The organism is Methylibium rhizosphaerae (assembly GCF_006386545.1).
Taxonomy (GTDB): Bacteria; Pseudomonadota; Gammaproteobacteria; order Burkholderiales; family Burkholderiaceae_C; genus Pseudorivibacter; species Pseudorivibacter rhizosphaerae.
In genome coordinates, this window is record NZ_SWAR01000002.1 from 224,864 (window position 1) to 278,221 (window position 53,358).

Consider the following 53,358-nt stretch of genomic DNA (forward strand, 5'->3'; position numbering starts at 1 on the left):
GTCGCAGCTCGAGCGCCTGGCGGCCTTCCATGCCCGCCATGCGAAGGAGTCGCCCGCGATGCTCAAGCGGCTGCAGCAGGCGGTGATCGAGAACCGCAACGTGTTCGAGGTGCTGATGGACGCGGTGCGGGTGTGTTCGCTCGGTCAGATCACCAGCGCGCTGTTCGAGGTGGGCGGCCAGTACCGCCGCAGCATGTGAGCCGCCGCCGGTTCAGCTGAGCCCGCGCCACGCCCGAAGCCAGCCCAGCCCCGCGCTGGTGCCGGCGCGCGGCCGGTATTCGCAACCCACGTGGCCGTCGAAGCCGAGCTCGTCGATCAGCGCGAAGAGATAGGGGTAGTTCAGCTCGCCCACGTCGGGCTCGTGCCGCTCGGGCACGCCGGCGATCTGCAGGTGCCCGACCCGGCCGCCGGGCAGGTAGCGGCGCAGCTTCGTCGCGACGTCGCCCTCGACGATCTGGCAGTGGTAGAGGTCCATCTGCACCTTGAGGTTGGCGGCGCCGATTTCCTGCACGATCTGGTGTGCTTCTTCCTGCCGGTTGAGGAAGTAGCCGGGCATGTCGCGGGTGTTGATCGGCTCGATCAGCACGTCGACGCCTGCGCTCGCCGCCTGCTCCGCGGCCCAGGCGAGGTTGGCCACGTAGGTGGCCCGCAGCGCCGCACGGTCGGCGCCCGCAGGAGCCAGCCCGGCCATCACATGGATGCGCGGGCAGCGCAGGGCCTGCGCATGGCGCAGGCCCTGCTCGACGAAACCCCGCCTGAACTCGTCCTCGCGGCCGCCCAGGCAGGCGAGTCCCCGATCGCCGGCTTCGTAGTCGCCCGGCGGCGCGTTGAACAGCACCTGCGAAAGGCCATGCTCGGCCAGCCGCTGCGCCAGCACCGCCGGCTCGTACCGGTACGGGAACAGGTACTCCACCGCGGTGAAGCCGTCCTTCGCCGCGGCCGCAAAGCGGTCGAGGAAGGGGTGCTCCGCATACATCATCGAAAGGTTGGCGGCAAAGCGGGGCATGGTCTCGGGCGTGTCGTCAGCTGCGCGGATTCTCCCCGCCCAGCAGGTATTCGCGCGCCAGGCTGCGCGCGCGGTGCAGGCGGCTCTTCACCGCCGTGGGGGTGAGCCGCGTGCGCCCGGCGATCTCGCCGATGGTGAGTTCCTCGAAGTCGCGCAGCAGGATGACCTCGCGGTAGTGCCCCGGCAGCGACTCCAGCGCCTGTGCCAGCTCCAGGCGCAGGCTGTCGTCGGAGTGCACGGCCAGCCACTGCTCCAGCTTCTCCTCGTCATAGGGGTCGAAGCGGAAGGCCGCGCGCCCGAGGCGCCGGCACTCGCGCTGCACCACGCGGATGAGCCAGCCGGTGAAGGCGGGCAGCGCCCGCAGCGACCGCAGCCGCCGCGCCAGGATCAGCATCGCCTCCTGCACCGCGTCGTCCACGTCGCTGACGAGGCAATGCCGCTGCGCATAGCGGCGGATGTCGGGCCGGCACACCCGCAGCAGCTGGTCGAGGGCCTGCGGGTCGCCGCCATGGGCGGCGGCCAGCAAGGGTTCGTGTCGCATTGCCAAGGCCATGGCGCGCGGCCTCAGCGCGGCGGCACGTCGAGCCGGCGCCCGACCATGGCACACATCGGGCAGTAGCCCACGAGGCCCGACGCCACGAGCCCCAGCGCCCCGGCCGCCACCAGCCAGCCCCACGGGCCCGGCAGCCAGTACAGGGCGGCGGCCGCCACCGCCAGACCGGCCAGCACGCGCAACACCCGTTCCCAGACCGGCACGTTCTTCACATGAAACATCGGAGTTCACCTTGACGGTTGCATGAGGACGACCCTCACCAGCCAAAGAGGCGCCAGTATGCAAAACGGATTCGCGGCACCCAGAAAAAATTCGCCCGCCCCGCTGAGCGAAGGGGCACGGTCCCCGGCGAGCGGACTGCGGGCGGCGGTGGGAAGATGCACCCCCAGGCCCGCCGGATCTGGCTGGCCGCCATCGGCGGGAGCATTGCCATGAAGGCTGCGCAAACCATCCGGCAACTGGGCTTTCGCAAGTGGTACGAGCGGGAGCTGATCCACAGCCATGCCCACCTGGTGCTGCTGGTGCTGAGCGCGGTGGGGCTGCTGGGCAGCGCCGAGGTCTACAGCGGCTCGGCCCCGCTGGCCGACCAGTTGCTCACCGTGGCATGCGCCACCGCCAGCGCAGCCATCGGCCTGTGGGCCCTGCGGCGCTATGTGTACCTCTTGATGCATGCGGAACACATCGCCAACCAGGCGGTCTGCCCCCAGTGCGACGCCTATGCCAAATGGCTGCCGGTCGATGAAGACGCCCGCTACAAGCGGCTGTCGGTGCGCTGCAAGCGCTGCGAATGCTGCTGGGACATCGACCTCTGAGACGCCTCGTCCCCCGGGTCATTCGGAGCGCCGGCCCCACACGGCGAACAGCGAGCGCAGCTTGCCGATGAGCGGCAGGCGCTCGTCCGACAGCGCATCCAGCAGGTCCGACAGGCGCTTGGACTTCATGATGGTGTAGACGGTGAGCACCCAGGTGCCGGCGAACACGACCACGAAATAGAGCAGCCGCAAGGCCAGCGGCTCGTCGGCCGCGGCAATGAGGTTCATGCCGAGGAAACCGGTGGTCACGGTGCCGATGAGGCCGAAGATCGTGACGACCGTGAGCCGCACCACCGTGTTGGCCTGGCGGCGCAGGCTGTCGGCGTCGAGGTAGCTGTTCATGTCGGCGACCCGCTCCTTCACCTCGGCATACAGCGCATCGAGCTCGAGGTGCCTGGCGCACAGGTGGAACAGAGCCTTCACCTGCGCCTGCTGGGACACCTCGTGAAACCAGTAGCGGTGGGTGAAACGCAGGAAGCTCTCGAAGGTCGAGCGGATCGCGCGCTTGAAGCGGCGCACACTGGCCGCATCGCTCACGTCGAGCTGCTTCAGCGCTTCGACCAGCACGTCCGAGAACATCAGCAGCGCCGCCTTCTGGAAGTGCGCAATCATGAACAGCAGGAAGTGCTGGTGGCGAAACTGCGCCAGCACGCCGCGGTCGCGGCAGCCGTAGAAGTCGGACTGTGCATCGCCCACCACCACCAGCGAATGGCCGCTGCACAGGTAGCGGGTGTTGGGCGCCGCCCCGGCCTCGGTCCAGAAGCGGTCGTAGCAGTAGCGCTGCTCGAAGTCGGCCAGGTGTGCGGTGCCGAACGGCAGCGCGGCATCGGCCTCGCCCGCGCCCACCACCAGCCCCAGGCGGATGAAGTCGTCACGCGTGAGTTCGCGTGGTTCGTCGAGCGCCAGGTAGGCCATCAGCGGCATGCGGTAGTACTCGATCTGCCGGTAGCGCAAGACCCCTTCGCTGCCGGAGTGGTCGCCCACCAGCGGATCGAGCAGCCAGGCCCAGTGCGAGGCGATGCGGGGCGCCCGGTGTTCGGCCACGTGGGCCAGGAAGCCCTCCCGCTGCTGCGAGTCCGAGGCGGCCACCACGGTGCCGTCGGCGGCCAGCCACTCGACCGAGCGCATCGCATGCAGCGGCTGACCGGCTGCGTCCCAGCCGGCCGGGTAGGCGCGGCCGAAGCGGTACATGAGCTCCTGAGCGCGCGAAAGGCTCAGCTCGCCGGCATGCACCTCGACGTTGAGCAGCACCACGTCGACGTCGTAGAAGAAATAGAGATCGACGTGAGCCACCTCGAGCACCACCGGTGCTTCGCCCTCGCGCGTGGTCACGCGCACCCGGGCCACGTCGCGGCGGCGCAGCACCCGCATCGGCGAGCCGGTCACGGCATCGGGAGCGCCGCCGCCGCGCCGGGCCCGCCCTTCGCCGTAGAGGAAGCGCTGCACGTAGGGCAGGAAGCTCACGAACTCGTTGTAGTGGCGCTCGTGGAAGCCCTCCGGGTCGCCGGTGTACTCGTCGACCACCTCGCGCCAGGGAGAACCGTGCAGCGTCTGCAGCAGCTCCCACGGCTTCTTCGGGCGGTCGGCCGCCATGGGCAAGAGGCGCAGCGGCCACAGCAGGACCTGCCGGAAGTGGCGCACCTGCGCAGCAGCCGCCGCTTGAACGGCGGCGGCCTGCGCGCCTTCGGCGAGGTCGTGTTTCATCGTGCTGCGAGAGGCGGCAGGAGACGGCGCAGGGATGGTAGGCAGGAGCGCAGCGCCGGGCAATCGGGGCGGACGTCAGCGCCCTCGCCGGCCGACCCGGGGTTGGAATCACCGATGTCAACGAAATGACACATTTAGTCACACAGAGATCCCCCTCATTCGGGGGGCTCGGCGCTACATTGAACCCGTCTCCACGGTGAGCTTGCTCCGCGCCAACCATGCACCACCACGACGCCCTGGCCCCCTGCGCCCCCCTTCAGCAACCCGAAGTGCGCAAGACCTTCGGCCCGGCGCGCCTGTTGCGCCGAGCCGCCGGCCTCCTGGTGCTGATGGTCGTACTGCCGGTCTTCCTGCTGGGCATGGCGGTCGCCCTGCCGGTGGCCCTGCTGGTCGGCGGCGTCGACGCAGTGCAGACGCTGTGGCAGACGGCCCGTCGCCAGATGCATCTGCATCACGGGCACCACCACCACGCCCCTCTCTGACCGCTCCTGCGGCCGCCATGCCCCGGGTCAGCCCTCGCTGCCCGACTTGGCCACCAGCTCGAAGTGCTCCACCTGCGGCGGCTGGGCGAAAAACGGCCCGACGATCGCACGCCAGGCGGCAAACGCCGGCGACTGGCGGAAGCCCACCGTGTGGTCCTCCAGCGTGTCCCACCAGATCATCAGCAGGTAGCGCTCGGGCGACTCGACGCCCCGGTTCACCTTGTAGCCGCGAAACCCCCGGGCCTGGCTGATCACGCTATCGACCCCGCGCTGGATCGCCTCGTCGAAAGCCGCCTGCTGCCCCGCAGGGATGCGGATGTCGGCCACTTCAAGAATCATGGTGTCCCTCCTTCGTTGACGCTCGGCTGGCGGCGATCGTAAACGCCGCTGGCGCCTTGCACGAAGGCCATAGGATGGCCGCCTCCACTTCGCAGTTCCTCCCTTCCATGCGCAGCCTCTTCCACCTCGCCTACCACGTGCGCGACCTCGGCGACGCCCGCCGCTTCTACGGCGGCGTGCTCGGCTGCCGCGAGGGCCGCAGCACCGACACCTGGGTCGACTTCGACTTCTTCGGCCACCAGATCTCGTTGCACCTGGGCGAGCCGTTTGCCACCACCGACACCGGCCGGGTGGGCGGGCACCTCGTGCCCATGCCGCACCTGGGGCTGGTGCTCGAGCTGCCCGACTGGCAGGCGCTGGCCGGGCGGCTGAAGGCGGCCGGCGTGGCCTTCGTGATGGAGCCCCAGGTGCGTTTCGAAGGTCAGCCCGGCGAGCAGTGGACGATGTTCTTCCGCGACCCTTGCGGCAACCCGATCGAGGTCAAGGGCTTCCGCTCGCTGGACACCGTGTACGAGACCTGAGCGGCACCATGCCGCGGGGCGGTTCCAGGGCAGCTTGGCTGGAGACACCACATGAGCGCGTTTGTCGAACTGCAGAAGCAACACCACTGGCTGCAGAAGCTGGTGGGCGAATGGACCTACGAAGGCGAGGCACTGTCAGGGCCCGGCAAGCCGGCCGAAAAGTTCCACGGCACGGAAACCGTGCGCGCGCTGGGCGGTGCCTGGGTGGTGTGCGAAGGCCAGGGCGAAATGCCCGGCAGCGGCACGGCGAGCTCGCTGCTCACCCTGGGCTATGACACGAAACAGCAGCGCTTCGTGGGCACCTGGGTGGGCTCGATGATGGACAGGCTCTGGGTCTATGACGAGGGATTCCTCGATGCCGCCGGGAAGACGCTGACGCTGGGCGCCGAGGGCCCGGACTTCGAGGTCGAAGGCAAGACCGCGAAATACCGCGACGTGATCGAATTCAAGAGCGACGACCACCGCACCCTCAGCGCCTGGGTGCTCGGCAAGGACGGGCAGTGGGCCTCGTTCATGACGACGCACTACCGGCGCCGCTGAACTGGCCGCGATCGCGCCGGCAGACCGTGCGAATTTCCGCGCCGCGCGCGAGCCGCTGACCTGAGCAGCGGCTCGCTTCGCTTACCATGCGCGCCGCCGCTTTTCGCAAGCCCGGCACCGCTCGCCATGCGCATCACTTCCTCACCGCAGTTTCCGCTCACCCGCAACGAGATCTTCAAGGGCGCGCTCGACATGAGCCCGCCCAAGCCGCTCTATTTCGAGCAGGGCGCCACACCCGCCGCTACGCGCGGCACGATGACGGTGTCGCTCGACGACACCCACCGCATCAGCGTGGAGCTGGGCGTGCTGCTGTGGTTCCAGCACGAGCGCCTGCGCGGCGGCACGCTGGTGGACACCTACGCCTGAGGCTGGGAAGCCGGGTGCGCGGCGCGCACCGCCTGGGCCTGTTGCGCCAGCGCCTGCCCGATCTGTCCGGCGTCGGTGGGGCGCACCAGCCGGGTCATTTCCTGGCCGTCCACCAGGAACACCAGCGTGGGCCACAGCTTCACGCCGAAGGAGCGGCCGAGCGGGCGACCCTTGCCATCCTCGATCTTGAGGTGGCGCAGCTGCGGGTGGCCGGTCAAGGCTTGCGCGATGTGCGGCTGGGCAGCTGCGCAGATGCCGCACCAGGGTGCGCCGAATTCCAGCAGGGTGGCGCCGGGCAGCGCATCGACTTCGGCGCGGGGCGGCTCGTTGGGTGAGTAGACGTGGTTCATCGTTCGTGCATCGGTGTCGAGGCAGGCAAGGCCTCCATCTTGCACGGCAATCGCCGTTCCTCAGTCGCCCGCCCCGCCATACGGCCGCGTGATGATCTCCAGCAGGTGGCCGTCTGCATCAGCCCAATAGACGCCGCGGCCTCCGTCGTGGTGGTTGATCTGCCCGCTCTGCCGCCGGCCCGGGTCGGCCCAGTGCTCGATCCCGCGTTCGCGGATGCGGCGGTAGATCTGCTCGAACTCGGCCTCGCTCACCAGGAACGCATAGTGCTGGGACTGCACGGTGTCCTCCTCCTGCGCGAGGAAGTCCAGCGTCACGCCGTTGTCGAGCTCGACGCAGAAGAAGGGCCCGAAGCGAAACGGCTCGGCCCGTCCCAGCAGCGCGGTCAGGGCACGGGCCGAGGCCTGCGGATCGCGCGCGTGGACGATGGTGTGGTTGAGCTGGATGGCCATGCCGTTCTCCTGTTGATCCCGTTGATCCTGTTGACAGGCTACGACCTCAAGCAGACTTCAGGTCAAGCGTCTCGTCTAGGATTCGCAGCCATGACGCTCGAAGACAGACCTCAGACCTGGGGCGAGGAACTGGCCAATGCGCTGAGCCATGGCCTGGGCTTCCTGCTCGCCGTGAGCTCGCTGCCCATCCTCGTGTACCACGCGGCCGTCAATGGCGGCGCCGCCAACGTGGTGGGCGCCAGCCTGTTCGCCGGCACCGCGATCCTGCTGTATCTCGTGTCCACCCTGTACCACGCGTTGCCGCCCGGCCGGGCCAAGGTGTGGCTCAACCGGCTCGACCATGCGTCGATCTACCTGTTCATCGCCGGCAGCTACATGCCCTTCCTGCTGGGCGTGCTGCGCGGCGCCTGGGGCTGGTCGCTGTTCGGCGTGGTGTGGGGCGCGGCGGCGCTGGGCGTGGCCGCCAAGCTGATGGACCGCCTCAAGCACCCGTTCTGGTCCACCGGCCTGTACGTCGCGATGGGCTGGGTGGCGGTGGTGGCCGCGGTGCCGCTCGTGGAGCGCATGTCGGCCGCAGGACTCGCCTGGCTGGTGGCCGGCGGCCTGTCGTACACCGCCGGTGCGGTGGTGTTCCTGTTCGACTCGAAGCTGCGCTACGCGCACTTCGTGTGGCACCTGTTCGTGCTGGGCGGCAGCACCTGCCACTTCTTCGCCGCGCTCTGGCATTCAAACGGCGCCTGACGCGGCGGCATCACGCGCCGCGGAACTGCCGCCGGTAGGCCAGCGGCGAGGTGCCGAACGCGGCCGCGAAGTGCTGCCGCAACGACACCGCCGAGCCGAAGCCTGCATCGAGCGCCACCGTGTCGATCGGGCGGTCGGTGGTTTCGAGCAGGCGTTGCGCCCTGGACAGCCGCTGGTTCAGCAGCCATTGCACGACGGTCGTGCCGGTGACCTGCCGGAAATGCCGTGTGAAAGTGCGCCGGCTCATGGCCGCGCGCTCGGCGAGCGCGTCGAGGCTGTGCGGTTGGTCGAGGTGCCTGGTCAGCCAGGCCAGCACCTTGCCCAGGCGGTGGCCGGCGCCCGACTCCGGCATGGGCTGCTCGATGAATTGCGCCTGGCCGCCCTGGCGGTGCGGCGCCACCACCATGCGGCGGGCCGCACGGTTGGCCACTTCGGCGCCATGCCGTTGCCGCAGCAGGTGCAGGCAGCAGTCGATGGCCGCGGCGGTGCCGGCCGAGGTGACGACGTCGCCGTCGTCCACGTAGAGCACCTGCGGCTCGAGCCTCACCTGCGGGTAGCGCTCGGCGAAGGCCGGCCCGAGGTGCCAGTGCGTGGCAGCGGGGCGGCCGTCGAGCAGACCAGCCTCGGCCAGCACGAAGGCACCCAGGCACAGGCCCACGATGCGCGCGCCGCGCTGGTGAGCGCTGCGCAGCGCGCTGAGCAAGGCTTCGGGCGGGCGGCGCAGGTCGTCGCGCCATGACGGCACGATCACCATGCCGGCCTGCGCCAGCGCGCGCAGGCCGTGGGCCGCCTCGATGCGGAAGCCGGCATTGGTGCGCAGCGGCCCGCCTTCTTCACTGCACACCCGCAGGCGGTAGCGGTGAACACCTTGTTCGTCACGCTCCTCCCCGAACACCAGGCAGGGCACCGACAGGTGGAAGGGGCTGATGCCGTCGAACGCGAGCACTGCGATCGTGTCTTCGCGGCCGGGCTTCGAGGGGGGTGCCGGGCGGGATCGAGGCATGGCCCGATTCTATCGAATGTTGTCATTCGGGCCACTGTCGGACCGGGCCGCGGCGGCCAAGAATGCCTCCCATGCCGGCATCGCCGGTGTTACCCCAAAGGAGCCCCGCATGACCTCGCAAGCCTCGCCCCGCCGCGCCCTCGTGGTGATCGACGTGCAGAACGAATACTTCACCGGCGGCCTGCAGATCGAATACCCGCCGGTCGAGCAGACCCTGCCCAACATCGCCCGTGCCATGGATGCGGCGCATGCCGCCGGCATCCCGGTGGTGGTGGTGCAGCACTCGGAGCCGCCCGAGTCGCCGCTGTTCGGCAAGGGCACGACTCACTGGCCGTTGCATGAAGCCGTGGCCGGCCGCCCCCGAGACCACTACATCGAGAAGCACTGGCCCAGCGTCTTCACCGGCACGGACTTCGCCGACTGGCTGAGCCGGCACGGCATCGACACCCTCACCGTGGTGGGCTACATGACCCAGAATTGCGATGCCTCCACTGTCTTCGAAGCCACGCATCGCGGCCTCAAGGTCGAGTTCCTCGCCGACGCGAGCGGCGCCATCCCCTATGCCAACGGCGCCGGCAGCGCGAGCGCCGAGGAGATCCACCGCGTGTTCAGCGTGGTGTTCCACAGCCGTTTCGCGGCGGTGGCCAGCACCGGCGACTGGATCGATGCGGTGAAGGACCGCACGCCGCTGCCGATGGACAACATCCCCGCGTCATTCGCGCGCGGCCGCGCCACGGCGTCAGCCGGGGCTGACAGCCGGACGAGCCCTGCGCCGCTGCCGGTGCAGGGCAGCGCTTCCTAGCATCGACTCCACACCCGCGTGTTTTTCTGCGCGGGGAAAAGGAGACTCATCATGCTCAAGTGGGCGTTGATCTTTGCAGTGATCGCCGTGGTGGCCGGCCTGTTCGGCTTCACCGGCATTGCCGCCGGCGCAGCGGGTATCGCGAAGGTTCTCTTCTTCATCTTCGTGGTGCTGTTCGTGCTGGCGCTCATCCTCGGCGTGACGGTGTTCAAGGCCGTCAAATAGAGGCGGCTGCGGCGTTGCGGCTCAGCCGAGCCGAGCAGCAGCGCCGCAGCCCGAGCGGTGCAGGCTCCACCGGCTCACTTCTCGACGAAGGCCCGCTCGATCACATAGTGGCCCTGGTGGCTCATGTTGCCTTCCTTGAGGCCGAGCTTGTCGAACCAGGCGCGCACGTCCTTCAGCATCTCCGGGCTGCCGCACAGCATGAAGCGGTCCTGCTCCAGGTCGGCCTTGCGGCCGATGTCCTGGAACAGCTTGCCGGTCTCGAGCAGCGTGGTGAGGCGGCCCTGGTTGCGGAAGGCCTCGCGGGTGACGGTGGGGTAGTAGATGAGCTGCGTGGCGACCTGCTCGCCGAAGAACTCGTTCTTCTTGAGGTCGTGCTCGATGAGGTCGTGGTAGGCCAGTTCGTCGACCTGGCGGCAGCCGTGCACCAGCACCACCTTCTCGAAGTGCTCGTACACCTCGGGGTCGCGGATCACGCTCATGAAGGGGGCTAGGCCGGTGCCGGTGGACAGCAGGTACAGCGTCCTGCCCGGCAGCAGGTTCTGCAGCAGCAAGGTGCCGGAGGCCTTGCGGCCGATGAGCACCGTGTCGCCGGGCTTCACATGCTGCAGGCGCGAGGTGAGCGGGCCGTCCTGCACCTTGATGCTCAGGAACTCGAGGTTCTCTTCGTAGTGCGGGCTCACCATCGAGTAGGCGCGCAGCAGCGGGCGGCCGTCGACCTGGAGACCGATCATCGTGAACTGGCCGCTCTGGTAGCGGAAACCGGGGTCGCGGGTGGTGGTGAAGGAAAACAGCCGGTCGGTCCAGTGGTGGACGTCCAGAACCTTCGATTCGTACACATTGCTCATCGACTCAACCTCAGCGACTTTTCCTGGTTTGCAAGCTGCGCCAACCGGCGCAAAAAGCGCCAAGGATAAATCCCCCGGCCATGCCGGTCGGAAAGGACCAGGTGCAAACCTTTGTCCGCCACCGGTTCCAGGGCCGTCAACCGTGCGGTTTTTGGCGCAGGCGGCGTTCCCTGGCGGCGCGCCTGCTCAGGCGCCGGGCGCTGCAGCGCCCCCCGCTCAGTTCACCGCCAGGGGCTGCCGGCGCTTCGGCGGCGGGAAGGCGGTGTCGAGGGCGGCCAGCGTCTCGCGGTCGAGCTGCACGTCGGCGGCCGCCAGGTTCGCGCGCAGGTGTTCGGTCTTCACCGCCTTGGGGATGGCGATCACGCCGCCGTCACGCAGCGTCCAGGCCAGTGCCAGCTGGGCCGCGGTGATGCCGCGCCGCAGGCCGAGCTCGGCGAGCATGATGTTGCGGGCAAGCTCGGCCTGGTCGATCGGGCTGTAGGCCATCAGGGGCACGCCGCGTTCACGCTGCCACGGCAGCAGGTCGAACTCGACGCCGCGCTGGCTCATCGAGTACCACACCTGGTTGGCCGCGCAGGCGCCCGACACCGGCCACAGCTCCTGCAGGTCGTCGACGTCACAGTTGCTCACACCCCAGTGGCGGATGCTCTGCCGGGCGCGCAGCGCCTCGAACCCTTCGACGGTCTCGCGCAGCGGGTGCGAGCCCCGCCAGTGCAGCAGGTACAGGTCGATGTGATCGAGCCCCAGCCGCGCCAGGCTGCGTTCGCAGGCGGCCACCGTGCCGGCACGGCTGGCGTTGTGCGGGTAGACCTTGCTCACGATGAACAGCTCTTCCCGCCTCACGTCTCCCGCCTGCACCGCGCCGCGCAGCGCCTCGCCGACCACGCTCTCGGCGCCGCCTTCGCCATACATCTCGGCGGTGTCGATGAGCCGGTAGCCCATCTCGATGGCCTCTCGCACGGCCGCCACCTCGCCGGCGCGGGTGCGTGCCGACTCGCCCATGCGCCAGGTGCCCAGCCCCAGCGCCGGCACCTTCTCGCCACCCGGCAGACTCACGTGTTTCATCGTCTCGTGTTCCTTCGGGCGCGGCACGGGGCGCCCGTCTCCGTTATCGTGCGCGCTTTCACAAGGGACTGCCAACATTCATGACATTCAACCGACTGTCGCGACGGGCACTGGTGTTCGCCAGCAGCCTGTGCATGGCCTTCGCCGCCGCCTCACAAGGGCTGGCGGCTGCCAAGGACGAACCCTATCTGGGCCCCATCTCGCTGCAGGTCGACGCCACCGACCTTGACCGCAAGATATTTCGCGTGCGTGAAACGCTGCCGGTGCAGGCCGGCCGGCTCACGCTGCTGTATCCGCGCTGGATCCCAGGCCACCACGGCCCTACGGCCGACGCCGGCAAGCTGGCCGGCCTGAAGGTCAGCGCCGGCGGCACGCCGCTGGCGTGGACACGCGACGCGGTGGAGCCGCACGTCTTCCACGTCGACGTGCCGCAAGGCGCAAGTGCGCTGCAGCTGGAATTCGAGCACCTGTCGCCCGTCACCAGCGACACCGGGCGCGTGACGATGACCCGCGAGATGCTCGGCGTGCAGTGGCACACGGTGCTGCTGTACCCGGCCGGCCATGCGGCGAGCCGCATCGAGGTGGCGCCCAGCCTGAAGCTGCCCGCCGGCTGGCAGCACGGCACCGCGCTGCGGCCCGACCCGGCCCGGCCGGCCGCCGAAGGCTGGACCCACTACCGCAACGTCTCGGTCGAGACACTGGTCGATTCGCCTGTCTTCGCCGGCCGGCACTTCAGGCGGGTCGAGCTCGAAGGACCGGGCTCGCGCCGCCCGGTGGTGCTCAACATGATGGGCGACGACCCGTCGCACATCACGGCCACCGTCGAGCAGCTCAACGCGCACCGGCAGCTCGTGCTGCAGGGCGACCGGCTGTTCGGCGCGCGCCACTTCGCGCACTACGACTTCCTGCTCGCCATGAGCGACAGCTTCGGCGGCATCGGCCTGGAGCACCACCAGTCGAGCGAGAACGCCGTGAAGCCCGGCTACTTCAAGGACTGGGGCAAGGCAATCCTGTCGCGCGACCTGCTGCCGCATGAATACGTGCACTCGTGGAACGGCAAGTTCCGCCGCCCTGCCGAGCTGACCACCGCGCACTACAACGAACCGATGCGCGACAGCCTGCTGTGGGTCTACGAAGGCCAGACGCAGTACTGGGGCAACGTGCTCACCGTCCGCACCGGCCTGGCCACGCTCGAACAGGCGCGCGACGGCTGGGCCACGATCGCCGCCTGGGCCGAACGCCGCGCCGGCCGCCAGTGGCGCAACCTGCAGGACACCACGCAGGAAGCCATCATCGGCTGGCGGGCGCAGAAGGACTGGGCCGACTGGCAGCGCGGCGCCGACTACTACGACGAGGCTGCGCTCATCTGGCTCGATGCCGACACGCTGATCCGCGAACGCTCGGGCGGCAGGAAGTCGCTCGACGACTTCGCCCGTGCCTTCTTCGGCGTGGAGGACGGCCGGGTCGCGCCCCTCACGTACACCTTCGACGACGTGGTGAAGACGCTCAACGGCGTGCTGGCCCACGACTGGGCCCGCTTCCTGCGCGAACGGCTCGACAGCCACGACAAGGCGCCGCTCGACGGCCTGGCGCGCGGCGGCTGGAAGCTCGTCTACACCGAAACGCCGAGCGAGTCCTTCAAGGCGGAGGAGGCCGACGCCAAGCGCACCCACCTGAACCATTCCATCGGCCTGTCGGTGGACAACGGCAGCGGCAAGTTGACCACGGTGAACTGGGACAGCCCGGCCTGGCGCGCCGGCGTCGCCCCCGGCGCCACGCTGGTGGCGGTGAACCTGCGGGCCTTCAAGCCCGAGCTGCTGAAGGACGCCGTCACCGCCGCCAAGGACGGCCGGGGGCTGGAGCTGCTCCTGAAGGAAGGCGACGACTACCGCATCGTGCGCATCGATTACCGCGGCGGCCTGCGCTACCCGAAGCTCGAGCGCCTGCCCGGCACCGAGGACCGCCTGAGCAAGCTGCTGGCGCCGCGTTGAGGGCAGTGGCCGCATGCCAGGTGCGTGACATGCGGCCCGAACAATCGATTACGAGGGCCGCCCGCGCCTGCCGCATCATCCGCGGTCGATACACTTGCGACCTTTCGCCCCTCGTACCGTTTCATGGCTGTCGTCTCCCGCTCCCACGCTCCCGCCACTGCGGCCTTTGCCCTGCGGAGCGCCGCGCTGACGCTGGTGTGTGTGGTACTCAAGACCACCGACCTCGCCAGGCTGGCCGAAGAGCTGGACACGCGCATCGGCGCCACGCCGGAGCTCTTCGACAACGACCCGGTGGCGATCGACCTGTCACCGGTGCGCGAGGCGGCCGAGGCGATCGACTTCGCCGCGCTGATCGGGCTGCTGCGGCAGCACCGCATGCTGCCCATCGCCGCCAAGGGCGGCAGCCCGCAGCAGATGGCCGACGCGCTGGCTGCCGGCCTGGCCGAGGCCCCCGAAGGCGGCCTGCCGGCGCGCGCCGAAGCGGCCGAGCCCGCAACAACCCAGGCTGAAGCGCCGAAGCAGCCCGAGGCCCCCTCGCCTGCGCCGCAACAGGCGCAGCAGCAACCACCGCCGCCACAGCAGCACCAGCAGGCGGTGCGCACCCTGCTCATCGACAAGCCGCTTCGTTCAGGCCAGCAGGTGTATGCCAAGGGCGCCGACGTGGTGGTGCTCGCGGCGGTGAACCCGGGCGCCGAGGTCATCGCCGACGGCAGCATCCACGTGTATGCGCCGCTGCGCGGCCGTGCGATCGCCGGCGCCAAGGGCTACGAGCAGGCCCGCATCTTCACCACCTGCATGGAGGCGCAGCTCGTCTCCATTGCGGGCACCTACCGCACCACCGAAGTGCCCTGGCCGGCCGACGTGCTCGGCAAGCCCGCTTCGGTGCGCCTCGAAGGCGACAAGCTCATCGTCGAGCCGCTGAAGGCTTAGCAGTTTCCAGTTTCGAAAGGACCCATACCCGATGGCCACCAAGATCATCGTCGTGACCTCCGGCAAGGGAGGCGTCGGCAAGACGACCACCAGCGCGAGCTTCGCGTCAGGCCTGGCCCTGGCCGGCCACAAGACCGCCGTGATCGACTTCGACGTCGGCCTGCGCAACCTCGACCTCATCATGGGTTGCGAGCGGCGCGTGGTGTACGACCTCATCAACGTGATCCACAACGAGGCCAACCTCAACCAGGCGCTCATCAAGGACAAGCAGTGCGAGAACCTGTTCGTGCTGGCGGCCTCGCAGACGCGCGACAAGGAAGCGCTGACGCAGGACGGCGTGGAGCGGGTGCTCAAGGACCTGGCCGACATGGGCTTCGAGTACATCGTGTGCGACTCGCCCGCCGGCATCGAGACCGGCGCCCTGATGGCGATGCACTACGCCGACGAAGCCCTGGTGGTCACCAACCCCGAGGTTTCGTCGGTGCGCGATTCCGACCGCATCCTCGGCATCCTGGCCTCCAAGACCAGGCGGGCCATCGAAGGCAAGGAGCCGATCAGGGAGCACCTGCTGATCACCCGCTACAACCCCAACCGCGTGCAGGGCGGGCAGATGCTGTCGCTCACCGACATCCAGGAGATCCTGCGCATCCCGCTCATCGGCGTGATCCCCGAGTCCGAGACGGTGCTCGACGCGTCGAACCAGGGCATCCCGGCCATCCACATGAAGGGCACCGAAGTGTCGGAGGCCTACAAGGACGTGGTCGGCCGCTTCCTCGGCGAAGACAAGCCGATGCGCTTCACCGACGCGGTGAAGCCCGGCTTCTTCAAGCGCGTGTTCGGCGGCGGGAGGTAAGCACCCATGTCCTTCCTGTCCCGTTTGCTGGGCGAGAAGAAGCCCACCGCGACCGTCGCGAAGGAGCGGCTGCAGATCATCCTGGCGCACGAGCGCTCCGGCCGCGGCGGCGCACGCCCCAACTATCTGCCCGACCTGCAGCGCGAGCTCGTCGCGGTGATCTCGAAATACGTGTCGATCAAGCCCGACGACATCAAGGTGAACCTGGAGCGCCAGGACCATCTCGACGTGCTCGAAGTGAAGATCGAACTGCCGGAAACGCCGGCGAAGTGACCTGGTTGCGACGATGTTCAAGAACATCCTGATCTATCGCATCACGCAGTGGCAGCCGCCGCCGCTGAGCGAAATCGAAGGCCGCCTCGACGGCTCCCGCTTCATCGAATGCGGCGCCTCGCAGATGGAGTCCTCCGGCTGGGTGGAGCCGCGCGGCGAGAAGCACGGCGCCCTGGTCGAAACCATCGGCGGGCAGACGGTGCTCAAGCTGTGCGTGGAGCGCAAGGCGGTGCCCGCCTCGGCGGTGAAGGCCGAGCTGGAGACGCGGCTCGACAAGGTGGAGCAGGACACCGGCCGCCGCCCCAAGGGCAAGCGCGCGAAGGAGCTCAAGGAAGAGATCGTCCATGAGCTGCTGCCGCGCGCCTTCCCGAAGCGCGGCACCACCTACGTGTGGCTCGCCCCCAAGCCGCAGCTGGTGATCGTGGGCGCCGCGAGCCTCAAGAAGGCCGACGGCATCGTGAGCCAGCTGGTCGAGCTGCTGGGCGGCGGCATCATGCTGGCGCCGCTGCAGACCCAGGTGTCGCCCGCCGCCGCGATGTCGGAGTGGCTGTCGTCGCAGGAGGCGCCTGCCGGCTTCTCGATCGACCGCGAATGCGAGCTCAAGCAACCCGACAGCGAAAAGGCCACGGTGAAATACCTGCGCCACACGCTCGAGATGGACGAGGTGGGCGAGCACATCAAGCAGGGCAAGCTGCCCACGCAGCTCGCAATGACCTGGTCGGGCCGGGTGTCCTTCGTGCTGACCGAAACGCTGGCGGTCAAGAAGATCAAGCTGCTGGACGTGGTGCTCGAAGGCGCGGGGTCCGACGGCAAGCCCGAAGACAACGGCTTCGATGCCGACGTGGCGCTCACCACCGGTGAGCTGGGGCAGATGATCCCGGACCTGATTGCCGCGCTGGGCGGGGAGCAGGAGCCCGGGCAGCCGCCCGTGGCGCCCCAGGGCGAGCCGGCGGCCCAGGCCGCAGGCTCGACGACCCCGCCGTGGGAGTCGGAGCCGGTGGCCGCCTGAGGCGGCCTTCTTGCCGCGCCGTCAGCGGCGGCGAACGGCGAAGTAGCCGCCGTCGAGGTCGAGCAGGGTGGCGGCGAGCCAGCCATGGCCGCCGACGTACACCCGTTCGACCCCGGTGGAGCGGCAGCGCACCGACACCAGCGGCGCGCTGGTGGCCAGCACGCCCGCCAGCGCGTCGGAGCGGTCTTCCTCGATATCGAAGTCGCCGGCGTTGTAGCCGCGCGAGCGGGCGAACCGGTCGAACAGCTGGCGTTGCGGCGAGCGCGGCGTGGCGCGGCGGCAGGGCATGGCGGGGTCGAACATGGCTTGTCTCTTGTCTGGAATGCCGGGATTGTTCGCGCCCGGCCGCGGCGGCGCCATCCCGTCGATGAGGGCCACCGAAGGGGGGAGGTTTCCCCCGTCGGAGGGCCGCAGGGTCAACGCGGCGTGGCGTGGTTCACGGCCAGCGCCACCTGTTCGCGCAGGTCGTGCCCCAGCACCACCCGCACGTCGCTGCGCGAGGGCCCGGCGGGCTGCTCGGCCAGCGCCGCCGGCAGCGGCATGCGGCTGGCGATCTCCTGCGCTTCGGCGGCGAAGCCGCTGCGGTAGTACACCACCGTGGCCGGCTCGGCATAGGGCAAGAGGTTGGTCAGGCGGGCACGCGAGCCCAGGCCGCGCTGCTGCAGCCAGCCGCTCACCCAGGCCGCCATGCCGGTGATCCCGTTGCCGTTGGCGATCTCCACCCGCAGGCCCTGCAGCCGCGCCGGCTGGGGCAACGGCGGCGGCGCCTCGGGCTCGGCCGCCACCGCGGCTTCGCGCACCACCTGCAGCGGCGCAATGGTCGGTTCGGTCTGCACCTGGGTCGCGGCAGGGGCCGCCGGGGTGGCCGGTGCCGCGTCAACGACGGCCGCAGGCGCAGCGGCGGCAATGGCCGGCTCGACGGCAGGCGCCACCCGCTGCAGGTTGGCCCGCGCCATCGCATGGGCCGGGTCGAGCAGCACCGCGGTGCGCAGCGGGTCGCGGGCCTCGTCGTCGCGGCCGGCCAGGATCAGCGCATAGCCCAGGTTGTTGTGCAGCCGGGCGCGTTGCGGCGCCAGGGCGACGGCCTGCCGCAGCACCGCCACCGCCTCTTCGTGATGCCCCTGTCCCGCCAGCGCGACGCCCAGCGCATCGAGCACGTCGACGTCGCCGGGCGCCTGCGCGGCGGCGCGGCGCCAGGCCTGCAGCGCGTCGGACCAGCGGCGCTCGCCTTCGTATTGCCGGGCCAGCGCCGCATAGCCCGGCGCCATGCCGGGGGCGGCGTGCGAGACGCGGTAGTTCGGCTCGACTCGCCAGGCCTCGGGCGCGGGGCCTGCACAGCCGGCCAGGGCCAGGGCAATGGCGGTGAGGGCCAGGGTTCGGGAATCAAACATGGCAGCGCCTCCAACAACGACGGGCAAGGGGTTCATCGACCGGCCATGGTGGGCAGCAGCACGCGGTAGATCTGGATCATCGCGGGCCCCATCAGCACGACCATCAGCGAAGGGAAGATGCAGAAGATCAGCGGGAACAGCAGCTTCAGCGCGATCTTGGCGGCCGCCTCCTCCGCCTTCTGGCGGCGGCGGGTGCGCAGCATCTCGGCATGCACCCGCAGCGAGGCGGCGATGCTGGTGCCGAAGCGTTCGGCCTGGCTGATCATCGCGACGAACCCGTCCACCTCCTCCACGCCGGTGCGGATGGCGAGGTTGCGCAAGGCGCGCTCGCGGTCGGCACCGGCGCGCAGCTCCAGGTTCACCAGCCGCAGCTCCTCGGCCAGCGCCGGGCTCTTGAGCTGCAGGTCGTCGGCCACCCGCAGCATGGCCGCCTCGGTGCCCAGTCCTGCCTCGACGCACACCGTCATGAGGTCCAGCGCATCGGGGAAGCTCTCGAAGATCTCGCGCTGGCGCACGAACACCAGCCGCGACAGCACTGCGTTGGGCCCGTAGTAGCCCACCGCCGCCAGGCCCAGCATGGCCATCAGCAGGCCGTTGCCCTTGAGCGGCGAGCCGGCCACCGTGAGCAGCGCGAAGCCGGCCATCGGCAGGCCGAGCGTGAGCACCGTCTTGATGCCGAAGAAGGCCGGCGCCGCCGCCGAGCTGCGGATGCCCGCATGCAGGAAGCGCAGGCGGATGCTCGACTTCTCGAAGCCCTCCTCGGGCATGGACAGCCGGCTCACCGGGCGGGTGAACTCGGCCAGCACGGTGAGCCAGCGGTCCAGGCTCGCCGGCTTGTGCGCCGGGCCCTCGCCGGCCAGCAGGTCGAGCCGGCGGCGCGCGGCGCTCGGCCGCAAGAGCGCCGAGGCGCCGAGCACGCCGGCCACCACCACCACGAAGACCAGCGCCAGGATCGCGATCTGCACGGGACTCATGTTCATCTCCTCTTCAGGCGGGGGGTGGGCGTCACACGCGGATGCGGATGATCTGGCGCATCCACAGGATGCCCACCACCATCATGAGCAGCGCGATGCCCACGATGCGCAGGCCGGCCGGGTCGGTCCACAGCACCGCCATGAACTTCGGGTTCACCAGGTTCACCACCAGCGCCACCACGAAGGGCAGCGCGGTGAGGATCACGGCCGACAGGCGCCCCTCGGCCGACAGCGTGCGGATCTCGCCCAACAGCTTCAGGCGCTGGCGCACGATGGAGGCGATCTTGTCCAGCAGTTCGGCGAGGTTGCCGCCCGACTCGCGCTGGATCATCACCGCCACCACGAAGTAGCTCACGTCGGGCAGCGGCACGCGCTCGGCCAGGTGGGCCAGCGCCTCGTTCGCCGGCACGCCGTAGTTCATCTCGTCGAACAGGATGCGGAAGTCGCGCCCCAGCGGCTCGGCCATCTCGTCGCCGACCATCTTCACCGCCGTCGGGAAGGCATGGCCGGCGCGCATGGCACGGCCCATGAGGTCGAGCGCCTCGGGGAACTGGCGTTCGATGCGCTCGATGCGTTCGGCTCGCCGCCTGGCCACCCGCCACCAGGGCAGCAGGGCCAGCACGAGGCCGAGCACCGCGCCGAAGACCGGCGGCTTGCCCAGCAGCACCGGCAGCAGCATCCCGCCCGTGGCCAGGATGCCCGACAGCAGCATCAGCTCCACCGGCGAGACCGCCATCGCCGAGGCGCTCACGAAGCGCTGCAGCTTCTGGCCGGCCGTGGCGCGGCCGAGCCATTCGTTCAGGCGCGGCAGGCGCGAGGGCTCGACGCTGCGCTCGATGCTGGCCTGCGTGTGCATCTCGCCCGACAACGCGGCCAGGCGGGACGCGATGCGCCGGGCCTCGGCGCTGTTGTGCGAGGACCAGAGGTTGTAGAGGCCTTCGCAGAGCAGCACCACGGCCAGGAAGGCCACCACCGCGAACAGCACGAATGAGAGGTCCATGGCGGCCTCCTGCTCAGACCACGCGCCGCACCGGCGCGAACAGGGTTTCGGGCAGCGAGATGCCGCGGGTCACCAGCCGCTCCCAGAAGCGCGGTCGCACCCCGGTGGCGCTGAAGTGGCCTTCCACCGCGCCGTTGGCCGCCACGCCGGTCTGCTTGAAGGCGAAGATCTCCTGCATGGTGAGCGTGTCGCCTTCCATGCCGGTGATCTCCTGGATGCTGGTCAGCTTGCGGGTGCCGTCGGACAGGCGGTTGGCCTGGATCACCACGCCGATGGCCGAGGCGATCTGCGCACGGGCGGCGCGCGCCGGCAGGTCCACGCCGGCCATCGCGATCATGCTTTCGAGCCGCGCCAGCGCGTCGCGCGGCGTGTTGGCATGCACCGTGGTCATGGAGCCTTCATGGCCGGTGTTCATGGCCTGCAGCATGTCCAGCGCCTCGGGGCCGCGCGTCTCGCCGAGGATGATGCGGTCGGGCCGCATGCGCAGCGCGTTGCGCACCAGCGCACGCTGCGTCACCTCGCCGCGGCCTTCGATGTTGGGCGGGCGGGTCTCGAGCCGCACCACGTGCGGCTGCTGCAGCTGCAGCTCGGCGGCGTCCTCGATGGTGACCACGCGCTCGGCCGCCGGGATGTAGCCCGACAGGATGTTGAGCAGCGTGGTCTTGCCCGAGCCGGTGCCCCCCGAGATGAGGATGTTGACCTTGGCCTCGGACAGCGCGCCGATGAACTGGGCCATCTCGGCCGACATCGAGCGGAACTCGACCAGGTTGTCGATCTGCAGCGGCACCGCGGAAAACCGCCGGATCGACAGGATGGGCCCGTCGATGGCCAGCGGCGGGATGATCGCGTTCACGCGGGAGCCGTCGGGCAGCCGGGCATCGACCATGGGGCTGGACTCGTCGACCCGGCGGCCCATGCGCGAGACGATCTTGTCGATGATCTTGAGCAGGTGCGCGTCGTCGATGAAGGTGATGTCGGTGAGCTCCAGCCGGCCCTTGCGCTCGACGTAGATCTGCTGGTGGGTGTTGACCAGGATGTCAGACACCGTGGGGTCGGCGAGCAGCGGCTCCAGCGGCCCGAAGCCCAGCATCTCGTACTGGATGTCGCGCACCAGGTTGCGCCGCTCGCCGGCGTTGAGCACCAGATTCTCTTCGGCCAGCAGCCGCTCCACCATCTGGCGCAGCTCCTCCTTGAGCGAGTCCTGAGAGAGGCTTTCCATCGCCTCCAGGTCGAGCCGCCCGAGCAGCAGCTGGTGCATGCGCGCCTTGGTCTCCTGGTAGGCGCGCGTGGGCAGTCCGGCGGGCTCGAGTGCCGGCTCCGCGGCGGTGAACCCCTGGGCGGCACCCAGTCTTTCGCGCAGGCTCATGGTTCTGTCCCTTTCTGGCTTCGGTTGTTCAATGGGTCGCGCGGAACAGGCCGGTGAGCCACTTGCCGCGCTGCGGCTGCGCGGCGCCGGGCGCAATGGCCTCGGCCAGCTCGCGCAGGGCGCGGGCGATGGCGCTGCCGGGCGCGATGCTGTCCACCGGCACGCCCTGGTTGACCGAGGCGGCCACCACCTCGTACTGGTTGGGCAGCGTGAGCACCTGCCTGAGGCCGAGCGTCTTCTGCAGGTCCTCGAGCGTGAGCTGGCCGCCCTTCTGGTAGCGGTTGACGATCCACTGGATCTTGTCCTCGGGGTAGTCGAGCGAGCGGAACACGTCACGCAGCCGCTTGCCGTCGCGGATGAACGGCAGCGTGAGCTGCAGCACGGCGAACACCCGGTCGGCCAGGTCCAGCGCCTGCAGCGACACCGCACTCAGCGAACGGCCGGCGTCGATGACGACGAAGTCGAACATGCCCTGCGCCATGTGCACGATGGCCTCCACATGCGCGGGCGTCACGTCGGCCGCATGCGCCGGGTCGTCCGGCGCGGCCAGCACCCACAGGCCGGGCGCCACCTGGTTCATCGCCGAGCGCAGCAGGTCGGCATCGAGGCGGGCGATGTTGTGCGCCACGTCGGCCACGTTGCTCACCGGCCGCTCGCTGCTCACGAACAGCGCCGCATCGCCGAACTGCAGGTTCATGTCGATGAGGGCGACGCGGCGTTGCCCGCCGTCGGCCAGCATGTGGGCCAGGTTGGCCGCCGCGAAGGTGGCGCCGCTGCCCCCCTTGCACGAGACGAAGGCGAAGACGCGGCCGGGCTCGTGCGCGCCCGCCTGCACCGGCGCGCGCTTGCGCAGCTGGCGGCGCAGCGCGGCCAGCACCGCTTCGGCGGATGCAGGGGCCGGCAAGACCTCGCGCACGCCCACGCGCATGGCGCGCATCAGGAACTCGGGGCTGAGCTCGTTGCCCACCAGCACGTAGTCCACCTCGGGATGCGCCGCCGCCAGCCGCTCGAGGGCCTCGAAGTCCTGCGGCGTCATGGTCTCGGCCACCACCATGTCGGGGCGGCTGCCGTTGACCAGCACGTTCACGTCGCGCAGCGGCCGCACGATCGGGTGAGCCTGCAGCGCCGGCTCGGCGGAGAGGGCCGACATCCAGGCCTCGGCATGGCGTGCGTCGGGGGTGATGAGCTTGATCTTCATGGCGGCTCTTTCAAAGGGCATCACAGGGCGCAGGCGGGGTTGCCCGCGCTCTGCATGAATTCCTTGGGCAAGGTGGTCTGGAACTGCGGGATCGGCACCGACAGGGCCGCGAAGGGGATGATGGGCTGGTGCGTGTAGCCGGCCAGCGTGACGCGCACCGACTTGCAGGTCGACGGGGTGCACGAATTCACCGGCTGGCCCGAGTTGAGGTAGTCGATCGTGATGTGCGAGTTGTCGAGCGCGGCGAGCATCTGGCGCATGCGCGCCTTGATGACCGGGTCGTCCTTGTCGCACACCACCGCGAGCCGCGCGCCCAGCCGGGTGGCTTCGCCGGCGGCGTTCCAGGTCCACAGCAGGCGGGCCATTTCCATGGCGCCCAGCAGCACCATGAAGAACAGCGCGCCGACGATGGCGAACTCGACCGCGGCGACGCCGCGCTGCGACTTCCTGCAGGCAGTGGGATTCATAGGTGCGACCTCATCGTGACGCTGATCGCGCCAAAGTCGAGCGTGGCGGGCGCCACGTAGGTGACGACCGAGTTGTGCTGGTAGCCGACGATGCGCACCGTCACCAGGTTGATGGTGCCGGTGCCGGTGCTGATGGTGTGCCCGGCCGGGTCGCTGGCGGCGTCGTCGATCACCACCATCGAGGCGTCGAGGCCCGCTGCGAGCAGCGGCCCGGTGCCTTCGACGTTGCCGTACAGCACCAGGTTGCGCGCATCGCCCTTCGGGTTGGGGTTGGTGGGCACCACCGTGGTGAGGTGGCGCGCCGCATCGCGCACGGCCTTGTCCAGCGTGTTGTAGGTGTAGATCGCGCGGCCGTATTCGGTGACGCCCAGCGCCACCATCAGCATGGGCACGAGGGTGATGGCCAGTTCGACCGCGGCCACGCCGCGCGAACGTTGCGAAAGCGGCTTGCGCTTCATTGCACCAGCCCCGGCACCAGCGGCCCCGCGCTGCCCACGCCGCCCACCACGCCGGAGGTGGCGCACGGGCTCGAAGGATCGTCGGCCAGGCCCTCGAACTCCATGTAGACGATGTCCGACGGGTGGCTGATGGGGTGCAGCATCAGCACGCAGGCCCAGGCCTCGATCGGCACCGTCTGGCTCGAACCCCAGCTCGAGCAGTTGACGACGGGTGCCACCGCGAGCCGCCGGTTCGCCCCGTACTGGCGGTGCGAAGTGGTGGGCGTGACCGGGTTGTACGAGTTGCTGATCGACAGGCCGGTGATCGCATTGCCGGCCTGCACGTTGCTGCCGTAGTTGGCGCCGGTGGTGCGCCGCGCGAGGAAGTCGTCGATCGCGTTGCTGCGCGAGGGCCAGTTCTGGCTCGTGTAGCTGTAGCCGGTGTAGTCGGGCGGCGCGTTGTTCACGTTGTCGGAGCCGCTGTACAGGCCGAAGCGGGTGTTCCAGGCGCGCGCCGCCGCGTTGCCCATGTTGCCGGGCTCGCCGACCGGGTGGGTGATGTTCAGCTCGCAGGCGCCGTTGCCGCGCAGCAGGCCGCCCAGTTCGCTGGCGCCGCCGGCCGGGGGCGAGAAGTCGATCCAGTTGAAGCTGCCGGTGGCCCCGCCGCCCGCATCGAACTTGCCGTCGTACCACTGGCCCTTCACCAGCCCGAAGCCGGGCGCCGGGCCCTGCCGGCACATGCCCAGCGGAATGGCGCAGGCCGTCTGGGCATGCTCCAGCGTCGCGGTGGCGGCGGCACGCACCGTCTGCTCGCCCATGCCCAGCACCTGCATGAACCACGGCGTGATGCCCGTCTCTTCGATGGTGCAGCGGATGTAGCGCGCATCGCCGGGCGGGTTGGAGGCGGCCGGCAGCCAGGCGCCGCCCGCCAGCTCGGTGCCGAACACCACGGTGACGTCCTGCGTGTCGATGAGGCCGGCCTGGAAGCCCACGCGGTTGCGCGCCGCCACGGTGAGGGCCGCGTTCTCGGCCTGCTCGAAGCTGGCCTGCGCGATGGCGGGCGAGGCGGTGAGCTCGTAGGCGCCGGCCAACGCGCAGGCATCGGCGGCGTTCTGCAGCTCGGTCTTGTTGACGTAAAGCCGGCCGCCGTCGAGCGCGAGGCCCGCGAAGCCGGTGAGCACGGCCATGGCCAGGCCGACGATGATGGCCACGCCGCCGCGCTGCTGCGCGCGGCGCGGCGTGGCAAGGCTGTGCAGGCGGTGGTTCACGTCGGGCCTCCCGTCGCTCAGCGGCTGCTGCCGCCACCCACGCCGATGTTGATGACGTTGGCCGGCGGCGGCCTGCGGTAGGTGTCCACATGGCGCGCGCCGGCTTCGACCACGGTGCGGCCGTCGCTGCGCGGCGTCTGCTGCGCATGGCGCTGCGGCGCGGCGGGGTCGATCAGCTGCTGGGCCTTGATGGCGCGGGCGCTGTCGCCGAAGCGGGCGTCGTATTCGGGCGACGCGGTGGCGGCGCAGCCGCCCAGCGCCAGGCCCAGCGCCAGTGCGGCAGCGGCCGCGGCGATCGAAGTGTTGGCACGCATCACTGGGTCTCCTTGGTGGTGTCGAAGCCGCCGGTGGCGGCGGCACGCGGTTCGCCCGCCGGGGCCGGGTTGCTGCTGCGCTGGCCTTCGACCTTGCCGTTCAGGATGAGCTCGCTGCGGCTGGGCGGCGTGTAGCCGTCGGTGGGCAGCTTGTAGTCGGGCGGCAGCGGCTTCACCAGCCGCGGCGTGATCACGAACACCAGCTCCGACCGGTCGGTCTGGAACTCGGTGCTGCGGAACAGCGCGCCGACGATGGGCAGCTCGCCCAGGAAGGGGAAAGCCTTGACGTTGGTGGTCGTGTTGTTCTTGATGAGGCCGCCGATCGCGAAGCTCTGGCCGTCCATCAGCTGCACCGTGGTCTCGGCCTTGCGCGAGGTGAACGAGGGCAGCACCGCGCTCAGGCCGCCGCCGGTGATGGTGACGCCGGCGCTGTTGAGCTCCGACACCTCGGGCCGCACGCGCAGGTTGATGCGCCCGCTGCCCAGCACGGTCGGCGTGAACTTCACCGACACGCCGAACTCCTTCTCCTCGAGCGAGATGGTGCGGCTGCCGCCGCCGTCGGTCTGCGCCACCGGGATGAAGATCTTGCCGCCGGCCAGGAAGCTGCCCGTCTGGCCGCTGATGGCCATGACCGTGGGCTCGGCCAGCACCTTCACCAGGCCGTCGGTCTTCTGCATGTTGAGCGTGACCTGGCTGACGTTCTTGCCCACCGCCAGCGGGATCTGCGGCGTCTGGCCGAAGCTCGCGTTGCCGGCCTGGCCGGTGAAGCCGCTGGTCGACTGGCCGTTGCTCGCCGAGCCGATGACGCCGCCGCCGGTGAGCGCGCCCTGCGTGCCGGAGATCGCGCCGGTGAGGCCGGCAGCACCGCCGAAGATGCCCGACAGGTAGCGCATGAAGGAGCCGTCGGAGGGCACGTAGGCGCGAGCGAAGTCGATGCCGAACTTGTCGAGCAGGGCCTTGGAGATCTCGGCCACCTTCACCTCGAGCATCACCTGCTGCGGCGCTCCCACCTCCAGCATGTTGACGACGCGGGTGCTGCGCTGTTCACCACCGTTGCCGCCCTCGCCGCGGCCGCGCACGTAGGCATTGGCCAGGTCGGTCACGCGGGCCAGCGCCTCGCTGTCGCTCACCATGCCCGACAGCACCAGCGAGTCGAAGGCCGCGGTGATCTTCACGTCCTTCTCGTTGGGCAGCAGCTGGGCGATCACCGCCTGCAGGGCCGACGTGTCCATGCCCACCACCACGTCGAAGGCGGTGCAGGTGCCGCTGCGGTCGAGCATCACCACGTTGGTGGAGCCGATGGTCTTGCCCAGCAGGTAGACCTCGGTGGGCGCCAGCAGCAGCACGTCGACGTCGGCCACGCCGGGCCGGGTGTCGATGGCGGGCGCCTTCACGCCTTCGTCCTTCTTGCCCTCGGGTGTCTCGGCCGGGCGTGCGGCGCGGGCGTTCTCGGGGTTGCCGAGCAGGATGCGCGCCACCGGCGACGCCGGGCGGATCACGGTGGACTTGCCCACCGGGATGTGCACCATCGGCGCAACCTCCACCCGCGTGCACAGCGGGCCGCCCGAGGCCACGGGTGCAGGCGCCGCGGCCTTGACGGGCTGCGCCTTGGCGGGCTGGGCGACGGCGGCCCAGGTCTGCAGGGCCAGGCCGATGGCCAGCGCCACATGGCGCGGGGCCCCGGTCGAAGAAGACAGGCGACGCATCGGCGTTCTCCCGTGGTGTGGTTGTGGGGTGCGCTCGCTCAGAAGCACTCGTTGACCTTGGACAGGCCCCGGATCACCTCGACGCAGCGGCTCGCATCGGCCACCGCCGGCACGGTGGCGGCGACCGGGACGACGGGTGCGGGGCGCGGCGCGGCGCGGCGGGCCGGCGCAGGCCTGGCGGCCGCAGGCGGCGGCTGCACCGGCTCGGGGGCGACCTTGGCCTGGCCGAGCAGCTCGGACTTGGTGATGCCGGCGGTTTCGGCAGGCTTGTCCTCGGTCTGGTTGCGCAGCACCAGCGACAGGCTGCCCACGCTGCGTGCGAGGTCCAGCATCTCGGCCTGGGTGGGCGTCACTTCGAGCGTGACCGCATTCACCACCTTGGGCTTGGTTGCATCGCGGTCGGCTTCCTGCGCGACCGCCAGCACCAGGATGCGCTCCAGCACGATCTTGGAGATGGCATGGTCCTTGTCGTTGCGCCGGCTGCCCTCTTCCTGTGTGTTGACCATCACGTCGACGTAGGTGCCGGGCAGCGCGAAGCCGGCCACCCCCACCACGTCGTTGACCCGCACGGTCATCGCCCGCTTGCCGGCCGGCACCACGGCCGAGAGGCCGCCCTTGGTGCCCACCGGCGCGAGCCGGCCTTCGGTGAGCGGCTCGCCGCGCTGCATGGCCACCATGACCACGCGGCCCTCGAGCTTGCCGGCGTCGCTGAACGCGCCCACCGGCACGCTGCCCTGCGGCCACTCGACCATGCGCACCATCTCGGGCGAGATGCGCCCGCCCAGCTCGATGTCGGTGTTGGCCACCGCGATGCGGCCCTTGTCGCCGCCCTGGTTCTGCATCCAGCGCGCGGCCAGCCCCACGGCGACCAGGCCGGCCAGCGCGGCGATGAAGAGCATCAAGATGCCACGGGATCTCATGGTGGACTCCTAGCGTTGGTGGGAAGCGCCTTCGATCAGCGCCTCGTTGCCGAAATAGGCCTGCCAGGCCCAGTCGATGAGCTCGTGCGACAGCAGGGGCGCCACGCCGAGATAGCGGGCGCGGCTGGCGATGAGCTGCAGCAGGTCGCGCGGATAGCAGGCCAGCAGCGGCCGCCCGCGCCCGCGGTGATAGGTCTTCACAAGCAGCTCGAAGGCCTGCGGCAGGTACTCGATGCCCTCGGCCTCGCAGACGCGGCGGAAGATCTCCTCGTACTCGGGCAGCTCCACCGCGCCGACGGCGATCTTGCTGCCGATGCGGCGCAGGAAGGCCGGGTCCTCCAGCTGCGCGGGCGTGAGGTTCGACGAGAACACCAGCACCATGTCGAAGGGGATGGTGAACTTGCCGCCGTTGCGCAGCATCAGGTGGTCATGGCGCCGCTCCATCGGCACCACCCAGCGGTTCATCAGCTGGCGCGGCGTGATGACCTGGCGGCCCAGGTCGTCGACGATGAAGATGCCGTTGTTGGCCTTGAAGTGCGGCGGCGCCTCGTAGTAGCCGGCACGTGCGTCGAAGCTCAGGTCCAGCATCTCGAGCGTGAGCTCGCCGCCGGAGACCACACACGGCCGCTCGCACAGCAGCCAGCGGGCGTCGGGCCTGTCGCGGTTGTCGAGCGCGGAGCGCGGCTGCGAGTCGTCGGCGATCGCATGGTGGCATTGCGCGTCGAACACCCGGATCACTTCGCCGTGCACCGTGATCGCATGCGGGATGGCCACCGCGCCGCCGAGCAGCCGGCGCAGCTGTTCGGCCAGGAAGGTCTTGCCCGAGCCGGCCGGGCCGTGCAGCAGCATGGGCCGCGCGGAGTTGATGGCGGTGCCGATCTGGTCGAGCAGGCCCGGCGGCACGACGAGGTCGGCGAAGGCAGAACGCATCTGCGTATCGGTGATCGCCTGGCGGACCACCGACTGCGCGCGCACGCGCTCGGTGTAGACCGCGAGCGGCACCGGCGCGGCGCCGGTGTAGGAATTGCGGGCCAGCCATTCGGCGGCACGCTGGCGACCGTGCTGCGTGAGGTCGAACTGCACGTCGGCCTCGTGCTGGCCGCGGCGCGACACCTCCAGCAGCGTTTCGCGGCGCATGAACTGGCACACCGCCTCGACCACCGTGCCGGCCAGGCACAGGTGGCTGGAAAGGTCGGTCAGCCGCGTGAGGCCTTGCTGGTACATCACCTTGGCCACCAGCTCCACCAGGAAGGTGGGCGACAGGCCGGTCTCTTCGGGCGTCTGCGGGGCGCGCGGCAGGGCCGGGCGCGTGGCGTTCAGCTGGGCGGCCGAGGCGTTGTGGCGCGGGAACTGGAACAGGCTCATGTCGTTGGCTTCCAGGTTCAGCGTTGGACCAGCGGCCACACCAGGGCCGCGGCGGTTCCGGTGGCGATGGCCACCGCATAGGGCAGCCGTGCGGCGGTGCGCTCCAGCGGCGCGAGCGGCGCGACGCGGCCACCCCGGGCTTGCAGCCTCCAGTCCGCCAGCAGGACTCGCACATTGGTGAGCGTCTGCGCAGCAACCCCGCGGCCGAACATGAACAGCACCGACAGCAGGCCGCCTGCCAGCAGCGTGTACAGCGCCGCGGTGAGCACGGCCGGGGTGCCGACGAAGGCGCCCACCATGGCCAGGAGCTTCACGTCGCCGGCGCCGCAGGCGCGCATCAGGTGCAGCGGCATCAGGGCGGCCAGGCCGGCGGCGCAGCCGGCCAGCGGGGCCCACCATTGCGGGCCGGCCAGCGCCGCGGTTCCGCCCATCAGCGCAAGCATGTGCAGCGAGAAGGCCATCACCAGGCCGGTCAGCACCAGGATGTTGGGGATGCGGCGGGAACGCAGGTCCGTGACGACGGCGGCACACAGCAGCATGGCGAGCAGGGTCATGGCAAGCAGCAGCATGGTGGTCGTGGGGTGCATCGGCACGGAGCTGGGTTCGTGGTGTCGCGCCGTCAGCCGGTGCCCTGGCGGGGCGCCGGCCGACCAGGCGGCGTGCTCAGAGCGCTGCGGCGAGTGCGTCCGAGATTTCGGTGAACACCAGCACCAGGTTGTCGCCCACCAGGGTGACGGCGGCGATGATGGTCACGGCGATGAGGGCGGCGATGAGGCCGTACTCGATGGCGGTGACGCCTTCTTCGTCGCGGGTGAACTTCTTGATGAAACGTGCGATCTGCATGACGAGCTCCTTGCGGTTGTTGACTCGAAGAACCGATCCGAAGGGGCCGGACCGAAACCCTGCTGGCCTGTTGTTGGTGAGACGCCGGCCAGCCAATCGCGTCGTGATCCGTCCGGTGCTAGAGCGCACCTCCGATGGCAGCGATCACCGCGGCGCTCCAGGCGGCATACAGGTCGGTCAACGAGGTGCCGGTGGCGGTGAGCGCCCCGACGATCGCCACCGCGATCAGCGCAGCCAGCAGGCCGTACTCGATCGCCGTGACGCCCGACTCGTCGAGGAGCCAGTCGCTGCGCCGTGTGCGTGGTGTGTTGTCCATGGCGCTTACTCTAGAAATCGAAGCGGGAGCGCACATCGGAGGAGTCGCCCCGCAGGAGGTGGGAGCTTGTGCGTGAGGCACCGGGAGCTTCCTCCTCCCGCGAACGGGGGGTCGCGACTTCGACGATCGCACCGAGCAGCTCGGCCGCCGGTTCATGCTTCTCGACGAAGGCCATCGCACCGAGCTGGCGCGCACGCGCACGGGTGGCGCTGTCGCCGTGGCTGCTGAGCACCACGACACGCGAGGTCGCACGCAGCTGCGCAATGAGGTCGAGCCCATCTTCGCCGGCGAGGTCCACGTCGAGCACCACCACGTCAGGGCGCAGCCGCGCTGCGGCACTGAGTGCTTCGGTGCCGTTGGCCGCGGTGCTCACGCAACGCAGCGCCAGCGGTGCACAGGCGATCAGCCGTGCAACGCCCTCGCGCACGGCCGGTTGGTCATCGACGACGAGCACGCCGATGGGCATGACAGGCAGGGTCTCCTGCATGCGTGGGGTGGGTTGCATAGACATGGGTTCATGCTAGGCAGCGCACCCTTGTGGTGCCATGGGAGGAGGCTGTGCGCGAAGGGGGAGATTGCTACTAGAGCGACTTCCGGAATGGAATTCGCGGGCCTAGTAGACGAAAGGCAGGAGCCGCCAGCGCACCTGCTGCTGGTACCGGCGGTACTCGTCGCTGCCGGCCGCCAGCACCACCTCTTCGCGATGCATGCGCAGCACCTGCGCGGCATACAGCAGCAGCAGCACCGCGGCGTTCCGCCACGACCAGTTCACCAGCAGGAAGCCGATGTGGCCGACGAGGTAGCCCAGGTAGATCGGATGGCGCACCACGCGGTAGGGCCCGGCCGTGACGAGGCCGCGCTGCGCGGGCAGCAGGCCGAAGGAGCGCCCGAGCACGAGCTTGGAGGCGAACTGCCACAAGGTGCCGGCGAGCTGCAGGGCCACGCCGGCGAACTCCGGCACCAGGCGCTCGGTGCCGCGCGCGTCGAGCAGCACGAAGAAGAAGGCTGCATACAGCGTGGCCGCCACGGTGAGCGGCGCCATGTCGCGCAGGCGGGCGGGGCGCGCCACCAGCACCATGAGCAGGGTGTAGCCCTCGATCAGCAGCAACAGCAGCAGCGTCCAGCGGGAGGAGTCACCCCACCAGGCGAGCGCCAGGTTGCTGACGGCAAACGCATAGGCCAGCAGCGCGAATGCGCGCAGCAACCATTCGGTGAGCCGGCCCTCGCGGGCGGCGGCAGCATCGCTGGCCGATTGCACGGGCGGCCTCACTGCATGGTGCGCGCGGCACTGCCCAGGCCGTGCTCGGTGGCGTAGACGTGCAGCTCGAGCCGGCCGTGCACGCCCAGCTTGCCGTAGATGGTGGTGAGGTGGTTGCGCAAGGTGTGTTCGCTCATGTGCAGCTCGTCGGCCACGACCAGCTGCTTGGCGCCGGCGCGGCGCACCATGGCCGCGACGATCTCGCGCTCGCGCGGCGTGAGGCTGCTCATTCGCTCGCGGTGCGGGTCGGCCTGTGCGGCAGGCGCGGCACGGTGGTCGGTGAGCAGGCCCAGCACGTCGCCCAGCAGCGTGCGGTTGAGCCACACCTCGCCGCCGTCGACCTTCTCGATGGCCCGCAGGATCACGTCGGCCGGCTCCGACTTGTGCACCACGCCGCGCGCGCCCTTCATCACCGCCGTGCGGTGGCGGTCGACGTCGTCGGCGCCGGTGAGCACCAGCACGCGGCCCGGGCAGCGGTGGCGCAGGTCGGCCAGCGCGTCGGTGCTGTTCTCGCCGGCCAGGTCGAGGTCGAGCAGAATGACGTCGGCCTCGGCGGCGGCGTCATGGTTGAGCAGCTCGGTGCGCGACGATGCGGTGCCCACCACTTCCATGTGCGGTCGCGCGCCGTCGATCAGGCGCCGCAGTCCCCACAGGGTGATCTGGTGGTCTTCCGCCACGAAGACGCGGATCGGATGTGCGGCAGGACTCGGTCGAACGGCTGCGGCATAGGCCATGGAAGGTCCTCCAACGACAAACTACAGAGGCTCAAGACGCCGCCACCGGCCGCGCCTCGATGGGTACCTGGATCACGAGCTCGGTGTTCAGCCCGTCGGGCCGCGTGAGCTCGAGGCTGCCGCCGAGCTCGCGCACCCGCTCGCTCAGCGAGCCGGGCACGAAGTCGCCCGCCGGGCGCCCGCTCATCGCGGCGCCGTCGTCGCGCACGCGCAGGCAGATGCCGGCGGCGTCGCTGGCCAGCGAGATGCGAACGTGGCGCGCCCGCGTGTGCTTGCGCACGTTGTTGAGCGTCTCGTTGACCATGTGGAACAGGGCGCTGGCCAGTGCGCGCGTGGTCGGCAGGCTGTCGGGGCAGTCGAGCTCGATCTCGATGCCGAACAGCAGCGCGAAGCGCCGCACCTGGCGCCGCACCGCCGGCACCAGCGCGTTGTCGCCGCGTGCATTGCCGGTGCGCAGGCCGGAGATCAGCTCGCGCAGGGCGGACACCTCGCTGTTGACCAGCTCGGCCAGCGCATCCACCTCGGCACGCGCCGGGTTGTCCTGCGGGATGCGCAGCGCCACGCATTCGACCGCGTACTTGAGCCCGAGGTAGGGCTGGATGGCGCTGTCGTGCAGGTCGCGGCCGATGCGGGCGCGCTCGTGGCCGGCGCTTTCTTCCTGCAGCTGGTCCACCAGCGCGGCCTGCTCGACGATGCGCAGCAGCTCGGTGGCGGTTTGCGACAGGGCGGCCACGCTTGCGGCGCCGTCGCGCACCGACCGGTAGGCCACCACGAGGTGCCCGTGGCGGCGGGTGTAGCGCACGAGCGGCACCACCTGAAGGCAGCGCACGTCGAGCAGGGCGGCGAGAGCGGCCAGCTGCTGCGCCTGCTGCTTCGAGGCCGCCTCCATGCGTGCCCCCAGCAGGCGTGCCGGCGGGCGCGGGTCCCACCAGCTGCGGCGCGTGTAGGTGGCGGCACAGGCCGGCAGGTCGCGCAGCAGCTCCTCGATGCGCCCGTGCACGGTGGCCGACGCGCGGAAGCTGCCTTCGTCGCGGCTCGCCATCATGGCCGGCGCGCCCAGGTGGCTGGGCAGCACCAGGGCCACCAGCTCGGCGTCGGCGCCGGTGCGCAGGCGCTCGACCAGCGCGTTGCAGATGGGCTCCAGGCCGCGCCGTGGGTCCACCTGGCACTCGAGCTCGTCCACCAGCGCCATGCGGCTGCGCATCAGGCTCATCGGACGCGCCAGCAGCGCCGTGCCGGGCACCACGAACAGCACCGCGAGCGCCAGCACCACCTGGGTGGCGCTCAGCTCGGCCATCGAGCCGGCGCCGCGGTTGAACAGCACGCCGGCCGCGCCGAACATCGCCAGCACCACCCCGTGCCGCACGCCGTGGCCGATGCTGGCCAGGACGACCGGCTGCACCATGGTGATGACCAGCATGAGCGACACCGAGTCGGTGAGCTGCAGCATCACCGCCGCCCAGCCCATGTCGACCCAGAAATGCCACAGGGCATCGGCACGCAGGCGCCCGGTCGCCTCGATCCACAGGGCATAGGCCGACCAGCCGCCGTAGACGAGCGAAATGGCCAGCGCCAGCGGCCCGAGCGGCTGCTCGGCGGTGCTCAGCAGCAGCGTGACGAGCAACGCAGTGGCGCCTCGCAAGCCGGCGGAAAAGCGGCGGATGTCCACCGAAGTTCCCCCCGCCTGCTCCGCGGCCCTGCCGCTGGCTGTGGTTGCCGAGATCGCTGCGCCCATGCGATCTTTGTATCAGGATGAAACTGCGGCGGGGCCCCCGATCAGACAGCACAAACGACGCCGTGGGAAATATTCCCGCCTATCACCCCCTCTGGATGAAGGGGCCGTCAGTTTGTGCACACCGGGTGCATCACGCAGGCAACAGCGGGCTTCTCGCGATTTCTTCGGCGTGATGGCAGGCGACTTGATTTGCATCAAGCGCGCGCAATTCAGGCACTTGCTCGGTGCACACCGCTGTGGCATGCGGGCAGCGCTTGTGGAAGGCGCAGCCCGACGGCGGGTTCAGCGGCGACGGCAGCTCGCCGGTGATGCGGATCTTCTTCGCCCGGCGCGCGGGGTCGAGGCTCGGGGTGGCCGACAGCAGCGCCCGGGTGTACGGGTGCAGCGGCTGCGCGAAGAGCGTGGCCTTGGGTGCGAACTCCACCACCCGGCCCAGGTACATGACCATCACCCGGTCGGCGATGTGCTCCACCACCGACAGGTTGTGCGAGATGAACACATAGGTGATGCCGGTGCGCTCCTGCAGGTCCATGAACAGGTTGAGGATCTGCGCCTGGATCGACACGTCGAGCGCCGAGGTCGGCTCGTCGGCCACCAGCAGCCGCGGGCTGAGCATCATCGCGCGGGCGATGGCGATGCGCTGCCGCTGGCCGCCCGAGAACATGTGCGGATAGCGCTGGGCGTGTTCGGGCCGCAGGCCCACCTGGGCCAGCATGTCGGCCACCCGTTCGCGCCGCTCGGCGGCCGAAAGCGGCGTGTTGAGCAGCAGCGGCTCATCGAGCATCTGCGCCACCCGCTTGCGCGGGTTGAGCGAGGCATACGGGTTCTGGAACACCATCTGCACCAGCTTGCGCAGCGTGCGGGTTTCGCCGGGCGTGGCGCTCGTCACGTCGTGGCCGTGCAGGCTCAGGCGGCCGGCGGTGGGTTTCTCGATCAGCGTGAGCGCGCGCGCCAGCGTGGACTTGCCGCAGCCCGACTCGCCCACCACCGCCAGCGTCTCGCCGGCGGCCAGCGAAAAGCTCACGCCGTTGAGCGCCTTCACCGTGGCATGCGGCTTGAACAGGCCGCGCGAGACGCTGTAGTGGCGCGACAGGTCGCGCGCCTCGAGCAGGGGTGAGGCTGGCGTCGTGTTCATGCGCAGACCTCCGAGCCCGCGTTGGTATTCAACGGAAACAGGCAGCGAGCCCGGCTGCCGTCGGGCATGGGCAGCAGGCCCGGGTGGGTGGTGCGGCACTCGGTCTGCACCCTCGGGCAGCGCGGCGACAGCAGGCAGCCCTGCGGCCGGTCGTACTGGCCGGGCACCACGCCGGCCAGCGTGGGCAGGCGCTTCGCACCGCGGCTCGCTTCGGGAATGGAAGCCAGCAGCGCGGCGGTGTAGGGATGGTGCGGCCGCTCGAACAGGGCCGGCACGGTCTGCGTCTCGACCACTTCACCGGCATACATGACCGCAATGCGTTTCGCATGTTCGGCCAGCAGCGCGAGGTCGTGGGTGATGAGCACCAGCGCCATGTCCTGCCGGCGCTGCAGGTTCACCAGCAGGTCGAGCACCTGCGCCTGGATGGTGACGTCGAGGGCCGTGGTGGGCTCGTCGGCGATCAGCAGCTTGGGGTGGCAGGCCAGCGCCATGGCGATCATCACCCGCTGGCTCATGCCGCCGGAGAGCTGGTGCGGGTAGGCCGACAGGCGCGATTCCGGGTCGGGGATCTCCACCAGTTTCAGCAGCTCGAGCGCCCGGTCGCGCAGCTGCCCGCGCTTCAGGTTCTCGTGCACCTTCAGCGTCTCGGCGATCTGGAAGCCCACCGTGTAGCTGGGGTTCAGGCTGGTCATCGGGTCCTGGAAGATCATCGCCATGTCGCGGCCGACGATGCGCCGGCGCTCCTTCGGGGCGAGCGTCAGCAGGTCGTGCCCGTCGAAGCGCAGCACGTCGGCGCTCACGCGGCCGGGCGCCTCCACGAGGCCCATCAGCGCCAGCATGCTGACGCTCTTGCCCGAACCGGACTCGCCCACGACGCCCAGCAGTTCGCCGCGGTCGAGCGTGACGTCCACGCCCTGCACGGCGGCGAAGGGGTGGTCCTTGGGGCCGAACTCGACCTTCAGGTTGCGGATCTCGAGGAGATGGCTCATGGCGGGGTTCAGGAAAGGCGCTTCATGCGCGGGTCGAGCGCATCGCGCAGGCCGTCGCCCATCAGGTTGATGGCGAGCACGGTGGTGAGGATGGCCACGCCCGGCAGCGTGACGACCCAGTTGGCGCGCTCGATGTAGTCGCGGGCGGAGGCGAGCATGGTGCCCCACTCGGGCGTGGGCGGCTGCGCGCCCAGGCCGAGGAAGCCCAGCGCGGCGGCGGTGAGGATCGCGTCCGAGAAGCCGAGCGTGGCCGTGACGATGACCGGCGCCATGCAGTTGGGCAGCACGGTGTCGAACATGAGCCGCAGCGTGCCGGCGCCGGCCAGGCGCGAGGCGACCACGTAGTCCTTGGCGAGCTCCGACATGGCCGAGGCGCGCACGAGGCGCACATAGCCCGGAATCGCCACCAGCGCGATGGCCAGCATGGTGTTGACGAGCCCGGGGCCCAGCACCGCCACCACCGCGATGGCCAGCAGCAGGCTGGGCAGCGCCAGCATCACGTCCATGAGCCGCAGGATGGCCATGCCCACGCGCGGGAAGAAGGCGGCCGCCAGGCCCAGCGCGATGCCGGGAAGCATGGACAGCAGCACGGCCACCAGGCCGATCAGGAGCGACAGCCGGGCGCCATGGAGCAGGCGCGACAGGACGTCGCGGCCGATGTCGTCGGTGCCCAGCGGGAAGCGCGCGCTGCCGCCTTCCTGCCACATCGGCGGCGTGAGCAGCGCGTCGCGGTATTGCTCGACGGGGTCGTGGGGGGCGAGTACGCCGGCCAGCAGCGCGCAAGCGACGATGAAGCTGAAAAAGACGAGGCCGGCGACGGCGCCCTTGTTGTGGGCGAAGCTGCGCCAGAAGTCCTTCAGGCTCGAGGGCGGCGCTCCGGCGTGGCTTTGTTCTTCGGTGGAGAGGACGGCGCTCATTGCCTTGGTTGCTCTGGTGTGGGAATGTCTTGTGCTGCTGTGAACCCACGCATTCCGTTCGCCCTGAGGTATCGAAGGGCCACAGCGGTCTGCGCAGGGCTTCGATACCTCAGCCCGAACGGAGGGTCGTTGAACGCGTCCAAAGCCAAGCAGCAGTCACTTCGCATGCCGGATCCGCGGATTGATCAACCCATACAGCACATCGACCAGGAGGTTCACCCCGATCACCAGCGTCGCCGTGATCAGGATGCCGCCCTGCACCACCGGGTAGTCCCGCCGGCTGATCGCATCGATGAGCCACTTGCCCACGCCCGGCCAGGAAAAGATCGTCTCGGTCAGCACCGCCCCGCCCAGCAGCGTGCCCACCAGCAGCCCGATCACCGTGACCACCGGCACCAGCGCATTGCGCAGCGCATGCACGAACACCACCCGCACCGGCGACAGGCCCTTCGCCCGGGCGGTGCGCACATAGTCCTCGCGCAGCACCTCGAGCATCGATGAACGCGTCATCCGCGCGATGACCGCCAGCGGCACCGTGCCCAGCACGATGGACGGCAGCACCAGGTGGGCCACCGCCGACTTGAAGGCGCCCGGCTCGCCCGACAGCCAGGCGTCGATCAGCATGAAGCCGGTGCGAGGCGCGATGTCGAACTCCAGCGCCATGCGGCCGGACACCGGCAGCGCGAACTCCGGCGCCCAGTCGCGCATGTAGACCGAGAAGAACATGATGAGCAGCAGGCCCCACCAGAAGATCGGCATCGAGAAGCCGGTGAGCGACAGGCCCATCACGCCATGGTCGAGCACCGAGCCGCGCTTGATGGCAGCCAGCACGCCGGCGAGCAGCCCCGCCACCACGGCGAACAGCATGGCGCAGATCGACAGCTCCAGCGTGGCCGGGAAGAGCTTCAGGAACTCGCTCCACACCGCCTCATGGGTGACGAACGACTCGCCCAGGTCGAGATGCAGCGCCTTCCAGAGGTAGGCGAGGTATTGCTCCCACAGCGGCCGGTCGAGGCCCAGGCGGTGCAGCACCTCGGCGTGGAAGGCCGGGTCGAGCCGGCGTTCGCCGGCCATCACCTGCACCGGGTCGCCGGGGATGAGGTGGATCAGCGAAAACGCCAGCAGCGTGATGCCGAGGAAGGTGGGAATGACGAGCGCGAGGCGGCGCAGCAGGAATCCGATCATGGTGGGCAGCCGTCAATCAACGCGGGCGGCGCGGAAGTCATTGCCGCCGAAGGGCGTGGCCACATAGCCCGACACCCGCTTGTGGGCGGCCGCGACCAGCTGCCGGTTGGCCAGCGGGATGAGGCCGGTCTCCTCGTGCAGCAGGCGCTGGGCCTTCAGGTACAGCCCGGCGCGCTTCTTCACGTCGGCCGTCGCGCGGGCGGCGGCGAGCAGCTCGTCGAAGGCCTTGTGGCACCAGCGGCTCTTGTTGCCGCCGCCTTCGACCGCAGCGCAACTGAGGTTGGGCGTGAGGAAGTTGTCCGGGTCCCCGTTGTCGCTGAACCAGCTGAGCAGCGCGATGTCGTGCTCGCCCTTGCCGGTGCGCTTGTAGAGCTCGCCCAGCTCCATGAGCTGCGGCCGCACCTTCACGCCGACCTTGGCCCAGTCGGCCTGCAGCAGCTCGACGCCGCGCTTGATGTCGCTGTTGCGGGCGGTGGCAAAGAGGGTGAGCTCGCTGCCGTCGTAGCCTGAGGCCTGGACCAGCGCCCGTGCGCGCTCGGGGTCGTAGGGCCGACGGATCGACCCATCGTGGCTCCAGATGCCCGGTGGCAGGAAGCTGCCCGCCACGGTGGCGTTGCCGCCGTAGACCGACTTCACATAGGTGGCGCGGTCGATGGCCAGCGACAGCGCCTCGCGAAAGCGCTTGTCCGAAAGGAACTTGCGCTGCGAATTGGGCGCGAGGTAGGCGGTGGTGAGCGGCTGGCCGCGCACGACGTTGATGCGGGCATCGCCGTCGAAGGCGCGCGCGTTGTCGCCCGGCAGCTCGCCGGTCACCAGGCATTCACCGGCCTTCACCCGCTGCACCCGCACGGCCGGGTCGGGCGTGATCGCGAACACGAGCTGGTCGATCTTCGGCACACCGCCCCAGTAGGCCTTGTTGGCTTCGTAGCGGATCACCGCGTCCTTCTGGTAGCTCTTGAAGACGAACGGGCCGGTGCCGACGGGCTGGGTGTTGATCTGCTCGAGCGTGCCGGCCTTGCGCAGCTGCTCGCCGTATTCGGCCGAATACACCGAGGCGATCGAGGCCATGGTCAGGTTGGCGATGAAGGGCGCCTCGGGACGGGTGAGCGTGATGCGCACCGTGTGCGAGTCGATCTTCTCGACCGACTTGACGAGCTCGCGCATGCTCATGCCGGCCCAGTACGGGAATCCGTTGCGAGCGGCGGCGTGCGCGGGGTGGTTCCTGTCGTTGATGCGCTGGATGGACCACACCACGTCGTCGGCATTCATGTCGCGGCCGGGCTTGAACCACGGCGTGGTGTGGAACTTGACGCCGCGGCGCAGATGCAGCGTGTAGGCCAGGCCATCGGGGCTGATCTGCCAGCGCTCGGCCAACCCGGGCACCACCTCGGTGGTGCCGGGCTTCATCTGCAGCAGCTGGTCGTACAGCGTGAGGCCGGCGGCATCGTTGGTGTCCACGGTCTCGTACTGGGCGATGTCGAAGCCTTCCGGCGCGCTGTCGGCGCAGAAGGTCAGCGTGCCGGCGGCGTGTGCGCCGGCCATGCCGAGCAAGGCGGCTGCGACACAGCCATGGCGTGCGCTGCGCATGGCGGTCACTTCAGGCTCACGTGGCGGAAGTCGTTGTGGGTGAAGGGACTCGGGATGTAGCCCGACACCCGCTTGTTCACCGCCGTCATGTAGACCGGGTAGACCAGCGGGATGGTGCCCACGTCGTCGTACAGCACGCGCTGGGCCTTCATGTAGAGGTCGTTGCGCTTCTTCGGGTCGGTGGTCTTGCGCGCCAGGTCGATGAGCTCGTCGAACTGCTTGTTGCACCACTGGCTCTTGTTGCCGCCGCCTTCCACCGCGGCACAGGCGAGGTTGGTCGAGAAGAAGTTGTCGGGGTCGCCGTTGTCGCCGGCCCAGCGCAGGAAGGTGATGTCGTGCTCGCCCTTGCCGGTGCGCTTGAGCATCTCGCCCCATTCGATCATCTGAACCCTGGCCTTGATGCCGACCTTGGCCCAGTCGGCCTGCATCAGCTCGGCGGCCCGCTTGGCGTCGATGCTGCCGCCGATGCGGGTGAAGATCGCGAGCTCGGTGCCGTCGTAGCCGCTGGCCTTGACCAGCTGCTCCGCCTTCTTCGGGTCGTGGCGGTTGAGCAGGGTCTTGTCGTGACCCCACATGCTGGGCGGCAGGAAGCTGGCAGCCGGCGAGGCATGGCCGCCGTACACCGCCTGGATGTAGGTCTTCTTGTCGAGCGCGAGCCACAGCGCCTCGCGGAAGCGCTTGTCGGACAGGAACTTGCGCTTGGTGTTGGGCGCGATGTATTCGGTGAGCAGCGGGTTGTTGCGCACGATCTGCACGTTCGGGTCCTTGTCGAACGTGCCGGCGGTCTCGGCCTTCATGTTGGTGCCCACCAGGCACTCGCCGGCCTTCAGCCGCTGCACCCGCACGTTGGGGTCGAGCGTGATCGCGAAGATGAGCTTGTCGATCTTGGGCACGCCGCCCCAGTAGGCGGGGTTGGCGTTGTAGCGGATCACCGCGTCCTTCTGGTAGCTCTGGAACACGAAGGGGCCGCTGCCCACCGGCTGGGTGTTGATGTCGCCCAGCTTGCCGGCCTTCTGCAGCTGCTCGCCGTACTCGGCCGAGTAGATGGAGCCGATGGCTTCCATCGCCATGTCGGCGAGGAACGGAGCCTCGGGCCGGGTGAGCGTGATGCGCACCGTGTGGTCGTTCACCTTCTCGACCGACTTGATGAGCGAGGACATGCCCATGCCCTCCCAGTAGACGTAGCCGTTCTTGGCCACGCCGTGCGCCGGATGCTTCTTGTCGTTCACGCGGTTGATCGACCAGACCACGTCGTCTGCGTTGAAGTCGCGCGTCGGCTTGAACCACGGGGTGGTGTGGAACTTCACGCCCTTGCGCAGCTGGAAGGTGTAGACGAGGCCGTCGGCGCTGATGTCCCACTTCTCGGCCAGCCCCGGGCGGATCTCGGTAGTGCCGGGCTTGAAGCTCAGCAGCTGGTCGTAGATCGTGCGGCCGGCGGCGTCGTTGGTCACGGCCGACTCGTACTGCGCGATGTCGAAGCCGTCGGGCGAGGCTTCGGTGCACACGGTCAGCGTGCCGGCGGCATGAGCGGTCGCGGCGGCGCCCAGCGCCAGGGACGCGGCCAGGAGGCAGCGTCGGGTGTCGCGGTGTCGGATGTCGTGCTGCATGTTGCTTGTTTCCCCTGTGGTGGTGATCGCGGCCTTCACCAGATGCGGATGCGCGTTTCGGCCGGCTTGTACATGCCGTCGCCGGGCTGCGTGCCGAAGCTCTGGTGGAAGCCGTCGGTGTTGACTGCGGGACCGTTGGCGCGGAATTCCGCCGGCGAGTGCGAGTCGATGGTCAGCAGTTGCAAGGTGCGTGCCTCGCGCCGCTGCGAACGCCACGCCTGGGCCCAGCCCAGGAAGAAGCGCTGGTCGCCGGTGAGCCCGTCGATCACCGGCACCGGCTTGCCGCGCTGCGAGATCTGATAGGCCTTGAAGGCGATCTGCAGGCCGGAAAGGTCGGCGATGTTCTCGCCGAGCGTGAGGCGGCCGTTGACCTTGTGTCCGGGAAGGGGCTCGTAGGCGCCGTACTGCGCCACCAGCCTGGCGCCCAGTGCCTCGAAGGCCTTGCGGTCGGCGGCCGTCCACCAGTTGTTCAGACGGCCGTCGCCGTCGAACTGGCTGCCCTGGTCGTCGAAGCCGTGGCTGATCTCGTGGCCGATGATGGCGCCGATGGCGCCGTAGTTCACCGCGTCGTCGGCCCCCATGTCGAAGAACGGCGGCTCCAGGATGGCCGCGGGGAACACGATCTCGTTGAAGCTCGGGTTGTAGTAGGCATTGACCTTCTGCGGCGTCATGCCCCATTCGCCGCGATCCACCGGCTTGCCGGCGCGCGCCGCGGTGCGCTCGTACTCGAAGCGGCCGGCGCGCACCACGTTGCCGAAGGCGTCGCCGGCACGCACGTCGAGCTTCGAGTAGTCGCGCCACTGGTCGGGGTAGCCGATCTTGGCGACGTACTTCGCGAGCTTCTGCCGGGCTCGCTGCTTGGTGGTGTCGCTCATCCAGGTGAGGCCGTCGATCGACTCGCCATAGGCGGCCAGCAGGTTGGCCACCAGCTCCTGCATGCGCGCCTTGTGCGCCGGCGGGAAATGCCGGCTCACGTAGATGCGGCCCACCGCCTCGCCCAGCGCGCCGTCGAGCGACTCGGTGGCCTTCTGCCAGCGCGGGCGGTCCTGCTGCTGGCCGCGGATGGCCTTGCCGTGGAAGGCGAAGTGCGCGTCGCGGAATGCCGCGGGCAGCACCTCGGCGCGTGAGTCGAGCAGCCGCACGCGCAGGTACTGCTTCCAGGCGGCCAGCGACGTGGTCTGCACCAGGGCCGAGAAGCCGCGCACATAGCTCGGCTGCGCCACGGTGAGCTTGTCGACGTCGGCCAGCATGGCTCCCTTCAGGAAGCCGGGCCAGTCGAACCCGGGCGCGGCCCGCCTGAGCGCGGCCGGCGTCATGGGGTTGTAGGTCTTCAGCGGGTTGCGGTTGTCCACCGGCGACCATTGCACCCGGGCGAGCCTTTCCTCGAGGGCGAACACGACCTTGGCTTGGCGCTGCGCATCGCCGCTGCCGCCCAGCGACAACAGCGACTCGAGATAGCCCAGGTAGGCCTCGCGCGCCTTGGCGAACCGCTCTTCGCTCTTCAGGTAGTAGTCGCGGTTGGGCAGGCCCAGGCCGTCCTGCCAGGTGACCGCCCGGTAGATGCCCGGGTCCTTGGCATCGGCATCGATCCACATCACCAGCGGTACCGGCACCACCCCCTGCAGCCGGCCCATCAGCGCGGCCAGCCCGGCCTTGTCCTTCAGGCCGTCGATCTCGGCCAGCCAGGGGGCCAGCGGTGCCAGCCCGGCGCTTTCGATGGCGGCTTCGTCGAGGTAGCTGCGGTAGTAGTCGCCGATCTTCTGCGCGTCGCTGCCGGGCGCCTGCGAACCGGCGGCGAGTTCCTCGACGATCTTGCGCACGCGTTCGTCGGAGCGGTCGCGCAACTGGATGGCCAGACCGTGATCGGCCTTGTCCGGCGGGATGGGCGACTCCTTGAGCCAGCGTCCGTTGGCGGCGCGGAACAGGTCGTCCTGCGGCCGTACGGCCGCATCGAAGCCGTTGCGATCGAGGCCGGAATGCGGCTGCGCCACCATCACGATCGGCGGCTGCGCCGCCGTGCCTCCCGCTGCCGCGGATCCCGCCGGCTGCTGATGGGCGGCGCAGCCCGCCAGCAGCGCCGCCGGCAGTGCCGCCACCCAGGCCAGCGCGAGGCGGCCGGGGCGGCGCGCGCCCTCTTCTTGTTGCATCGTCTTCACTTCAGGCTCACTCCGTAGAACTGTGCAATGGCAAAGGGGCTCATCCTGAAGCCCTCGACGTTCTTCAGCATCGGCTGCACCACCACCGAGTGCGCCATCGGGACCCAGGGCGCCTCGCGCTTGAAGACCTCCTGGGCTCTTTCGTAGAGCTTCGTGCGCTCGGCCAGCCGCGTGGTCTGCCTGGCCTTGTTGATGAGATCGTCGTATTCCTTGTGGCACCACTGGCTGTAGTTCGAGCTGCCCACCGCGGCGCAGCTCAGCAGCGTGGCCAGGAAGTTGTCGGGGTCGCCGTTGTCGCCGTTCCAGCCGAACATGCCGATGTCGCTTTCACCGGCCTTGGCGCGCTTCAGGTATTCGGCCCACTCGTACTTGACGATGCGGGTCCGGATGCCGACCTTGGCGAGGTCGGCCTGGATCAGCTCGGCCGCCTGCGCGCCGTTGGGGTTGTAGGGCCGCTGCACCGGCAGCGCCCACAGCGTGGTCTCGAAGCCGTTGGGGTAGCCCGCCTTGGCCAGCAGGGCACGTGCGTTCTGCGGGCTGTACTCGTAGTCCTTCACCTGCCTGTTGTAGGACCACATCGCCGGCGGGATGGGGTTGACCGCCACCGTGCCTGCGCCCTGGTACACCGCGTCGAGCAGCGCCTTCTTGTCGATCGCCATGTTGACGGCACGCCGCACGTCGACGCTGTCGAACGGCTTGTGCGTCACGTTGAGCGACAGGTAGCCGACGTTGAGCCCCGGCTGGGTGAGCAGCTTGATCTTCGGGTCCTTCCTGAGCACCTCCACCTCGGCCGGCTTCGGGTACGACGAGACGTGGCACTCGCCGGCCTTGAGCTTCTGCAGCCGCACCGCCGAGTCCTTGGTGATCGCGAAGATCAGCTGGTCGATGGCGGCCTTGCCGCGGAAGTAGGTCGGGTTGGCGGCATAGCGGATCTGCGCGTCCTTTTCGTAGCGCCTGAAGACGAAAGGCCCGGTGCCCACCGGCCGGGTGTTGAAGTCCTGCGGGGTGCCGTTCCTGAGCAGCTGGTCCGCGTATTCGGCCGAGTGGATGGAGGCGAAATCCATCGCCAGGTTGGCCAGGAAGGCGGCGTCCACCTGCTTGAGGGTGAAGCGCACCGTGTGGCTGTCGGGCTTCTCGATCTTCGCGAGGTTGTCGGGCAGCCCCATGTCGGCGGCGTACTCGAAGGCCACCGGCGCCGCCTTCTGGAAGGCGTTGTCCTTGTTGACCATGCGGTCGAAGGTGAAGACGACGTCGTCGGCGTTGAAGTCGCGGCCCGGCTTGAACCAGTCGGTGGTGTGGAACCTGACGCCGCGGCGCAGGTGGAAGGTGTAGGTCAGGCCGTCGGCGCTGACCTCCCACTTCTCGGCCAGCCCAGGCTCGATCGTCGTGCCGCCGCGCTCGAACTCGACCAGCCGGTTGAAGATGGGCTGCGAGGCGGCGTCGAAGGTGGTGCCCGCGGTGTAGCGCGCAGGGTCGAACCCCTCGGGGCTGCCTTCGGAGCAGTAGATCAGCGTGCCGGCTGCCTGGGCAGCAAGCCCGCAGACCGCGAGGCCGGCCGCCAGGATATGGCGGGCCGCAGCGAGATGTCGTCTCTTCATGAGGGGGTCACCTTGTGGATGACGAGGGCCTGGAGAAGTCGCGCGAGTCTAGGGCAACCGGATTCGCATGCAATGGTGATAACGCTTGTATAGGCAAGCGGGGGTGCAACGCCGCGGCTGCGGGCCGGCAACGGCCACCCCGGGTGCCCGATGCCGTCACAATAGGGCATGCCTGTCTCCTTCCTTGCCCCCACCGGTTTCGAAACGGCTCGCTTCGACGACCCGTCCGCCGCGCTGGAACGCGTCAGCGCCATCTACGAGCACAACGTGGGCCACCTGCGCGACATGCTGCAGCGCTTCGTCACCGGCGACAGCTTCTCGCAGCACGTGCGGGCCTGCTACCCCTTCGTGCGCGTGCACACCGACACCGTGGCACGGGCCGACTCGCGCCTCTCCTACGGCTTCGTCGCCGGCCCCGGCACCTACGAAACCACCCTCACGCGGCCCGACCTGTTCGGCGACTACTACCTCGAGCAATTCCGCCTGCTGCTGAAGAACCATGGCGTCGCACTGGAAGTGGGCACGAGCGTGCAGCCCATCCCGGTGCATTTTTCGCTCGCCGAGCACGACCACATCGAGGGCAGCCTGAGCGTCGAGCGGCGCCTGCTGATGCGCGACGTGTTCGACCTGCCCGACCTGGGCGCCATGGACGACGGCATCGCCAACGGCACCTACGAGCCGGCGCCCGGCGAACCGCAGCCGCTGGCGCTGTTCACCGGCCCGCGGGTCGACTATTCGCTGCACCGGCTGCGGCACTACACCGGCACCGCGCCCGAGCACTTCCAGAACTTCGTGCTGTTCACGAACTACCAGTTCTACATCGACGAGTTCGTGCGCCTGGGCCGCGAGCTGATGGCACGCGAGCCCGGCCAGGCGCCGCTGTTCACCGGCACCACCAGCGACGACTACGTCGCCTTCGTGGAGCCGGGCAACGTGGTGACGCGCCGTGCCGGCATGCCTGCCGAGGACACCGACGCCCTGGGCATGCCGCCGCCGCGCATGCCGCAGATGCCGGCCTACCACCTGGTGCGCCGCGACCGTGCCGGCATCACGATGGTCAACATCGGCGTCGGCCCGGCCAACGCCAAGACCATCACCGACCACATCGCGGTGCTGCGCCCGCATGCCTGGATCATGCTGGGCCACTGCGCCGGCCTGCGCAACACGCAGCAGCTGGGCGACTACGTGCTGGCGCACGGCTATGTGCGCGAGGACCACGTGCTCGACGAAGACCTGCCGCTGTGGGTGCCGATCCCGCCGCTGGCCGAGGTGCAGGTGGCGCTGCAGACCGCGGTGGCCGACATCACCCAGCTCACCGGCTACGAGCTCAAGCGCATCATGCGCACCGGCACCGTGGCCTCGACCGACAACCGCAACTGGGAGCTGCTGCCCCAGCGCACGCCGGAGCGGCGCTTCAGCCAGAGCCGGGCGGTGGCGCTCGACATGGAAAGCGCGACCATCGCCGCCAACGGCTTCCGCTTCCGCGTGCCCTACGGCACCTTGCTGTGCGTGAGCGACAAGCCGCTGCACGGCGAGATCAAGCTGCCGGGCATGGCCAACCAGTTCTACCGCGAGCGGGTGGACCAGCACCTGCGCATCGGCATCCGGGCGGTGGAGATCCTGCGGCAGCAGCGGCTCGACCAGCTGCACAGCCGCAAGCTGCGCAGCTTTGCCGAGGTGGCGTTCCAGTAGGTTGCCCTCGCAAGCGCAAAGGGGCCCGGAAACGGGCCCCTTGACCTTGAACCAGCGCCGGTTCCCCGGGACTCAATCGTCCCGATCGCACCTGCGCCCGCTCACCAGGCAGCGCGCATAGGACGGATCCTGCTTGAGCTTCCAGGTGACCCGGGCTGCCACCGCGGTGTCGGCGAAGTCCGAGAACACGCCATCCACGCCGGCCTCGAAGAACCTCAGGTATTCGTTCACCGGGTTGCCGGCATGGTCGGTGGCCAGCCGCCGCTGTTCGTTGCGGAAGGTGTACGGATGCACCACCAGGCCCAGCTTGTGGGCGTTGGCAATGACGTCGGTGGCCGGCAGCAGCTTGCGGTCGGCCTCGTTCACCGCCCCGTCGCCGTTCACGTCGCTGCAGGCGCCGTTGACCAGCGTGCAGGCGCTCGGGATCAGGTAGTACTTCCAGGGTCCGACGCCGTCGGCATAGGTGCGCACCTCGGCCAGGCCGGCGGGGGTGAGCAGGTCCTTGAACAGCCCGGCGCGGCCGGAGACCACCCAGTCGTACGGCTTGTCATAGGGCTTGGTGAAGTCGAGCGAACCATCCGGGTTGAGGTCGTTGGCGTCCACCAGCTGCACCAGCCGCACGCTGGTGCGCGAACGCAGGTAGCGCAGGTTGGCGGTCTCGAAGGACTGGATGAACACCGGCGCATGGCGGTGGTTCCAGCCCGCCTTCTGCAGCACCGCGAGCAGCCGGTCTTCCAGCGCCAGGCCGATGCCCTGGTGATACGTCGGATGCTTGGTCTCGGGATAGATGCCGATGCGCCGGCCCTTTTCGTCGCTCTTGCGCTTGACCAGCGCGATCACCTCCTCGAGCGTGGGAATGCCGAACTGTCCGTTCAGGCCCTGCTCGCGATCGCCGAAGGCCTGCACGGCGCGCAGTTGCCGGATCTCGGCCAGTGTGAAGTCGCTGGCGAAGAAGCCGGTGTCGGGCACCCCGTCGACCATCACCGTGCGCTTGCGCGCCGCGAACTGCGGCAGCGCGCTCACGTTGGTGGTGGCGATCAGGTTCGGCTCGTGGCGGGCGATGAGATGGCCGTCCTTGGTGGCCACCAGGTCGGGCTCCACATAGTCGGCCCCCAGCTCGATGGCCAGCGCGTAGCTTTCCAGGGTGTGCTCGGGCAGGTAGCCGCTGGCACCCCGGTGGCCGATCACCAGCGGACTTGGTTCAGCCCGGTGGCCAAAGCCGCGGCCGTCGTCGCCGTGGGCCCGGGCAGCGCCTGCGGAAAGCGCCAGCAGCGTGGCGGCGGCTGCGGCCAGCATGCGGGCCGTGCGGTTGCGCAACAGTCTCATGAAACCTCCTCTTCTTGGTGGGAAGGCGACGCTACGCGGGCGGCGTGACGTCGGTTTGACAGCACGGCCTGCGGCCGCCCCGAAGGCTATGCCGGCCGGCGCTTGCCGTCGAACCCCCAAGTGGTAACAGCAGCTTGCCGGCCCTGGCCGACCCGCTTGTGCGCGGCGAGCCGATCCCTTACGCTGGCCCCAGCAAAGGCCCCCACGACACCACCCACGGGCGCGGACGCTTGGCGCTCGGCAACGAGGAGAGCGCCATGTCCGACACCCCGTTCTGCGATACCGCAGCCCTCCGCACGCTGGCCCTGGTGGGCCAGACCGCTGCGGGAAAGACCAGCCTCGTCGAAGCCCTGCTGCACAAGTCCGGCGCCATCGGCGCGCCCGGCAGCCTGGAGCGCGGCACCACCGTGAGCGACTACGACCCGCTGGAGCGGCGGGCCCAGCATTCGATCAATGCCTCGCTGGTGCACCTGCACCACCAGGGCACGCGCATCCACCTGATCGACACGCCCGGGTCGCCCGACTTCCTGGGCCAGTCGCTGCCCGCGCTCGAAGCGGTGGACACCGCGGCGCTGGTGATCAGCGCGCAGGCCGGCGTCGAGATGATGAGCACCCGCATGATGGCGTGGGCGGCGAAGCGCAACCTGTGCCGCATGATCATCGTCAACAAGATCGACGCCGAGCGGGTGGACCTGCCGGGGCTCGTGACGCAGATCCAGGCTGCCTTCGGCAAGGAATGCCTGCCGCTCAACCTGCCGGCTCGAGGCGGCGCCGGCGTCGTCGACTGCTTCTTCAACCCCTCGGGCGAAGCCGATTTCTCCTCCGTGGAAGCGGCCCACCGGGCCCTGGTGGAGCAGGTGGTGGAGGTGGACGCGGCCTTCGTCGAGCGCTACCTCAACGACGGCGACGTGGACCCGAGCGAGCTGCATGCGCCGCTGGAGCAGGCGCTGCGCGAGGGCCACCTGATCCCGATCTGCTTCGTGTCGGCACGCAACGGCGCCGGCATCGCGGAACTGCTGGACGTGCTGGTCAAGCTGATGCCCAACCCGACCGAGGGCAACCCGCCGCAGTTCCTCAAGGGCGAAGGCGAAGAGGCGCGGCCGATCGAGGCCCGGCCCGACCCGGCGGCGCACGTGCTGGCGCATGTGTTCAAGGTCACGGTGGACCCCTACGTCGGCAAGATGGGCGTCTTCCGCATCCATCAGGGCACGGTCACGCGCGACAGCCAGCTCTACATCGGCGACGGGCGCAAGCCGTTCAAGGTGGGCCACCTGTTCATGCTGCAGGGCAAGGACCATGTCGAGGTGCCGCGGGCAGGCCCCGGCGAGCTGTGCGCGGTGGCCAAGGTGGACGACCTGCATTTCGATGCGGTGCTGCACGATGCGGCCGAGGACGACCACATCCACCTGAAGCCGCTGGACTTCCCGGTGCCGGTGCACGGCCTGGCCATCGAGCCCAAGCGCCGCGGCGACGAGCAGCGCATGTGGGACATCCTGCAGAAGCTGGTGGACGAAGACCCGTGCCTGAAGGTGGAGCATGTGGCCACCACCAACGAGACGGTGGTCTACGGCCTGGGCGAGCTGCACCTGCGCACGCTGCTCGAGCGCCTGACCGACGTCTACAAGTGCGAGGTCAACACCCGCCCGCCGCGCATCGCCTACCGCGAAACCATCACCCTGCCGGCCGAAGGCCACCACCGTCACAAGAAGCAGACCGGCGGGGCCGGCCAGTTCGGTGAGGTGTTCCTGAAGGTGGAGCCGCTGCCGCGCGGCGCGGGCTTCGAGTTCGTCGACAAGGTCAAGGGCGGCACCATCCCCGGGCAGTTTTTGCCCGCCGTCGAAAAGGGCGTGCGCCAGGCCATGGACAGCGGGGTGATCGCCGGCTACCCGGTGAAGGACGTGCGGGTGATCGTCTACGACGGCAAGCACCACAGCGTGGACAGCAAGGAGATCGCCTTCATCACCGCCGGGCGCAAGGCCTTCATCGACGCGGTGCTGAAGGCCGGCCCGATCGTGCTGGAGCCGATCGTCAACGTCGAGATCACCGCGCCCGACTACGCCACCGGCGACATCACCGGCGACCTGTCGTCGAAGCGGGCCCAGGTCAACGGCACGCAGGCGCTGGGGCTGGGCTCGCTGGCGGTGCGGGCGCAGGTGCCGCTGTCGGAGCTCTCCGGCTACCAGTCACGGCTGAATTCGATGACCAGCGGACAGGGCAGCTACACGCTGGAGCTCAGCCACTACGACCAGGTGCCGCCCAACGTGCAGCAGCAGCTGGCCGGGCAGTACAAGCTGCGCGACGAGGAATAGAGGGTCGGCCGTCAGGGCCGCGAAGCGGCGGGCGCGGCAGCAGCGGCAGCCTTGCGATCGGCCGCCTCCTGCAGCGTCTTCATCCGGGCCATCCAGTCGCTCCAGTCGATGGGGCCGCTGTCGAAGCGCTTCTTCAGGTTGGCCAGCACGTTGCCCCAGGCCGCATCGAAGTAGTGATAGGCCTTGTCCCACTCGCCGCCGTCGCCCCAGCCGGTGTGATGCAGCGACAGGCGGGTGAGCCGGTCGGACACCGGCTCGAAGCGCAGCACCACCAGCGTGCGCTGCGCACGGGCTTCCGGCAGGTGCGGCGGCGCGTTCCAGTCGAACGACAGCATCTTCTTCGGCTGCAGTGCCATGAAGCGCATGTCGTCGGCGCCCTTCAGGCCGGAGGGCGCATAGGGATTGAAGTGGATGCTGAAGGTGCCGCCCGGGCGGGCCTCGACCTTCGCGTCGGGCGCAAGGAAGCTGGTGATGCCTTCGCGGGTGGTCCAGGCCTCCCAGGCCTGGTCGAGGCTGGCATTCAGCTCCACCTGCTTGGTGATGGCGCGCTCGGCCGCGACCGCCGCCAGGGCCGACAGGCTGCACACCGCAAGGACGATCCAGGCTCGCAGGCGCATGCTGGTTTCTTTCGCTGGATTGGGGGTAGCGCAGTATGCGCCGCGGCGCTTGATCAAGCAGCCTTTATCATCGAGGCCAGTGCCGGGCCCTGCCCGGCCTTTTGCCGTTTGCCATGCCCCAGGACCTCGCCAGCATCCGCCTCGACAACGCCCTCGCCCTGTTCGAGGAATTCGTCGCTTCCACCGTCAAGCATCCGGATGCCGCCGCGCTGCGGGGGCTCGAGCGCCGCTTTGCCGAACGGCTGCAGATCCAGCCCAGCTACTGGAGCCAGATCAAGAGCCGCTCACGCCAGATCGGCGAGCGGCTGGCTCGCCAGTTCGAGCAGCTGAGCCACAAGCCCGCCGGCTGGATGGACCAGCCGCATGGGCCCGCGGCCCCGGCTGGCAAGGCCCCCATCGCGCCCACCTCGGTGGCCGTGGCAGCGGCCGCGGCCGCACCGGCGCAGCCGCAGGACGACGACGAGCGCTTCATCGTGGGCCTCGTGCTCACCTTCTATCGCCGCCACCCGGAGCGCGCGCGAGCGCGCCTGCTCGACCTGCTGGGCGAGGTGCTGAGCCCCGCCGCGCTGGCACAACAGCCGCCCGGGCCCGCTGAAAAGGCGCCCGCCAAACCCGCCGACGACGGCCGCGATCTCTGGGCGAGTACGCAAAAGGGTGTGGCGCCGTTGAAACGCAAACGCTGAACCCTTGATCTAGGGATAAAAAACGCTTGCGCAAGATAATGAGTTGTTTATCATTGCGCCCAAGCTGCTGCACCCGGTGCCCCAACCGCACCACCCCTTCAAGAAGTCCCCGCAGCGGCGACACCCGCCACGCAACCCCCTAGCCGATCAGGAGCTCACTTTGTCGACCTTTGCCCCGTCCACCCACACGCTGCATCTGGCCCTGCCGGCCGGTGCCTGCGTTGCTGCCGCGAAGCTGCAGCAACGATGCGTGCGACGTGGAGCCGCTGGTGCCAAGGCTGGCATGTCTGCACTGATCGAGAACCTGACCCCACCCGGGGCGCCCGGAGTTTGAGCCGCAGAACACACTGCGTCATTCATCTCCAGACGGCCCGGTTTTCCGGGCCGTTTGCTTTTGGGCACGGCCCGGACGGTTCCCCACCGCCCGGGCCGTTTCGTTTGTGTTTGCCGCTGTCATCAAGGAGTCGAGACATGAAGAAGATCACCACCACCCTCACCGTCGCGGGCAAGAAGCCACGCAATCCACTGGTCACGCCGGCGCGATTCCGCCAGGCCGGCAGCCATGGGATGCGAAGTCCATCCGCCTTGCGCCAGCAGGCCCAGCGATCGCTGCGCGGCGAACTGAAGAGCCTGCATCCGCCCAGTCCGTGAACCGCGGCGGGCGACTCGACCGAACCCACACACGAGAGGTCGAGCGCCGCCACAGAGGAGCTATCGATCATGTTGTCGAGTTATCAGACCCCCAGGCCCGCCGCACGATCCGGCTGGGCCATCCCGCCGGCCGAAGGGCTGCGCATCCAGCTGGTGAGCGCGCTGTTGAGCATGAGTGCAGCGCTGCTGCACCTGGCCGTGCGCCTGCAGCAGACGCAGGCCGCCGCCAGGACGGCACCGCAGGCCGCCGAACCTTCGGTCGCACCGCAACTGGAGTACCACGCCGAGTCCGGTGCACCGGAAGGCGCCTTGTACGTGAATGGCCAACTGGCCGGGTGGATCAGCGGCGTGAGCCGGCTGTGAAGCCGATCCAAGGCGGCGGCCCGATGGCCGGCCGTCCAGACCTCGGGGCCTGCCGCTGATGCGGCAGGCCCATTTTTTTGCACCGGGTTGCAGGCCACCAGGCGCCGGCGCACAGTGAAGCGATGCCGCTCAAGTCCCCACGGCCCGCGCCGATAACCCGAGGACAAGGATTCCTCGCACGATGCTCACCCAAGCCCTGCCCGACCTGAACGCCTGGACCCGCCGCTTCAGCGAAGCGGAGATCCCGGTGCTGCCCGGCACTGCGCAGGAGATAGAAGCGCTGCGGCAGATCAACGACGCGAGCGACTCGGTGGATGCGCACCAGCTGGCCCAGTCGATCGCGGGCGACCCGCTGATGACGCTGAAGGTGCTGTCGCATGTGGCGAAGCAC

60 protein-coding genes and 1 pseudogene (2 of these 61 only partly in view) are annotated in these 53,358 nt (G+C 69.4%); 20 read left to right on the forward strand and 41 right to left on the reverse strand.

Going from position 1 to position 53,358, the window contains the following annotated elements:
• Window positions 1-199, forward strand: partial view of a fused isobutyryl-CoA mutase/GTPase IcmF gene (icmF, locus tag E8D38_RS02305; RefSeq protein WP_140626101.1) — the final stretch only. It extends 3,086 nt beyond the left edge of the window; 199 of the gene's 3,285 nt are visible here — the last part of the coding sequence; its start codon lies off the left edge, out of view; it ends in the stop codon at window positions 197-199.
• Window positions 200-211: 12 nt separating this feature from the next.
• Here the strand turns inward: icmF and otnI are convergent, their stop codons facing one another.
• From otnI to E8D38_RS02320, 3 genes are read right to left on the reverse strand one after another with little or no spacing between them, the layout of a single operon-like run.
• Window positions 212-1,006, reverse strand: a complete 795-nt coding sequence (gene otnI, locus E8D38_RS02310; RefSeq protein WP_140626102.1) for a 2-oxo-tetronate isomerase — start codon at window positions 1,004-1,006, stop codon at window positions 212-214.
• A gap of 16 nt (window positions 1,007-1,022) precedes the next feature.
• Complete coding sequence (locus tag E8D38_RS02315) at window positions 1,023-1,547, reverse strand: RNA polymerase sigma factor (RefSeq protein WP_246099313.1); 525 nt, start codon at window positions 1,545-1,547, stop codon at window positions 1,023-1,025.
• A 23-nt stretch (window positions 1,548-1,570) separates the two neighbouring features.
• Window positions 1,571-1,780 carry a YgaP family membrane protein gene (locus E8D38_RS02320; protein WP_140626104.1) on the reverse strand — a complete coding sequence of 70 codons (210 nt, stop codon included), beginning with the start codon at window positions 1,778-1,780 and terminating at the stop codon, window positions 1,571-1,573.
• Between the two features lie 210 nt (window positions 1,781-1,990).
• On the opposite strand from E8D38_RS02320, the gene E8D38_RS02325 reads away from it, so the two are divergent.
• A complete protein-coding gene (locus tag E8D38_RS02325; RefSeq protein ID WP_140626105.1) occupies window positions 1,991-2,371 on the forward strand; it encodes a hypothetical protein in 381 nt (126 codons plus the stop codon).
• A gap of 18 nt (window positions 2,372-2,389) precedes the next feature.
• On the opposite strand, the gene E8D38_RS02330 is transcribed toward E8D38_RS02325, so the two are convergent.
• Window positions 2,390-4,075: a magnesium transporter CorA family protein gene (locus tag E8D38_RS02330; RefSeq protein WP_219851618.1), complete on the reverse strand. Its 1,686-nt coding sequence runs from the start codon at window positions 4,073-4,075 to the stop codon at window positions 2,390-2,392.
• Between the two features lie 218 nt (window positions 4,076-4,293).
• On the opposite strand from E8D38_RS02330, the gene E8D38_RS02335 reads away from it, so the two are divergent.
• Window positions 4,294-4,557, forward strand: a complete 264-nt coding sequence (locus E8D38_RS02335; protein ID WP_140626106.1) for a hypothetical protein — start codon at window positions 4,294-4,296, stop codon at window positions 4,555-4,557.
• A 27-nt stretch (window positions 4,558-4,584) separates the two neighbouring features.
• On the opposite strand, the gene E8D38_RS02340 is transcribed toward E8D38_RS02335, so the two are convergent.
• Window positions 4,585-4,896: an antibiotic biosynthesis monooxygenase family protein gene (locus tag E8D38_RS02340; protein ID WP_140626107.1), complete on the reverse strand. Its 312-nt coding sequence runs from the start codon at window positions 4,894-4,896 to the stop codon at window positions 4,585-4,587.
• Window positions 4,897-5,003: 107 nt separating this feature from the next.
• On the opposite strand from E8D38_RS02340, the gene E8D38_RS02345 reads away from it, so the two are divergent.
• The 3 genes from E8D38_RS02345 (at window position 5,004) to E8D38_RS02355 (ending at window position 6,323) form a co-directional block, all read left to right on the forward strand.
• Window positions 5,004-5,417 carry a VOC family protein gene (locus E8D38_RS02345; protein ID WP_140626187.1) on the forward strand — a complete coding sequence of 138 codons (414 nt, stop codon included), beginning with the start codon at window positions 5,004-5,006 and terminating at the stop codon, window positions 5,415-5,417.
• Window positions 5,418-5,468: 51 nt separating this feature from the next.
• Window positions 5,469-5,957, forward strand: coding sequence for a DUF1579 domain-containing protein (locus E8D38_RS02350; RefSeq protein ID WP_140626108.1), 489 nt, complete (start codon window positions 5,469-5,471; stop codon window positions 5,955-5,957).
• A gap of 126 nt (window positions 5,958-6,083) precedes the next feature.
• Complete coding sequence (locus tag E8D38_RS02355; RefSeq protein ID WP_140626109.1) at window positions 6,084-6,323, forward strand: hypothetical protein; 240 nt, start codon at window positions 6,084-6,086, stop codon at window positions 6,321-6,323.
• On the opposite strand, the gene E8D38_RS02360 is transcribed toward E8D38_RS02355, so the two are convergent.
• Together E8D38_RS02360 and E8D38_RS02365 are read right to left on the reverse strand one after the other, a co-directional pair.
• Entirely contained in the window at window positions 6,314-6,673 is a 360-nt protein-coding gene (locus E8D38_RS02360; RefSeq protein WP_140626110.1) for a thioredoxin family protein, read from the reverse strand. The two genes, E8D38_RS02355 and E8D38_RS02360, sit on opposite strands and share 10 nt — an antisense overlap.
• A 60-nt stretch (window positions 6,674-6,733) precedes the next feature.
• Window positions 6,734-7,123 (reverse strand): VOC family protein, encoded by a 390-nt coding sequence (locus E8D38_RS02365; protein ID WP_140626111.1) that lies wholly within the window; start codon window positions 7,121-7,123, stop codon window positions 6,734-6,736.
• Window positions 7,124-7,213: 90 nt separating this feature from the next.
• Here E8D38_RS02365 and trhA point away from each other — a divergent pair, with 90 nt between their 5' ends.
• Complete coding sequence (gene trhA / locus E8D38_RS02370) at window positions 7,214-7,864, forward strand: PAQR family membrane homeostasis protein TrhA (RefSeq protein WP_140626112.1); 651 nt, start codon at window positions 7,214-7,216, stop codon at window positions 7,862-7,864.
• 10 nt (window positions 7,865-7,874) lie between these two features.
• Here trhA and E8D38_RS02375 read toward each other — a convergent pair whose 3' ends face one another.
• On the reverse strand, window positions 7,875-8,867 hold the full coding sequence (locus E8D38_RS02375) for a GlxA family transcriptional regulator (protein ID WP_140626113.1): 993 nt from the start codon (window positions 8,865-8,867) through the stop codon (window positions 7,875-7,877).
• 109 nt (window positions 8,868-8,976) lie between these two features.
• On the opposite strand from E8D38_RS02375, the gene E8D38_RS02380 reads away from it, so the two are divergent.
• Window positions 8,977-9,669, forward strand: a complete 693-nt coding sequence (locus tag E8D38_RS02380; RefSeq protein ID WP_140626114.1) for a cysteine hydrolase family protein — start codon at window positions 8,977-8,979, stop codon at window positions 9,667-9,669.
• Window positions 9,670-9,720: 51 nt separating this feature from the next.
• A complete protein-coding gene (locus E8D38_RS02385; protein ID WP_140626115.1) occupies window positions 9,721-9,894 on the forward strand; it encodes a DUF1328 domain-containing protein in 174 nt (57 codons plus the stop codon).
• Window positions 9,895-9,968: 74 nt separating this feature from the next.
• Here E8D38_RS02385 and E8D38_RS02390 read toward each other — a convergent pair whose 3' ends face one another.
• From E8D38_RS02390 to E8D38_RS02400, 3 genes are read right to left on the reverse strand one after another with little or no spacing between them, the layout of a single operon-like run.
• Complete coding sequence (locus tag E8D38_RS02390; protein ID WP_140626116.1) at window positions 9,969-10,739, reverse strand: ferredoxin--NADP reductase; 771 nt, start codon at window positions 10,737-10,739, stop codon at window positions 9,969-9,971.
• Window positions 10,736-10,945 carry a gamma-butyrobetaine hydroxylase-like domain-containing protein gene (locus tag E8D38_RS29455; protein ID WP_140626188.1) on the reverse strand — a complete coding sequence of 70 codons (210 nt, stop codon included), beginning with the start codon at window positions 10,943-10,945 and terminating at the stop codon, window positions 10,736-10,738. Before E8D38_RS29455 ends, E8D38_RS02390 begins: the two co-directional genes overlap by 4 nt.
• A 10-nt stretch (window positions 10,946-10,955) precedes the next feature.
• Window positions 10,956-11,804 carry an aldo/keto reductase gene (locus E8D38_RS02400; protein ID WP_140626117.1) on the reverse strand — a complete coding sequence of 283 codons (849 nt, stop codon included), beginning with the start codon at window positions 11,802-11,804 and terminating at the stop codon, window positions 10,956-10,958.
• A gap of 80 nt (window positions 11,805-11,884) precedes the next feature.
• On the opposite strand from E8D38_RS02400, the gene E8D38_RS02405 reads away from it, so the two are divergent.
• From E8D38_RS02405 to E8D38_RS02425, 5 genes are all read left to right on the forward strand, one after another.
• Window positions 11,885-13,795, forward strand: coding sequence for a M61 family metallopeptidase (locus tag E8D38_RS02405; protein ID WP_140626118.1), 1,911 nt, complete (start codon window positions 11,885-11,887; stop codon window positions 13,793-13,795).
• A 123-nt stretch (window positions 13,796-13,918) separates the two neighbouring features.
• Entirely contained in the window at window positions 13,919-14,725 is an 807-nt protein-coding gene (gene minC, locus E8D38_RS02410; RefSeq protein ID WP_140626119.1) for a septum site-determining protein MinC, read from the forward strand.
• 31 nt (window positions 14,726-14,756) lie between these two features.
• Window positions 14,757-15,578, forward strand: coding sequence for a septum site-determining protein MinD (gene minD, locus E8D38_RS02415; RefSeq protein WP_140626120.1), 822 nt, complete (start codon window positions 14,757-14,759; stop codon window positions 15,576-15,578).
• Between the two features lie 6 nt (window positions 15,579-15,584).
• Window positions 15,585-15,851, forward strand: a complete 267-nt coding sequence (gene minE, locus E8D38_RS02420) for a cell division topological specificity factor MinE (protein WP_140626121.1) — start codon at window positions 15,585-15,587, stop codon at window positions 15,849-15,851.
• Between the two features lie 13 nt (window positions 15,852-15,864).
• Complete coding sequence (locus E8D38_RS02425) at window positions 15,865-16,860, forward strand: recombination-associated protein RdgC (protein WP_140626122.1); 996 nt, start codon at window positions 15,865-15,867, stop codon at window positions 16,858-16,860.
• 21 nt (window positions 16,861-16,881) lie between these two features.
• Here E8D38_RS02425 and E8D38_RS02430 read toward each other — a convergent pair whose 3' ends face one another.
• From E8D38_RS02430 to E8D38_RS02565, 28 genes and pseudogenes are all read right to left on the reverse strand, one after another.
• A complete protein-coding gene (locus E8D38_RS02430) occupies window positions 16,882-17,163 on the reverse strand; it encodes a hypothetical protein (RefSeq protein WP_140626123.1) in 282 nt (93 codons plus the stop codon).
• Window positions 17,164-17,276: 113 nt separating this feature from the next.
• Complete coding sequence (locus tag E8D38_RS02435) at window positions 17,277-18,251, reverse strand: LytR C-terminal domain-containing protein (protein WP_181178896.1); 975 nt, start codon at window positions 18,249-18,251, stop codon at window positions 17,277-17,279.
• A 32-nt stretch (window positions 18,252-18,283) separates the two neighbouring features.
• Complete coding sequence (locus E8D38_RS02440) at window positions 18,284-19,225, reverse strand: type II secretion system F family protein (RefSeq protein ID WP_140626125.1); 942 nt, start codon at window positions 19,223-19,225, stop codon at window positions 18,284-18,286.
• A 31-nt stretch (window positions 19,226-19,256) separates the two neighbouring features.
• The gene (locus tag E8D38_RS02445; protein ID WP_140626126.1) at window positions 19,257-20,225 is read right to left on the reverse strand and encodes a type II secretion system F family protein; all 969 of its coding nucleotides are present in this window, start codon (window positions 20,223-20,225) and stop codon (window positions 19,257-19,259) included.
• A 13-nt stretch (window positions 20,226-20,238) separates the two neighbouring features.
• On the reverse strand, window positions 20,239-21,591 hold the full coding sequence (locus tag E8D38_RS02450) for a TadA family conjugal transfer-associated ATPase (protein ID WP_140626127.1): 1,353 nt from the start codon (window positions 21,589-21,591) through the stop codon (window positions 20,239-20,241).
• A gap of 28 nt (window positions 21,592-21,619) precedes the next feature.
• Window positions 21,620-22,789, reverse strand: a complete 1,170-nt coding sequence (locus E8D38_RS02455) for a CpaE/TadZ family protein (protein WP_181178897.1) — start codon at window positions 22,787-22,789, stop codon at window positions 21,620-21,622.
• A 20-nt stretch (window positions 22,790-22,809) separates the two neighbouring features.
• Window positions 22,810-23,256 carry a TadE/TadG family type IV pilus assembly protein gene (locus E8D38_RS02460; protein WP_140626129.1) on the reverse strand — a complete coding sequence of 149 codons (447 nt, stop codon included), beginning with the start codon at window positions 23,254-23,256 and terminating at the stop codon, window positions 22,810-22,812.
• Entirely contained in the window at window positions 23,253-23,714 is a 462-nt protein-coding gene (locus E8D38_RS02465) for a TadE/TadG family type IV pilus assembly protein (protein WP_140626130.1), read from the reverse strand. Before E8D38_RS02465 ends, E8D38_RS02460 begins: the two co-directional genes overlap by 4 nt.
• On the reverse strand, window positions 23,711-24,961 hold the full coding sequence (locus tag E8D38_RS02470) for a pilus assembly protein TadG-related protein (protein ID WP_219851620.1): 1,251 nt from the start codon (window positions 24,959-24,961) through the stop codon (window positions 23,711-23,713). The genes E8D38_RS02465 and E8D38_RS02470 overlap by 4 nt, the downstream gene beginning before the upstream one ends.
• A gap of 17 nt (window positions 24,962-24,978) precedes the next feature.
• A complete protein-coding gene (locus E8D38_RS02475) occupies window positions 24,979-25,275 on the reverse strand; it encodes a hypothetical protein (protein ID WP_140626131.1) in 297 nt (98 codons plus the stop codon).
• Window positions 25,275-26,981 carry a type II and III secretion system protein family protein gene (locus E8D38_RS02480; RefSeq protein WP_140626132.1) on the reverse strand — a complete coding sequence of 569 codons (1,707 nt, stop codon included), beginning with the start codon at window positions 26,979-26,981 and terminating at the stop codon, window positions 25,275-25,277. Before E8D38_RS02480 ends, E8D38_RS02475 begins: the two co-directional genes overlap by 1 nt.
• Window positions 26,982-27,019: 38 nt before the next feature.
• Window positions 27,020-27,901: a Flp pilus assembly protein CpaB gene (gene cpaB / locus E8D38_RS02485; protein ID WP_140626133.1), complete on the reverse strand. Its 882-nt coding sequence runs from the start codon at window positions 27,899-27,901 to the stop codon at window positions 27,020-27,022.
• A gap of 9 nt (window positions 27,902-27,910) precedes the next feature.
• On the reverse strand, window positions 27,911-29,266 hold the full coding sequence (locus tag E8D38_RS02490) for a P-loop NTPase family protein (protein WP_246099314.1): 1,356 nt from the start codon (window positions 29,264-29,266) through the stop codon (window positions 27,911-27,913).
• Between the two features lie 17 nt (window positions 29,267-29,283).
• On the reverse strand, window positions 29,284-29,853 hold the full coding sequence (locus E8D38_RS02495; RefSeq protein ID WP_246099323.1) for an A24 family peptidase: 570 nt from the start codon (window positions 29,851-29,853) through the stop codon (window positions 29,284-29,286).
• A gap of 76 nt (window positions 29,854-29,929) precedes the next feature.
• Window positions 29,930-30,109, reverse strand: a complete 180-nt coding sequence (locus E8D38_RS02500; protein ID WP_140626134.1) for a Flp family type IVb pilin — start codon at window positions 30,107-30,109, stop codon at window positions 29,930-29,932.
• A 118-nt stretch (window positions 30,110-30,227) separates the two neighbouring features.
• Window positions 30,228-30,425, reverse strand: a complete 198-nt coding sequence (locus tag E8D38_RS02505; RefSeq protein WP_140626135.1) for a Flp family type IVb pilin — start codon at window positions 30,423-30,425, stop codon at window positions 30,228-30,230.
• A 10-nt stretch (window positions 30,426-30,435) separates the two neighbouring features.
• On the reverse strand, window positions 30,436-30,936 hold the full coding sequence (locus tag E8D38_RS02510; RefSeq protein ID WP_140626136.1) for a response regulator: 501 nt from the start codon (window positions 30,934-30,936) through the stop codon (window positions 30,436-30,438).
• Between the two features lie 102 nt (window positions 30,937-31,038).
• The gene (locus tag E8D38_RS02515; protein ID WP_140626137.1) at window positions 31,039-31,683 is read right to left on the reverse strand and encodes a methyltransferase family protein; all 645 of its coding nucleotides are present in this window, start codon (window positions 31,681-31,683) and stop codon (window positions 31,039-31,041) included.
• Window positions 31,684-31,691: 8 nt separating this feature from the next.
• A complete protein-coding gene (locus E8D38_RS02520) occupies window positions 31,692-32,417 on the reverse strand; it encodes a response regulator (protein ID WP_140626138.1) in 726 nt (241 codons plus the stop codon).
• A 457-nt stretch (window positions 32,418-32,874) separates the two neighbouring features.
• A pseudogene (locus E8D38_RS02525) lies at window positions 32,875-34,152 on the reverse strand (histidine kinase); the annotation flags it as partial.
• Window positions 34,153-34,282: 130 nt separating this feature from the next.
• Window positions 34,283-35,287 carry a peptide ABC transporter ATP-binding protein gene (locus E8D38_RS02530; protein WP_140626140.1) on the reverse strand — a complete coding sequence of 335 codons (1,005 nt, stop codon included), beginning with the start codon at window positions 35,285-35,287 and terminating at the stop codon, window positions 34,283-34,285.
• On the reverse strand, window positions 35,284-36,276 hold the full coding sequence (locus tag E8D38_RS02535) for an ABC transporter ATP-binding protein (protein WP_140626141.1): 993 nt from the start codon (window positions 36,274-36,276) through the stop codon (window positions 35,284-35,286). Before E8D38_RS02535 ends, E8D38_RS02530 begins: the two co-directional genes overlap by 4 nt.
• An 8-nt stretch (window positions 36,277-36,284) precedes the next feature.
• Window positions 36,285-37,193: an ABC transporter permease subunit gene (locus tag E8D38_RS02540; protein WP_140626142.1), complete on the reverse strand. Its 909-nt coding sequence runs from the start codon at window positions 37,191-37,193 to the stop codon at window positions 36,285-36,287.
• Window positions 37,194-37,349: 156 nt separating this feature from the next.
• Window positions 37,350-38,378 carry an ABC transporter permease subunit gene (locus E8D38_RS02545; protein WP_140626143.1) on the reverse strand — a complete coding sequence of 343 codons (1,029 nt, stop codon included), beginning with the start codon at window positions 38,376-38,378 and terminating at the stop codon, window positions 37,350-37,352.
• 12 nt (window positions 38,379-38,390) lie between these two features.
• Window positions 38,391-39,965, reverse strand: coding sequence for an ABC transporter substrate-binding protein (locus tag E8D38_RS02550; protein WP_140626144.1), 1,575 nt, complete (start codon window positions 39,963-39,965; stop codon window positions 38,391-38,393).
• Window positions 39,966-39,970: 5 nt separating this feature from the next.
• Window positions 39,971-41,572, reverse strand: a complete 1,602-nt coding sequence (locus tag E8D38_RS02555) for an ABC transporter substrate-binding protein (protein WP_140626145.1) — start codon at window positions 41,570-41,572, stop codon at window positions 39,971-39,973.
• A gap of 35 nt (window positions 41,573-41,607) precedes the next feature.
• On the reverse strand, window positions 41,608-43,719 hold the full coding sequence (locus tag E8D38_RS02560) for a M13 family metallopeptidase (protein ID WP_140626146.1): 2,112 nt from the start codon (window positions 43,717-43,719) through the stop codon (window positions 41,608-41,610).
• A gap of 5 nt (window positions 43,720-43,724) precedes the next feature.
• The gene (locus E8D38_RS02565) at window positions 43,725-45,326 is read right to left on the reverse strand and encodes an ABC transporter substrate-binding protein (RefSeq protein WP_140626147.1); all 1,602 of its coding nucleotides are present in this window, start codon (window positions 45,324-45,326) and stop codon (window positions 43,725-43,727) included.
• Between the two features lie 168 nt (window positions 45,327-45,494).
• Between E8D38_RS02565 and E8D38_RS02570 the strand changes: the two genes are divergently transcribed.
• On the forward strand, window positions 45,495-47,018 hold the full coding sequence (locus tag E8D38_RS02570) for an AMP nucleosidase (RefSeq protein ID WP_140626148.1): 1,524 nt from the start codon (window positions 45,495-45,497) through the stop codon (window positions 47,016-47,018).
• A gap of 72 nt (window positions 47,019-47,090) precedes the next feature.
• Here the strand turns inward: E8D38_RS02570 and E8D38_RS02575 are convergent, their stop codons facing one another.
• Window positions 47,091-48,344: a glycerophosphodiester phosphodiesterase gene (locus E8D38_RS02575; protein ID WP_246099315.1), complete on the reverse strand. Its 1,254-nt coding sequence runs from the start codon at window positions 48,342-48,344 to the stop codon at window positions 47,091-47,093.
• 257 nt (window positions 48,345-48,601) lie between these two features.
• Here E8D38_RS02575 and fusA point away from each other — a divergent pair, with 257 nt between their 5' ends.
• Window positions 48,602-50,653: an elongation factor G gene (gene fusA / locus E8D38_RS02580; protein WP_140626149.1), complete on the forward strand. Its 2,052-nt coding sequence runs from the start codon at window positions 48,602-48,604 to the stop codon at window positions 50,651-50,653.
• Window positions 50,654-50,664: 11 nt separating this feature from the next.
• On the opposite strand, the gene E8D38_RS02585 is transcribed toward fusA, so the two are convergent.
• Window positions 50,665-51,270 carry an SRPBCC family protein gene (locus E8D38_RS02585; protein WP_140626150.1) on the reverse strand — a complete coding sequence of 202 codons (606 nt, stop codon included), beginning with the start codon at window positions 51,268-51,270 and terminating at the stop codon, window positions 50,665-50,667.
• 113 nt (window positions 51,271-51,383) lie between these two features.
• Between E8D38_RS02585 and E8D38_RS02590 the strand changes: the two genes are divergently transcribed.
• From E8D38_RS02590 to E8D38_RS02605, 4 genes are all read left to right on the forward strand, one after another.
• Entirely contained in the window at window positions 51,384-51,953 is a 570-nt protein-coding gene (locus E8D38_RS02590) for a hypothetical protein (protein ID WP_140626151.1), read from the forward strand.
• A gap of 471 nt (window positions 51,954-52,424) precedes the next feature.
• On the forward strand, window positions 52,425-52,604 hold the full coding sequence (locus tag E8D38_RS02595) for a hypothetical protein (RefSeq protein WP_140626152.1): 180 nt from the start codon (window positions 52,425-52,427) through the stop codon (window positions 52,602-52,604).
• A 69-nt stretch (window positions 52,605-52,673) separates the two neighbouring features.
• Window positions 52,674-52,967: a hypothetical protein gene (locus E8D38_RS02600; protein WP_140626153.1), complete on the forward strand. Its 294-nt coding sequence runs from the start codon at window positions 52,674-52,676 to the stop codon at window positions 52,965-52,967.
• 181 nt (window positions 52,968-53,148) lie between these two features.
• On the forward strand, window positions 53,149-53,358 hold the start of the coding sequence (locus tag E8D38_RS02605; RefSeq protein WP_140626154.1) for an HDOD domain-containing protein. The gene runs 621 nt beyond the window's last position; 210 of the gene's 831 nt are visible here — the first part of the coding sequence; it begins with the start codon at window positions 53,149-53,151; the stop codon falls past the right edge of the window.

Excerpts from the sequence above, each read along its gene's own strand:
- E8D38_RS02445 (WP_140626126.1), bottom strand. The coding sequence starts at position 20,225 with ATGGACCTCTCATTCGTGCTGTTCGCGGTGGTGGCCTTCCTGGCCGTG.
- minE (WP_140626121.1), top strand. The coding sequence starts at position 15,585 with ATGTCCTTCCTGTCCCGTTTGCTGGGCGAGAAGAAGCCCACCGCGACC.
- E8D38_RS02375 (WP_140626113.1), bottom strand. The coding sequence starts at position 8,867 with ATGCCTCGATCCCGCCCGGCACCCCCCTCGAAGCCCGGCCGCGAAGAC.
- E8D38_RS02335 (WP_140626106.1), top strand. The coding sequence starts at position 4,294 with ATGCACCACCACGACGCCCTGGCCCCCTGCGCCCCCCTTCAGCAACCC.
- E8D38_RS02570 (WP_140626148.1), top strand. The coding sequence starts at position 45,495 with ATGCCTGTCTCCTTCCTTGCCCCCACCGGTTTCGAAACGGCTCGCTTC.
- E8D38_RS02520 (WP_140626138.1), bottom strand. The coding sequence starts at position 32,417 with ATGGCCTATGCCGCAGCCGTTCGACCGAGTCCTGCCGCACATCCGATC.
- E8D38_RS02510 (WP_140626136.1), bottom strand. The coding sequence starts at position 30,936 with ATGTCTATGCAACCCACCCCACGCATGCAGGAGACCCTGCCTGTCATG.
- E8D38_RS02435 (WP_181178896.1), bottom strand. The coding sequence starts at position 18,251 with ATGTTTGATTCCCGAACCCTGGCCCTCACCGCCATTGCCCTGGCCCTG.
- E8D38_RS02350 (WP_140626108.1), top strand. The coding sequence starts at position 5,469 with ATGAGCGCGTTTGTCGAACTGCAGAAGCAACACCACTGGCTGCAGAAG.
- E8D38_RS02545 (WP_140626143.1), bottom strand. The coding sequence starts at position 38,378 with ATGATCGGATTCCTGCTGCGCCGCCTCGCGCTCGTCATTCCCACCTTC.
- E8D38_RS02440 (WP_140626125.1), bottom strand. The coding sequence starts at position 19,225 with ATGAGTCCCGTGCAGATCGCGATCCTGGCGCTGGTCTTCGTGGTGGTG.
- fusA (WP_140626149.1), top strand. The coding sequence starts at position 48,602 with ATGTCCGACACCCCGTTCTGCGATACCGCAGCCCTCCGCACGCTGGCC.
- E8D38_RS02400 (WP_140626117.1), bottom strand. The coding sequence starts at position 11,804 with ATGAAACACGTGAGTCTGCCGGGTGGCGAGAAGGTGCCGGCGCTGGGG.
- E8D38_RS02575 (WP_246099315.1), bottom strand. The coding sequence starts at position 48,344 with ATGAGACTGTTGCGCAACCGCACGGCCCGCATGCTGGCCGCAGCCGCC.
- E8D38_RS02565 (WP_140626147.1), bottom strand. The coding sequence starts at position 45,326 with ATGAAGAGACGACATCTCGCTGCGGCCCGCCATATCCTGGCGGCCGGC.
- E8D38_RS02355 (WP_140626109.1), top strand. The coding sequence starts at position 6,084 with ATGCGCATCACTTCCTCACCGCAGTTTCCGCTCACCCGCAACGAGATC.
- E8D38_RS02330 (WP_219851618.1), bottom strand. The coding sequence starts at position 4,075 with ATGAAACACGACCTCGCCGAAGGCGCGCAGGCCGCCGCCGTTCAAGCG.
- E8D38_RS02360 (WP_140626110.1), bottom strand. The coding sequence starts at position 6,673 with ATGAACCACGTCTACTCACCCAACGAGCCGCCCCGCGCCGAAGTCGAT.
- minC (WP_140626119.1), top strand. The coding sequence starts at position 13,919 with ATGGCTGTCGTCTCCCGCTCCCACGCTCCCGCCACTGCGGCCTTTGCC.
- E8D38_RS02585 (WP_140626150.1), bottom strand. The coding sequence starts at position 51,270 with ATGCGCCTGCGAGCCTGGATCGTCCTTGCGGTGTGCAGCCTGTCGGCC.
- E8D38_RS02495 (WP_246099323.1), bottom strand. The coding sequence starts at position 29,853 with ATGCACCCCACGACCACCATGCTGCTGCTTGCCATGACCCTGCTCGCC.
- E8D38_RS02505 (WP_140626135.1), bottom strand. The coding sequence starts at position 30,425 with ATGGACAACACACCACGCACACGGCGCAGCGACTGGCTCCTCGACGAG.
- E8D38_RS02380 (WP_140626114.1), top strand. The coding sequence starts at position 8,977 with ATGACCTCGCAAGCCTCGCCCCGCCGCGCCCTCGTGGTGATCGACGTG.
- E8D38_RS02425 (WP_140626122.1), top strand. The coding sequence starts at position 15,865 with ATGTTCAAGAACATCCTGATCTATCGCATCACGCAGTGGCAGCCGCCG.
- E8D38_RS02385 (WP_140626115.1), top strand. The coding sequence starts at position 9,721 with ATGCTCAAGTGGGCGTTGATCTTTGCAGTGATCGCCGTGGTGGCCGGC.
- E8D38_RS02390 (WP_140626116.1), bottom strand. The coding sequence starts at position 10,739 with ATGAGCAATGTGTACGAATCGAAGGTTCTGGACGTCCACCACTGGACC.
- E8D38_RS02325 (WP_140626105.1), top strand. The coding sequence starts at position 1,991 with ATGAAGGCTGCGCAAACCATCCGGCAACTGGGCTTTCGCAAGTGGTAC.
- E8D38_RS02500 (WP_140626134.1), bottom strand. The coding sequence starts at position 30,109 with ATGCAGATCGCACGTTTCATCAAGAAGTTCACCCGCGACGAAGAAGGC.
- E8D38_RS02600 (WP_140626153.1), top strand. The coding sequence starts at position 52,674 with ATGTTGTCGAGTTATCAGACCCCCAGGCCCGCCGCACGATCCGGCTGG.
- E8D38_RS02460 (WP_140626129.1), bottom strand. The coding sequence starts at position 23,256 with ATGAATCCCACTGCCTGCAGGAAGTCGCAGCGCGGCGTCGCCGCGGTC.
- E8D38_RS02590 (WP_140626151.1), top strand. The coding sequence starts at position 51,384 with ATGCCCCAGGACCTCGCCAGCATCCGCCTCGACAACGCCCTCGCCCTG.
- E8D38_RS02365 (WP_140626111.1), bottom strand. The coding sequence starts at position 7,123 with ATGGCCATCCAGCTCAACCACACCATCGTCCACGCGCGCGATCCGCAG.
- E8D38_RS02540 (WP_140626142.1), bottom strand. The coding sequence starts at position 37,193 with ATGAGCGCCGTCCTCTCCACCGAAGAACAAAGCCACGCCGGAGCGCCG.
- E8D38_RS02430 (WP_140626123.1), bottom strand. The coding sequence starts at position 17,163 with ATGTTCGACCCCGCCATGCCCTGCCGCCGCGCCACGCCGCGCTCGCCG.
- E8D38_RS02555 (WP_140626145.1), bottom strand. The coding sequence starts at position 41,572 with ATGCAGCACGACATCCGACACCGCGACACCCGACGCTGCCTCCTGGCC.
- E8D38_RS02490 (WP_246099314.1), bottom strand. The coding sequence starts at position 29,266 with ATGAGCCTGTTCCAGTTCCCGCGCCACAACGCCTCGGCCGCCCAGCTG.
- minD (WP_140626120.1), top strand. The coding sequence starts at position 14,757 with ATGGCCACCAAGATCATCGTCGTGACCTCCGGCAAGGGAGGCGTCGGC.
- E8D38_RS02535 (WP_140626141.1), bottom strand. The coding sequence starts at position 36,276 with ATGAGCCATCTCCTCGAGATCCGCAACCTGAAGGTCGAGTTCGGCCCC.
- E8D38_RS02475 (WP_140626131.1), bottom strand. The coding sequence starts at position 25,275 with ATGCGTGCCAACACTTCGATCGCCGCGGCCGCTGCCGCACTGGCGCTG.
- E8D38_RS02560 (WP_140626146.1), bottom strand. The coding sequence starts at position 43,719 with ATGCAACAAGAAGAGGGCGCGCGCCGCCCCGGCCGCCTCGCGCTGGCC.
- E8D38_RS02480 (WP_140626132.1), bottom strand. The coding sequence starts at position 26,981 with ATGCGTCGCCTGTCTTCTTCGACCGGGGCCCCGCGCCATGTGGCGCTG.
- cpaB (WP_140626133.1), bottom strand. The coding sequence starts at position 27,901 with ATGAGATCCCGTGGCATCTTGATGCTCTTCATCGCCGCGCTGGCCGGC.
- E8D38_RS02455 (WP_181178897.1), bottom strand. The coding sequence starts at position 22,789 with ATGAAGATCAAGCTCATCACCCCCGACGCACGCCATGCCGAGGCCTGG.
- E8D38_RS02340 (WP_140626107.1), bottom strand. The coding sequence starts at position 4,896 with ATGATTCTTGAAGTGGCCGACATCCGCATCCCTGCGGGGCAGCAGGCG.
- E8D38_RS02450 (WP_140626127.1), bottom strand. The coding sequence starts at position 21,591 with ATGAGCCTGCGCGAAAGACTGGGTGCCGCCCAGGGGTTCACCGCCGCG.
- otnI (WP_140626102.1), bottom strand. The coding sequence starts at position 1,006 with ATGCCCCGCTTTGCCGCCAACCTTTCGATGATGTATGCGGAGCACCCC.
- trhA (WP_140626112.1), top strand. The coding sequence starts at position 7,214 with ATGACGCTCGAAGACAGACCTCAGACCTGGGGCGAGGAACTGGCCAAT.
- E8D38_RS02315 (WP_246099313.1), bottom strand. The coding sequence starts at position 1,547 with ATGCGACACGAACCCTTGCTGGCCGCCGCCCATGGCGGCGACCCGCAG.
- E8D38_RS02320 (WP_140626104.1), bottom strand. The coding sequence starts at position 1,780 with ATGTTTCATGTGAAGAACGTGCCGGTCTGGGAACGGGTGTTGCGCGTG.
- E8D38_RS02405 (WP_140626118.1), top strand. The coding sequence starts at position 11,885 with ATGACATTCAACCGACTGTCGCGACGGGCACTGGTGTTCGCCAGCAGC.
- E8D38_RS02530 (WP_140626140.1), bottom strand. The coding sequence starts at position 35,287 with ATGAACACGACGCCAGCCTCACCCCTGCTCGAGGCGCGCGACCTGTCG.
- E8D38_RS02550 (WP_140626144.1), bottom strand. The coding sequence starts at position 39,965 with ATGCGCAGCGCACGCCATGGCTGTGTCGCAGCCGCCTTGCTCGGCATG.
- E8D38_RS02345 (WP_140626187.1), top strand. The coding sequence starts at position 5,004 with ATGCGCAGCCTCTTCCACCTCGCCTACCACGTGCGCGACCTCGGCGAC.
- E8D38_RS02465 (WP_140626130.1), bottom strand. The coding sequence starts at position 23,714 with ATGAAGCGCAAGCCGCTTTCGCAACGTTCGCGCGGCGTGGCCGCGGTC.
- E8D38_RS02595 (WP_140626152.1), top strand. The coding sequence starts at position 52,425 with ATGAAGAAGATCACCACCACCCTCACCGTCGCGGGCAAGAAGCCACGC.